Source organism: Rhodococcus sp. 15-649-2-2, from assembly GCF_002258645.1.
GTDB lineage: Bacteria > Actinomycetota > Actinomycetes > Mycobacteriales > Mycobacteriaceae > Rhodococcoides.
In genome coordinates, this window is sequence record NZ_NPFM01000028.1 from 227,277 (window position 1) to 284,947 (window position 57,671).

53 protein-coding genes and 1 pseudogene (2 of these 54 cut by a window edge) are annotated in these 57,671 nt (G+C 65.0%); 39 read left to right on the forward strand and 15 right to left on the reverse strand.

Annotated features, from left to right (window positions below):
• From CH305_RS18930 to proB, 8 genes are all read left to right on the forward strand, one after another.
• On the forward strand, nucleotides 1-197 hold the 3' portion of the coding sequence (locus CH305_RS18930) for a folylpolyglutamate synthase/dihydrofolate synthase family protein (RefSeq protein WP_052077517.1). Its footprint begins 1,234 nt before the window's first position; only the last 197 of its 1,431 coding nucleotides appear in the window; its start codon lies off the left edge, out of view; it ends in the stop codon at nucleotides 195-197.
• Nucleotides 194-583, forward strand: a complete 390-nt coding sequence (locus CH305_RS18935) for a DUF4233 domain-containing protein (RefSeq protein ID WP_032379204.1) — start codon at nucleotides 194-196, stop codon at nucleotides 581-583. The genes CH305_RS18930 and CH305_RS18935 overlap by 4 nt, the downstream gene beginning before the upstream one ends.
• A gap of 67 nt (nucleotides 584-650) precedes the next feature.
• Nucleotides 651-1,064 (forward strand): nucleoside-diphosphate kinase, encoded by a 414-nt coding sequence (ndk, locus tag CH305_RS18940; RefSeq protein ID WP_032379203.1) that lies wholly within the window; start codon nucleotides 651-653, stop codon nucleotides 1,062-1,064.
• A 502-nt stretch (nucleotides 1,065-1,566) separates the two neighbouring features.
• Nucleotides 1,567-4,995 (forward strand): translation initiation factor IF-2 N-terminal domain-containing protein, encoded by a 3,429-nt coding sequence (locus CH305_RS18945; RefSeq protein WP_094704591.1) that lies wholly within the window; start codon nucleotides 1,567-1,569, stop codon nucleotides 4,993-4,995.
• A gap of 234 nt (nucleotides 4,996-5,229) precedes the next feature.
• Nucleotides 5,230-5,541: a 50S ribosomal protein L21 gene (gene rplU, locus CH305_RS18950; RefSeq protein WP_027497555.1), complete on the forward strand. Its 312-nt coding sequence runs from the start codon at nucleotides 5,230-5,232 to the stop codon at nucleotides 5,539-5,541.
• 59 nt (nucleotides 5,542-5,600) lie between these two features.
• Nucleotides 5,601-5,864 (forward strand): 50S ribosomal protein L27, encoded by a 264-nt coding sequence (gene rpmA / locus CH305_RS18955; protein WP_032379202.1) that lies wholly within the window; start codon nucleotides 5,601-5,603, stop codon nucleotides 5,862-5,864.
• A gap of 172 nt (nucleotides 5,865-6,036) precedes the next feature.
• Complete coding sequence (gene obgE / locus CH305_RS18960; protein WP_032368196.1) at nucleotides 6,037-7,488, forward strand: GTPase ObgE; 1,452 nt, start codon at nucleotides 6,037-6,039, stop codon at nucleotides 7,486-7,488.
• Nucleotides 7,489-7,490: 2 nt separating this feature from the next.
• Nucleotides 7,491-8,630 carry a glutamate 5-kinase gene (proB, locus tag CH305_RS18965; protein ID WP_176458292.1) on the forward strand — a complete coding sequence of 380 codons (1,140 nt, stop codon included), beginning with the start codon at nucleotides 7,491-7,493 and terminating at the stop codon, nucleotides 8,628-8,630.
• Here the strand turns inward: proB and CH305_RS18970 are convergent.
• From CH305_RS18970 to CH305_RS19000, 8 genes and pseudogenes are all read right to left on the reverse strand, one after another.
• Nucleotides 8,603-9,469 carry a Sir2 family NAD-dependent protein deacetylase gene (locus CH305_RS18970; protein WP_179278347.1) on the reverse strand — a complete coding sequence of 289 codons (867 nt, stop codon included), beginning with the start codon at nucleotides 9,467-9,469 and terminating at the stop codon, nucleotides 8,603-8,605. The genes proB and CH305_RS18970 overlap by 28 nt on opposite strands.
• A 97-nt stretch (nucleotides 9,470-9,566) precedes the next feature.
• Nucleotides 9,567-9,965 carry an ectoine synthase gene (locus CH305_RS18975; RefSeq protein WP_032379201.1) on the reverse strand — a complete coding sequence of 133 codons (399 nt, stop codon included), beginning with the start codon at nucleotides 9,963-9,965 and terminating at the stop codon, nucleotides 9,567-9,569.
• Between the two features lie 40 nt (nucleotides 9,966-10,005).
• A complete protein-coding gene (ectB, locus tag CH305_RS18980; protein ID WP_052058464.1) occupies nucleotides 10,006-11,283 on the reverse strand; it encodes a diaminobutyrate--2-oxoglutarate transaminase in 1,278 nt (425 codons plus the stop codon).
• Between the two features lie 48 nt (nucleotides 11,284-11,331).
• A pseudogene (gene ectA / locus CH305_RS29530) lies at nucleotides 11,332-11,904 on the reverse strand (diaminobutyrate acetyltransferase); the annotation flags it as partial.
• Nucleotides 11,905-12,007: 103 nt separating this feature from the next.
• Nucleotides 12,008-14,125, reverse strand: a complete 2,118-nt coding sequence (locus CH305_RS18985; RefSeq protein WP_094704659.1) for an ATP-dependent DNA helicase RecQ — start codon at nucleotides 14,123-14,125, stop codon at nucleotides 12,008-12,010.
• 72 nt (nucleotides 14,126-14,197) lie between these two features.
• Nucleotides 14,198-14,602, reverse strand: a complete 405-nt coding sequence (locus CH305_RS18990) for a VOC family protein (RefSeq protein WP_094704592.1) — start codon at nucleotides 14,600-14,602, stop codon at nucleotides 14,198-14,200.
• A 9-nt stretch (nucleotides 14,603-14,611) separates the two neighbouring features.
• Entirely contained in the window at nucleotides 14,612-15,079 is a 468-nt protein-coding gene (locus tag CH305_RS18995; RefSeq protein WP_032402395.1) for a helix-turn-helix transcriptional regulator, read from the reverse strand.
• Nucleotides 15,076-15,948 carry a ribokinase gene (locus tag CH305_RS19000; protein ID WP_032402541.1) on the reverse strand — a complete coding sequence of 291 codons (873 nt, stop codon included), beginning with the start codon at nucleotides 15,946-15,948 and terminating at the stop codon, nucleotides 15,076-15,078. The genes CH305_RS18995 and CH305_RS19000 overlap by 4 nt, the downstream gene beginning before the upstream one ends.
• Nucleotides 15,949-16,040: 92 nt before the next feature.
• Between CH305_RS19000 and CH305_RS19005 the strand changes: the two genes are divergently transcribed.
• From CH305_RS19005 to CH305_RS19045, 9 genes are all read left to right on the forward strand, one after another.
• Nucleotides 16,041-17,306, forward strand: coding sequence for an aspartate aminotransferase family protein (locus tag CH305_RS19005; protein WP_037151288.1), 1,266 nt, complete (start codon nucleotides 16,041-16,043; stop codon nucleotides 17,304-17,306).
• Complete coding sequence (locus tag CH305_RS19010; RefSeq protein WP_094704593.1) at nucleotides 17,303-20,215, forward strand: FAD-binding and (Fe-S)-binding domain-containing protein; 2,913 nt, start codon at nucleotides 17,303-17,305, stop codon at nucleotides 20,213-20,215. Before CH305_RS19005 ends, CH305_RS19010 begins: the two co-directional genes overlap by 4 nt.
• Nucleotides 20,212-21,675 (forward strand): NAD-dependent succinate-semialdehyde dehydrogenase, encoded by a 1,464-nt coding sequence (locus tag CH305_RS19015; protein WP_037151033.1) that lies wholly within the window; start codon nucleotides 20,212-20,214, stop codon nucleotides 21,673-21,675. The genes CH305_RS19010 and CH305_RS19015 overlap by 4 nt, the downstream gene beginning before the upstream one ends.
• 15 nt (nucleotides 21,676-21,690) lie before the next feature.
• On the forward strand, nucleotides 21,691-22,404 hold the full coding sequence (locus tag CH305_RS19020) for a GntR family transcriptional regulator (RefSeq protein WP_230592415.1): 714 nt from the start codon (nucleotides 21,691-21,693) through the stop codon (nucleotides 22,402-22,404).
• Between the two features lie 224 nt (nucleotides 22,405-22,628).
• Nucleotides 22,629-23,807, forward strand: a complete 1,179-nt coding sequence (locus CH305_RS19025; RefSeq protein WP_170944802.1) for a Xaa-Pro peptidase family protein — start codon at nucleotides 22,629-22,631, stop codon at nucleotides 23,805-23,807.
• Nucleotides 23,808-23,809: 2 nt separating this feature from the next.
• Nucleotides 23,810-25,135, forward strand: a complete 1,326-nt coding sequence (locus CH305_RS19030; protein WP_242640172.1) for a PLP-dependent aminotransferase family protein — start codon at nucleotides 23,810-23,812, stop codon at nucleotides 25,133-25,135.
• On the forward strand, nucleotides 25,132-26,328 hold the full coding sequence (locus CH305_RS19035) for a M20 family metallopeptidase (protein WP_094704594.1): 1,197 nt from the start codon (nucleotides 25,132-25,134) through the stop codon (nucleotides 26,326-26,328). The genes CH305_RS19030 and CH305_RS19035 overlap by 4 nt, the downstream gene beginning before the upstream one ends.
• Before the next feature lie 114 nt (nucleotides 26,329-26,442).
• Entirely contained in the window at nucleotides 26,443-27,870 is a 1,428-nt protein-coding gene (locus CH305_RS19040) for an MFS transporter (RefSeq protein WP_230592416.1), read from the forward strand.
• A gap of 2 nt (nucleotides 27,871-27,872) precedes the next feature.
• A complete protein-coding gene (locus CH305_RS19045; protein ID WP_094704595.1) occupies nucleotides 27,873-28,829 on the forward strand; it encodes a D-2-hydroxyacid dehydrogenase in 957 nt (318 codons plus the stop codon).
• A 4-nt stretch (nucleotides 28,830-28,833) separates the two neighbouring features.
• Here the strand turns inward: CH305_RS19045 and CH305_RS19050 are convergent, their stop codons facing one another.
• Entirely contained in the window at nucleotides 28,834-29,952 is a 1,119-nt protein-coding gene (locus tag CH305_RS19050; RefSeq protein ID WP_179278354.1) for an NADH:flavin oxidoreductase/NADH oxidase, read from the reverse strand.
• Between the two features lie 113 nt (nucleotides 29,953-30,065).
• On the opposite strand from CH305_RS19050, the gene CH305_RS19055 reads away from it, so the two are divergent.
• The 11 genes from CH305_RS19055 to holA all read left to right on the forward strand — a co-directional run bounded on the left by CH305_RS19055 (nucleotide 30,066) and on the right by holA (nucleotide 40,762).
• A complete protein-coding gene (locus tag CH305_RS19055) occupies nucleotides 30,066-31,346 on the forward strand; it encodes a glutamate-5-semialdehyde dehydrogenase (RefSeq protein ID WP_094610077.1) in 1,281 nt (426 codons plus the stop codon).
• Nucleotides 31,347-31,390: 44 nt separating this feature from the next.
• Nucleotides 31,391-32,272 (forward strand): MoxR family ATPase, encoded by an 882-nt coding sequence (locus CH305_RS19060; protein ID WP_032379195.1) that lies wholly within the window; start codon nucleotides 31,391-31,393, stop codon nucleotides 32,270-32,272.
• Between the two features lies 1 nt (nucleotide 32,273).
• The gene (locus CH305_RS19065; protein ID WP_094704596.1) at nucleotides 32,274-33,689 is read left to right on the forward strand and encodes a VWA domain-containing protein; all 1,416 of its coding nucleotides are present in this window, start codon (nucleotides 32,274-32,276) and stop codon (nucleotides 33,687-33,689) included.
• A 107-nt stretch (nucleotides 33,690-33,796) separates the two neighbouring features.
• Nucleotides 33,797-34,510, forward strand: a complete 714-nt coding sequence (nadD, locus tag CH305_RS19070; RefSeq protein ID WP_052058460.1) for a nicotinate-nucleotide adenylyltransferase — start codon at nucleotides 33,797-33,799, stop codon at nucleotides 34,508-34,510.
• Nucleotides 34,507-34,896: a ribosome silencing factor gene (gene rsfS, locus CH305_RS19075; protein WP_032379193.1), complete on the forward strand. Its 390-nt coding sequence runs from the start codon at nucleotides 34,507-34,509 to the stop codon at nucleotides 34,894-34,896. Before nadD ends, rsfS begins: the two co-directional genes overlap by 4 nt.
• Nucleotides 34,893-35,546: a histidine phosphatase family protein gene (locus CH305_RS19080; protein ID WP_032402402.1), complete on the forward strand. Its 654-nt coding sequence runs from the start codon at nucleotides 34,893-34,895 to the stop codon at nucleotides 35,544-35,546. Before rsfS ends, CH305_RS19080 begins: the two co-directional genes overlap by 4 nt.
• The gene (octT, locus tag CH305_RS19085) at nucleotides 35,533-36,303 is read left to right on the forward strand and encodes a diglucosylglycerate octanoyltransferase (protein WP_037151028.1); all 771 of its coding nucleotides are present in this window, start codon (nucleotides 35,533-35,535) and stop codon (nucleotides 36,301-36,303) included. The genes CH305_RS19080 and octT overlap by 14 nt, the downstream gene beginning before the upstream one ends.
• Nucleotides 36,300-37,148 (forward strand): DegV family protein, encoded by an 849-nt coding sequence (locus CH305_RS19090; RefSeq protein ID WP_094704597.1) that lies wholly within the window; start codon nucleotides 36,300-36,302, stop codon nucleotides 37,146-37,148. The genes octT and CH305_RS19090 overlap by 4 nt, the downstream gene beginning before the upstream one ends.
• Before the next feature lie 109 nt (nucleotides 37,149-37,257).
• Nucleotides 37,258-38,133: a ComEA family DNA-binding protein gene (locus tag CH305_RS19095; protein ID WP_094704598.1), complete on the forward strand. Its 876-nt coding sequence runs from the start codon at nucleotides 37,258-37,260 to the stop codon at nucleotides 38,131-38,133.
• Nucleotides 38,130-39,722, forward strand: coding sequence for a ComEC/Rec2 family competence protein (locus tag CH305_RS19100; protein WP_094704599.1), 1,593 nt, complete (start codon nucleotides 38,130-38,132; stop codon nucleotides 39,720-39,722). Before CH305_RS19095 ends, CH305_RS19100 begins: the two co-directional genes overlap by 4 nt.
• A 32-nt stretch (nucleotides 39,723-39,754) precedes the next feature.
• Entirely contained in the window at nucleotides 39,755-40,762 is a 1,008-nt protein-coding gene (holA, locus tag CH305_RS19105; RefSeq protein ID WP_179278348.1) for a DNA polymerase III subunit delta, read from the forward strand.
• 111 nt (nucleotides 40,763-40,873) lie between these two features.
• On the opposite strand, the gene rpsT is transcribed toward holA, so the two are convergent.
• Nucleotides 40,874-41,134 carry a 30S ribosomal protein S20 gene (gene rpsT, locus CH305_RS19110; RefSeq protein ID WP_027497522.1) on the reverse strand — a complete coding sequence of 87 codons (261 nt, stop codon included), beginning with the start codon at nucleotides 41,132-41,134 and terminating at the stop codon, nucleotides 40,874-40,876.
• Nucleotides 41,135-41,490: 356 nt separating this feature from the next.
• Here rpsT and CH305_RS19115 point away from each other — a divergent pair, with 356 nt between their 5' ends.
• Genes CH305_RS19115 through CH305_RS19125 form a run of 3 tightly spaced genes read left to right on the forward strand, consistent with a single transcriptional unit; the run spans nucleotide 41,491 to nucleotide 44,861 of the window.
• On the forward strand, nucleotides 41,491-43,047 hold the full coding sequence (locus CH305_RS19115; RefSeq protein ID WP_242640376.1) for a circularly permuted type 2 ATP-grasp protein: 1,557 nt from the start codon (nucleotides 41,491-41,493) through the stop codon (nucleotides 43,045-43,047).
• Nucleotides 43,048-44,022, forward strand: a complete 975-nt coding sequence (locus CH305_RS19120) for an alpha-E domain-containing protein (protein WP_032379188.1) — start codon at nucleotides 43,048-43,050, stop codon at nucleotides 44,020-44,022. It begins immediately after the preceding gene.
• An 8-nt stretch (nucleotides 44,023-44,030) separates the two neighbouring features.
• Nucleotides 44,031-44,861 carry a transglutaminase family protein gene (locus CH305_RS19125; RefSeq protein WP_094704600.1) on the forward strand — a complete coding sequence of 277 codons (831 nt, stop codon included), beginning with the start codon at nucleotides 44,031-44,033 and terminating at the stop codon, nucleotides 44,859-44,861.
• Nucleotides 44,862-44,910: 49 nt separating this feature from the next.
• Here the strand turns inward: CH305_RS19125 and CH305_RS19130 are convergent, their stop codons facing one another.
• Entirely contained in the window at nucleotides 44,911-45,480 is a 570-nt protein-coding gene (locus tag CH305_RS19130; protein WP_094704601.1) for a type II toxin-antitoxin system PemK/MazF family toxin, read from the reverse strand.
• Between the two features lie 150 nt (nucleotides 45,481-45,630).
• Between CH305_RS19130 and lepA the strand changes: the two genes are divergently transcribed.
• Both lepA and CH305_RS19140 read left to right on the forward strand, forming a co-directional pair.
• Nucleotides 45,631-47,478 carry a translation elongation factor 4 gene (gene lepA, locus CH305_RS19135; protein ID WP_371829190.1) on the forward strand — a complete coding sequence of 616 codons (1,848 nt, stop codon included), beginning with the start codon at nucleotides 45,631-45,633 and terminating at the stop codon, nucleotides 47,476-47,478.
• Nucleotides 47,479-47,622: 144 nt separating this feature from the next.
• Entirely contained in the window at nucleotides 47,623-48,630 is a 1,008-nt protein-coding gene (locus tag CH305_RS19140) for a nitronate monooxygenase (RefSeq protein WP_094704602.1), read from the forward strand.
• 31 nt (nucleotides 48,631-48,661) lie between these two features.
• Here CH305_RS19140 and CH305_RS19145 read toward each other — a convergent pair whose 3' ends face one another.
• Nucleotides 48,662-50,707 (reverse strand): glycoside hydrolase family 15 protein, encoded by a 2,046-nt coding sequence (locus tag CH305_RS19145; protein ID WP_032402408.1) that lies wholly within the window; start codon nucleotides 50,705-50,707, stop codon nucleotides 48,662-48,664.
• Nucleotides 50,708-50,800: 93 nt separating this feature from the next.
• Between CH305_RS19145 and CH305_RS19150 the strand changes: the two genes are divergently transcribed.
• The 6 genes from CH305_RS19150 (at nucleotide 50,801) to CH305_RS19170 (ending at nucleotide 55,255) form a co-directional block, all read left to right on the forward strand.
• The gene (locus CH305_RS19150; RefSeq protein WP_032402409.1) at nucleotides 50,801-51,034 is read left to right on the forward strand and encodes a hypothetical protein; all 234 of its coding nucleotides are present in this window, start codon (nucleotides 50,801-50,803) and stop codon (nucleotides 51,032-51,034) included.
• Nucleotides 51,035-51,210: 176 nt separating this feature from the next.
• The gene (locus CH305_RS29765) at nucleotides 51,211-51,300 is read left to right on the forward strand and encodes an Ms4533A family Cys-rich leader peptide (protein ID WP_310180897.1); all 90 of its coding nucleotides are present in this window, start codon (nucleotides 51,211-51,213) and stop codon (nucleotides 51,298-51,300) included.
• Nucleotides 51,301-51,486: 186 nt separating this feature from the next.
• Entirely contained in the window at nucleotides 51,487-52,509 is a 1,023-nt protein-coding gene (locus CH305_RS19155) for a sulfate ABC transporter substrate-binding protein (protein WP_094704663.1), read from the forward strand.
• A gap of 6 nt (nucleotides 52,510-52,515) precedes the next feature.
• Nucleotides 52,516-53,409 carry a sulfate ABC transporter permease subunit CysT gene (gene cysT / locus CH305_RS19160; RefSeq protein WP_179278349.1) on the forward strand — a complete coding sequence of 298 codons (894 nt, stop codon included), beginning with the start codon at nucleotides 52,516-52,518 and terminating at the stop codon, nucleotides 53,407-53,409.
• Nucleotides 53,406-54,206 (forward strand): sulfate ABC transporter permease subunit CysW, encoded by an 801-nt coding sequence (gene cysW, locus CH305_RS19165; RefSeq protein WP_094704604.1) that lies wholly within the window; start codon nucleotides 53,406-53,408, stop codon nucleotides 54,204-54,206. Before cysT ends, cysW begins: the two co-directional genes overlap by 4 nt.
• Nucleotides 54,206-55,255: a sulfate/molybdate ABC transporter ATP-binding protein gene (locus CH305_RS19170; RefSeq protein WP_094704605.1), complete on the forward strand. Its 1,050-nt coding sequence runs from the start codon at nucleotides 54,206-54,208 to the stop codon at nucleotides 55,253-55,255. Before cysW ends, CH305_RS19170 begins: the two co-directional genes overlap by 1 nt.
• On the opposite strand, the gene CH305_RS19175 is transcribed toward CH305_RS19170, so the two are convergent.
• The 3 genes in view from CH305_RS19175 to cysD are tightly spaced (each overlapping or abutting the next) and all read right to left on the reverse strand, a layout consistent with a single transcriptional unit that may run on beyond the window.
• Nucleotides 55,183-55,956, reverse strand: a complete 774-nt coding sequence (locus CH305_RS19175; protein ID WP_094704606.1) for a sirohydrochlorin chelatase — start codon at nucleotides 55,954-55,956, stop codon at nucleotides 55,183-55,185. The two genes, CH305_RS19170 and CH305_RS19175, sit on opposite strands and share 73 nt — an antisense overlap.
• Complete coding sequence (locus CH305_RS19180; RefSeq protein WP_094704607.1) at nucleotides 55,953-57,257, reverse strand: sulfate adenylyltransferase subunit 1; 1,305 nt, start codon at nucleotides 57,255-57,257, stop codon at nucleotides 55,953-55,955. The genes CH305_RS19175 and CH305_RS19180 overlap by 4 nt, the downstream gene beginning before the upstream one ends.
• Nucleotides 57,257-57,671, reverse strand: the 3' portion of a protein-coding gene (cysD, locus tag CH305_RS19185) for a sulfate adenylyltransferase subunit CysD (protein WP_032402552.1). It continues 530 nt past the right edge of the window; the window shows 415 of its 945 coding nt (coding positions 531-945); its start codon lies beyond the right edge, outside the window; it ends in the stop codon at nucleotides 57,257-57,259. Before cysD ends, CH305_RS19180 begins: the two co-directional genes overlap by 1 nt.

Below are 57,671 nucleotides of genomic sequence, written 5' to 3' on the forward strand. Positions count from 1 at the left end.
ACATCGCCGTGGCCAAGTTCGGCGACGAACGCGTCGTGGTGGCGTCGACCCTGCCCGATGCCCTCGAGACAGCCATAGGCCTGGCCGAGGAAGTCGCCGAGCCGGGAGAAGCAGTCTCCGGTGCCGGAGTCGTCGTCACCGGATCCGTGGTGACCGTCGGCGCAGCTCGCACTCTGTTCGGAAAGGACCCCGCGTGAGCGAGCCAGAGTTCCGACCGCCCACGAACGACCCGTGGAAAGGCTTCCGCGGGGTCGTGGCGGGAACCCTCGTCCTCGAAGCCATCGTGACCCTGTTGGCACTGCCGGTGGTGGCGACCCTCGGTGGCGGTGCGACCTGGTTCTCGACGACGTACATCGTGGCGCTGGCCGTCGTGATGATTCTCGCCGCAGGCAAGCAGGGGGAGCCGTGGGCGATGAAGCTCAATCTGATTCTCCAACTGTTCGTGCTGGCCGGGGCCGTGTTCCACCTCTCCATCGGGGCGGTCGGCCTGATCTTCATCGCGGTCTGGCTGTATCTGCTCTACCTGCGCCGGGACATCACCGAACGGATCCGGCGAGGAATGCTGCCGGGGCAACGGGACTGACAGAGGACGCGCCTGCTTCGGCGATGCGACGCGCGCGCCTGCGCTCGCGTCCATTACTGTCGTCGACGTGACCGACCGCACCCTTGTACTGATCAAGCCCGACGGAGTTGCCCGGCGTTACGTAGGAGAGATCCTCGGCCGCGTGGAGAAGAAGGGTCTGAGCATCGTCGCACTCGAGCTCAAGACCGTCTCCCGTGAACTGGCCTCGGCTCACTACGCGGAGCACGAGAGCAAGCCGTTCTTCCCCGACCTCCTCGAGTTCATCACGTCCGGACCGGTCGTGGCCGCAGTTCTCGAGGGCCCCCGTGCCATCGCCGCCTTCCGGCAGATCGCCGGTGGCACCGACCCGGTGGCCAAGGCGGTCCCCGGCACTATCCGAGGTGACCTCGCGCTCGACGGTCAGCAGAACCTGGTGCACGGGTCGGATTCCGTGGAGTCGGCCGAACGCGAGATCGCGCTCTGGTTCCCCGGCCTGGCCTGACGGTTCCATCCTCGGCACTACAGCAACGCATCCACGCAGCCACGCCGCAACCGCTCGGTACTCGATCGGTGCGGCGTGGCGAGTACGCATCATCGCGTGTGGGATACTCGACGGAGATCGACTCCACTGCACGAGTACGTACAGGTTTCACGCTCCACCGAAGTCAAGGCTTCACCGAAGTTCGCTAGACCGGTGTTGTGGATTCGATCGGATGACTGTCGTCTATCCGCTGCCCGTCATCGCAGATGCTCGAACGAGAGACAGGCTCGTTCGCGTTCTTGCTTGATGATCAGGCGCTCGGATCGCCGAGACACCACCATCCAGCCAGGCACTGCACGCGCTGTCGTCGACCATCGAGAACTCCGACGTGGTCATCGGCTCGAGTGCGGAGCGAGACAGAACAGCTGACGTCCAACCCGACGTGAGTACACAAGGATTGCCCTCGCGTGGCCGCGTCACACCCGACATCGGATGAACGCGCCCGGGGGCCCGAGGAGACTACGTGGCCGATCAAAGCCCGCCCGAAGATGTACAGAACGAGAACGTGGGAGGTCCGGAGCGCGACGAAGCGGTGCCCCCTGTGGAAACAGGTGCGGTGTCCCAGGCGCAACCCGACACCATCGAACTGCCCACCAGGCTGCGCGTACACGCACTGGCCAAGATCCTCGGTGTCACCAGCAAGCAGTTGCTCGTCACACTGGGTGAACTCGGCATCGAAGCGCGCAGTGCCCAGTCGAGCTTGAGCCGCGACGTTGCGGAGTCCGTCCGCGACTCGGTGAACGCGCCTGCTGCACCGGTGGTCGACTCGCCCGCCGAACGGTCCGAGCCGAGCGCTCCGTCCGAGGTGCCCTCCGCGGACGTACCGTCGGCCGAGACCTCGTGGTCCGACCCGCAACTGTTCACCAATGCACCCGCGGCGGAACCCGAGCCTGCCCAGGCCGCGGCAACGACCGACCAGGCCACGGCAACTACGTTTGCCACTCCGCTCTTCCTGCAGCCCGCCGCCGTGGATGCTGCTGCTCCGGAGTCCACGGAGTCACCGGCAGAGCCCCCGGCCCGCCGTCGACGCAGTCGCAAGGCAGCGCCGAAGGACGAGGCCGCGAACGCCGACAGCACCGAGAACACAGCCACGGTCGAGAACACAGCCACGACCGAGACCACCGAACCTCGAGCCGACGAGACCGAGTCCGTCGTACCCGCGGTCGACGAGTCGACTGCGTCCGACGGCTCTACCGACGATGACGGCGACGACGATCAGTCCCAGCCACGACGCCGCAGGCGAGGGCGTCGCGGCCGGGGCCGTGGTCGCGGGGAACAGTCCTCGGACGAGAACTCGACCGACGAGAATTCGGACGACGATTCCACGAGTGACACCGACAGCATCGATTCTGCCGACGCAGAGTCGTCCGACGGGACCGACGCGGACTCGGACGAGTCCTCCGCCGGTGACGACCAGCAGTCGGGCTCGAGCAGGCGTTCGCGTCGGTCGCGCACCCGAAACCGATCCTCGGACCGGCAGAACTCCGACTCGAACGATGCCTCGGACGACACCCGCGCAGCGGACTCCTCGGCCGAGGACAAGGACGACGAGTCGGATTCGGATGCGCAGGACAACTTCGACGACTCCGACAACGGTGGTTCGGAGGGAGACGGCTCCAGCCGCCGTCGCCGCCGTCGTCGCCGTCGTAAGACCGGAGCCGAGGTAGCGGCCGAGGCTGCAGCGTCCGAGGACGACCCGCCGAACACGGTCGTGCACGAGCGGGAGCCGCGGAACAAGAGCCGCGCCCCCAGGGACGAGGTCCAGGGGATCACCGGTTCGACACGTCTCGAGGCCAAGCGTCAGCGACGGCGCGACGGCCGCGATGCCGGTCGTCGTCGACCGCCGATTCTGACCGAGTCCGAGTTCCTGGCGCGGCGTGAGTCCGTGGACCGGGTCATGGTCGTGCGCGAGAAGGCCACCCCTGACCACCCGTTGACCACACAGGTTGCCGTGCTCGAAGACGGCGTGCTCGTGGAGCACTTCGTCACCAGCAGCGCGACCGCGTCCATGGTCGGAAATGTCTATCTCGGGCGCGTCCAGAACGTGTTGCCGAGCATGGAAGCAGCATTCATCGACATCGGCCGTGGCCGCAACGGTGTGCTGTACGCCGGTGAGGTCAACTGGGACGCTGCCGGCCTGGGTGGCAATTCGCGGAAGATCGAGCAGGCCCTCAAGCCGGGCGATCAGGTTCTCGTCCAGGTGAGCAAGGACCCCGTGGGGCACAAGGGTGCTCGCCTGACGACGCAGCTCTCGCTCGCGGGACGCTTTCTCGTGTACGTGCCCGGCGGTAGCTCCACCGGCATCAGCCGCAAGCTGCCCGACACCGAACGCAAGCGTCTGAAGGACATTCTCCGAGACATCGTTCCTCCCGAGGCGGGTGTCATCATCCGCACCGCGGCCGAGGGCGTCAGCGAGGAAGAGCTCGCCCGCGATGTGACGCGACTGCAGGCGCAGTGGGCGAGCATCGAGGAGCGCTCGGCCAATGCCGAGACCGGAAAGGGTGTGCAGCCGCAGACCCTCTACGAAGAGCCCGACATGCTCGTCAAGGTCATTCGTGATCTGTTCAACGAGGACTTCTCGAAGCTCGTCATCGAGGGCGACAAGGCGTGGACGACGACGTCGAACTACGTCGAGACCGTCGCACCGGACATGGTGGAGCGGCTGCAGCGCTACGAGGCCGACGGCAGTTCTGTCGACGTCTTCGCCGCGCATCGTATCGACGAGCAGCTTGCCAAAGCGCTCGATCGTAAGGTCTGGCTGCCTTCCGGCGGCACCCTGGTGATCGATCGCACCGAGGCGATGACCGTCGTCGACGTCAACACCGGCAAGTTCACCGGTTCGGGCGGCAACCTCGAAGAGACGGTCACTCGCAACAACATCGAGGCGGCCGAGGAAGTCGTCCGTCAGATGCGTCTGCGCGACATCGGCGGAATGATCGTGGTCGACTTCATCGACATGGTGCTCGAATCCAACCGCGATCTGGTGCTGCGCCGACTGACCGAGGCGCTGGGTCGCGACCGCACGCGCCACCAGGTCTCCGAGGTGACCTCGCTCGGGTTGGTGCAGATGACTCGAAAGAAGCTCGGTACCGGGCTCGTCGAGGCGTTCTCCACGACCTGCGAGCACTGCCAGGGACGCGGCATCATCGTGCATCCGTTCCCCATCGACGCCAAGCCGGACAACGACGGCCGCTCCAATTCGTCGCGCTCGGAGTCGAGCAGCTCGGGCACGAGCAGCAGGCGGCGACGAGGCAAGGACAACAAGGCCGACGGGAACGACGGCAGTGAGCGCACCACCTCGAACTCCCAGTCGGGAGCCGCGGACGGGGCCGATCACCCCGCAGTCGACCCGTCGATCAAGAGGGCGCACCCTGTCGCCCTGGCGATGGCGGCACACCACGACGACGTGGTTGCCGACGTCAGCCCCGCCGACGTCGAGACATCGCCTGCGAGTGAGACTTCGGACGCAGGTGCTGTCGTGACGGTTGTCTCCGTCGAGGATGTCGACGTTGCCGCCGCGTCGGTCGCCGATGCGGAGTCGAACGTCGCTCTCGTTGCCGAGACCACCGAGTCGGCAGCCGACCAGCCTGCCGCCGAGCCGCCCGTCGAGGTCGAACCGGTGGCACCGAAGGCTCGGCGTGGACGCCGGGTTGCGCGGAAGGCGGCTGCTCCGACCAGTGCGGCACCGGACGCCGGTGTGGTTCTCGTGGTGCCGGTTTCGGGCGACGCCGCCCCTGCCGGTGCGGCAGAGGCCACCGAAGCCGAGGTGTCGGAACCATTGACGTCGGCGGCCGAGCAGCCCGTCGAGCCGGTGGAGGTGCCGACGGCACGTCCTCGCAGACGGCGCGCAGCAGCGCGGCCTGCAGGTCCTCCGGTGGACATCGATGCCTAGCAGTTCAGGCAGTTTGACCCTGGCCGTCTCTCTGCCGTAACCTTGATAAGTCGCTCCCGGTGACACCGTTCTGCTGTGCCGTAGTGGTCCTGCAGGGAACAACGGTTCTCGAGCGGGTCGAGATGATCATCATCCCGGCCGGCCGATAGGGAGCAAGCAAACACGTTTTACCAGACCAGTCGTGTTGCCATGTGCAACGCGAGCAAGTTCGAAGAAGCAAGGGGTAGCCCTCCGATGGCAACGTACGCGATCGTCAAGACCGGCGGAAAGCAGTACAAGGTCGCTGTTGGTGACCTCGTCAAGGTCGAGAAGATCGAGGGAGCGCCCGGCACTGCTGTCTCGCTTGCTCCGGTCCTCGTCGTAGACGGATCCGACCTGACCACAGATGCAGACAAGCTGGCGAAGATCTCGGTCGCCAGTGAGATCGTCGAGCACACCAAGGGCCCGAAGATCCGCATCCACAAGTTCAAGAACAAGACCGGATACCACAAGCGTCAGGGACACAGGCAGAAGCTGACTGTCCTCAAGGTCACCGGCATCAAGTAACCAGGTCTCACCGGACCCGCGTTCTTTTCAGCTGATTAACCCCGAGGAGGGTATGCAACATGGCACATAAGAAGGGTGCATCAAGCTCCCGTAACGGTCGCGACTCGAATGCACAGCGCCTCGGCGTCAAGCGCTTCGGCGGCCAGACCGTAGGCGCAGGCGAGATCCTGGTCCGTCAGCGCGGCACGCACTTCCACCCCGGCGTCAACGTCGGTCGCGGCGGCGACGACACCTTGTTCGCACTCGCTCCCGGCGCAGTCGAATTCGGTGCCAAGCGCGGACGCAAGACCGTGAACATCGTTCCGGTCGCTGTAGAGGCCTAGTCCTTCTGCAGCGCTCGCGCTCGTAGATGATCCGATCGAGCAGCAACTGCTCGATCGAACATTCACGGCGTACGTTCACAGCTCCCGATAGGGGCGGACCAGGGTCACGAGACCGGTCCGCCCCTATCGCTTTTTTTCTCCCGCTTTTTCTCAGAAAGGATCGAAGACAGCTATGTCACGATTCATCGACCGCGTGGTGCTGCACGTCAGCGCCGGCAAAGGTGGCAACGGCTGCTCTTCGGTTCACCGCGAAAAGTTCAAGCCTCTCGGTGGCCCGGACGGTGGAAACGGCGGGCAGGGTGGCGGTGTCATCTTCGTCGTCGACAGCAACGTCCACACTCTGCTCGACTTCCACTTCTCCAGCCACGCCAAGGCGGGCAACGGAACTCAGGGCATGGGTGGCAACCGAGAGGGTGCCAACGGCGAGGACCTGATTCTCAAGGTCCCCGACGGCACTGTCGTTCTCGACAAGAAGGGGAACGTCCTCGCCGACATGATCGGTGAGGGAACACGTTTCGACGCGGCACCGGGCGGACGTGGTGGCCTCGGCAACGCTGCACTCGCGTCCAAGGCTCGCCGGGCACCCGGCTTCGCGCTGCTCGGCGAAGAAGGCATCGAGCGCGAGCTGGTGCTCGAGCTGAAGTCCGTCGCCGATGTCGGTCTCGTCGGTTTCCCGTCGGCCGGCAAGTCGTCGCTGGTCTCGGTGCTCTCCGCAGCGAAGCCGAAGATCGCCGACTACCCCTTCACCACACTGGTACCGAATCTCGGAGTGGTCTCCAGCGGAGACACCACGTTCACCGTCGCCGACGTACCCGGGCTGATCCCCGGAGCGAGTCAGGGCCGCGGTCTCGGGCTGGACTTCCTGCGGCACCTCGAGCGTTGCGCTGTGCTCGCACACGTAGTCGACTGCGCGACACTGGATCCGGGCCGCGACCCGATCTCCGACGTCGACGCCCTCGAAGCCGAGTTGGCGGCATACAAGCCGGCACTGTCCGGCGATGCCAGCCTCGGCGACCTCGCCGACCGACCGCGCATCGTCGTACTGAACAAGGCGGACATTCCCGAGGGTGCCGAGCTCGCGGAGATGGTGACCGCCGAGTTCGAGTCCCGCGGCTGGCCGGTGTTCACCATCTCGGCGGTGACGCGCGCCGGCCTCAAGCCGCTGACGTTCGCGTTGGCGAAGCTCGTCGAGGACTACCGCACAGCTCATCCGGCCCCCGAGCCGCGGCGTCAGGTGCTGCGTCCCGTCGCTCGAAACGACGACAGCTTCAAGGTCGTCAAGGATCCGGACATCCCTGACGGCTTCATCGTTCGGGGTACGCGCCCCGAGCGGTGGGTTCGCCAGACGCAGTTCACCAACGACGAGGCCGTCGGCTACCTCGCGGACCGGCTCGCGCGCCTCGGCGTCGAGGACGCGTTGATCAAGGCCGGTGCTCAACCGGGTGCCTCGGTCACCATCGGCGACGTCTCGTTCGACTGGGAGCCGCAGACACCGGCCGGTGTCGAGATCACCATGACCGGCCGCGGCACCGATGCTCGACTCGATCAGGTCGAGCGCATCGGCGCATCCGAACGTAAGCATGCCCGCCAGGTACGCCGCGGGCTCGATACCGAACAGGAGTAGACGTGGTGTCGGTGCGTGAATCCGATTCGCCCGTAACGGCTCTCACCGATACCCGTCGCACGATTGCCGACGCCAAGCGCATCGTGGTCAAGATCGGATCCTCGGCGCTCACCAGTCTCGACACCGGTCTCGATCTGGGCCGACTCGATCTGCTCGCCGATGCCATCGAGTCGCGGATGCGTAGCGGCACCGACGTGGTGGTCGTCTCGTCCGGCGCGATCGGTGCAGGCATGGCACCGCTCGGCCTCACCAGACGTCCGCGCGATCTGGCAACGAAGCAGGCCGCGGCGAGCGTAGGACAGCTTGCTCTGGTCAACGCCTGGAGTTCGTCGTTCCATCGGTACGGACGCACGGTGGGGCAGGTGTTGCTGACAGCCGAGGACATCGCGCGTCGAACCAATCACCGCAATGCGCAGCGCACGTTGGATCGACTGCGCTCGCTCGGTGCGGTCGCCATCGTCAACGAGAACGACACCGTCGCCACCGCGGAGATTCGCTTCGGCGACAACGATCGCCTCGCAGCTCTGGTGGCACATCTCGTCGGTGCGGACGCACTGTTCCTGCTCTCGGATGTCGACGGGTTGTACGACGGCGATCCCCGCAAGGGTTCCGCCACGTTGATTCCAGATGTCTCGAGCCCGGAGGATCTCGACGGCGTGGTCGCCGGGTCCGGGGGAGCACTCGGTACCGGCGGAATGGCCTCCAAGCTGTCCGCTGCCCGCCTGGCGGCCGACGCAGGTGTGCCCGTGCTGTTGGCTGCGGCGTCCGACGCTGCCCAGGCGCTGACAACGTCCGAGGTGGGTACCGCATTCGCAGCTCGGCCGACACGGTTGTCCGCTCGCAAGTTCTGGGTGCGGCATGCCGCCGATGCAGCGGGCGAACTGCACCTGGACGCTGGGGCCGTGCGAGCGGTCGTGGAGCGTCGACGGTCGTTGCTGTCCGCTGGGGTCACGTCGGTGACGGGTGCCTTTCACGGTGGAGATGTGGTCTCGCTGATGGACCCGGACGGCACACTGGTGGCCCGCGGGGTCGTCGCATACGACTCGGGAGAACTGGCCGGCATGCTCGGCCGGTCGACGGGGGAGTTGGCCGCGGAGCTACAGCGGCCGGTGGTTCACGCCGACGATCTGGTTCCCGCCTGATCGAGTGTGTCGGCCAGCGCTGTCGCGGTCTCGGAGCAACCCGCATGCACTGTGAGAGAGGCGAATTCGTCGCCGCGAGTGGTCCCGCGATTGACGATGACGATCGGCTTTCCGGTCTTGGACGCGTGCCGGACGAAACGTAGGCCGGACATGACGGTCAGCGAGGAGCCGAGCACCAGCAGTGCATCACTCCGGTCCACCAGATCGTAGGCCTCGGCAACGCGCGGCTTGGGTACGCTTTCGCCGAAGTAGACGATGTCGGGTTTGAGTATGCCGGAACATGTTTCGCAATCGACCATTCGGAAGTGTGCGGTCGAGGAGATGATGGCGTCGGCGTCGGGAGCGATCTCGACACCGTCCGCAGGTGCGACGGATTCGAGAAAGCCGGGATTGGCGCGATCGAGCCTTCGGGCCAACTCGAACCGCGAGATCAACCGCTCGCAGTTCAGACAGCGCACCCGGGCGTAGACGCCGTGCAGGTCGACGACGTTCCGGCTGCCGGCCTTGGTGTGCAGCATGTCGACGTTCTGGGTGATGATTCCGGTGACGACGCCTGCACGTTCGAGCCGGGCGAGCGCTCGGTGTCCGTCGTTGGGCATTGCGGCGTCCATGTGCCGCCATCCGACGTGGTTGCGGGCCCAGTAGTGACGACGGAACTCGGCGTCGCCGATGAACTGCTGGAACGTCATCGGGTTGCGGGGCGGCGACTGCGGGCCGCGATAGTCGGGAATACCCGAGTCGGTGGACATGCCTGCACCGCTGACGACGGTGATCGTCCGACCGTCGAGCAGCGAGGTGAGTTGCTCGTACGTAGTCGCGGACGCGGTGGGTGCATTCACTTCGTCCAGGGTAGCGACCGATCGCACTACGGGCTACCGACACGAACGGCCCGCACGGACGCGTGTGCGTCGGTGCGGGCCGATGTACGAGTGAGGGTTACGCAGGTACCTCGACGAGGGGGTAGACGCCGTTCTCGTCGTGGGTCTCGTTGCCGACGACGGGAGGATTGAACACGCACAGCATGCGCATCTGGGTACGCGGCTCTACCGTGTGGCGCTCGTGTCCGTTGAGCAGGTACATCGATCCTGCACCGAGCTCGTAGGTCTCTCCGGTCTCGCGGTCGGTGAGCGTTCCTTCGCCTTCGATCAGCCAAACGGCCTCGACGTGGTTGGCGTAGTGGAAGTTGTTCACCGTGCCGGCTTGGATCGTGGTCTCGTGGAACGAGAATCCGACCTTGTCGCCGCCGAGAATGATTCTCTTGCTGCGCCAGTTGCCGTCTTCACTCGAGATGTCACGGTCGGTGCCGGTGATCTCCTGTGTGGTGCGAACGATCATACGATGTCCTCCTTCGATATCGGTGTGTGCGAACTGGTCTCTAGGAGAGAACCTTTGCCACTGCACTTTCGATGATGTCCAGGCCGCGGTCGAGCTCGTCGATCGTTGTGGTCAACGGGGGAAGAAGCTTGACGACCTCGTCCTTGGGGCCTGCGGTCTCGACGAGCAGACGCTCGTCGTAGCAGAGCTGAGACACCTTGCCGGCCAACTCGGCGTCGTCGAACACCAAGGCCTGGACCATGCCGCGACCGCGGGTCGAGATGCCGTCGAACTTGGCGCACAGCTTGATGAACCGATCCTGGATGTGCTCGCCCTTGGCGAGGGTTTCCTTCTCGAACTTGTCGTCGGACCAGTAGTGGTCGATAGCTGCCTTCGCCGTGACGAACGACGGGTTGAAGCCGCGGAAGGTGCCGTTGTGCTCACCCGGTGCCCAGACGTCCAGCTCGGGCTTGAACAGTGTCAGCGCCAGCGGCATGCCGTAACCGCCGATGGACTTCGACAGGGTGACGATGTCCGGGGTGATGCCGGCTTCCTCGAACGAGAAGAACTGGCCGGTGCGTCCGCAGCCCATCTGCACGTCGTCGACGATCAGCAGAATTTCGCGTCGCGAGCACAGTTCGGCCAACGCGCGCAACCACTCCGGACGTGCGACGTTGATTCCGCCCTCGCCCTGAATGGTCTCCACGATCACCGCGGCCGGACGGTTGAATCCACTGCCCGAGTCGTCGAGAACGCGCTCGAACCACTGGAAGTCCTCGGTGACGCCGCCGAAGTAGTTGTCGTACGGCATCGGGGTGGTGTGCACCAACGGAATTCCGGCGCCAGCTCGCTTCATCGAGTTGCCGGTGACCGACAACGCGCCGAGTGTCATGCCGTGGAATGCGTTGGTGAAGTTGATGATCGCCTCGCGCCCGGTGACCTTACGAGCGAGCTTGAGGGCCGCCTCGACGGTGTTGGTGCCCGTCGGGCCGGGGAACTGAACCTTGTAGTCCAAGCCGCGGGGGTCGAGGATGTTCTTCTTGAACGACTCGAGGAACTCACGCTTGGCGACGGTGGACATGTCGAGTCCGTGGGTGATGCCATCGCTGGTGATGTAGTCCACCAACGCGCTCTTGATCATGTCGTTGTTGTGGCCGTAGTTGAGTGCGCCTGCGCCACCGAAAAAATCGAGGTAGTCGTTGCCGTTCTCGTCGGTGATGACCGAGTTCTTCGCGGTGGTGAACACGGCGGGCCACTGGCGACTGTAGCTACGCACGCCGGACTCGACGGTCTCGAATACATCGGGCTTCTCTGTTGTCACTGTGTTCTTTTCGGTCATGTTCTGCTTGTTCCTTTCGTAATTCCGCGACGCGTCGGGGCCCACTGTGTAGAGCTCTTCGGCTTCGTGGCTATCAGGGAAATCGTTGGGCGCGAACAAATCCGACCTGACGATGTCGGTGCCTCGCTTGCGTGCGAGGCTCGTGAAGGTTGCGATGGACGCTTCGTTGTCCGGGCTGATCGTCGTTTCCAGATGCGTGATGCCCTGTGGTTCGAGGCGGTCGAGCAGCTCCATCAGCATGCGACCGGCAAGTCCCTTGCCACGCTGGTCCGCATCCACGGCGACCTGCCACACGAACAGTGTGCGCGGGGCGTCCTGGCGGATGTATCCGGTGACGAAACCGACTGCGCGGCCGTCGATATCGGATACGACGGTGGTGGCCGCGAAATCACGGCACCACAACACGTACGAGTAGCTGGAATTGAGGTCCAGAACTCGCGAATCTCTTGCGATCTCCCAGAGCCGGACTCCGTCGGAGATCTGTGGCTTACGAAACTTCACTGCGTCCGGCGCAGTGAGCGGGGTACCTCTCAGCAATGCGGGCTTCATAGGAAATACAAACGTAACAACGTTGCCCAGGCATATCGACTGCGCCGGGAAATCGACCCCGGAAACGGACATGCTTCCCCAGGTTAACCGCCGAATGTGATGGTGCTCACACGATCGGCGCCCGGCAGGCGTTACCCAGAAATGCGCGGTATAAACCCCGGTCTGCCGAGAATCTTTATTTCGGTGTTGCGAGCGCGAACGGCAACACCGCCGAAGCACCCGCTGACGTCAGAGCAGACGTGGCACAGGTGAACGTCCACCCGGTGTCGGTCAGCAGATCGATCAACAGAATCGGCCCTGGAACGGACGATACGTCCGGAACCTCCCACGAGTCCACCAGCCCGGCGACCCGAAACGCCGAATTGGCGGCCGATACCGGCGGATGACCGGGCCTGACCTGCATCATCCCCAGATCCTGCAACTTGCCGACGGCTGCCAATCGAGCGGCGATCGACCGCACCAACAGCGGGTGGGTGGGGGAGTCGAGGGCGAGAACGGCAGAGGGCCGCTGCGTCCAGTCCCAATTGGCCAGCACTGTGATGCAGGCTTTCTCGAGAGCATCGGTGGCAGGGGCATCGGGCGCGTCCAGCAGAGCCCGCAAGCGGCTACCCCAGCCCAGGTCGGTCAAGCGACCCAACACACGTCCCGGCTCGTGTGGATCGGCGATCTTGCCCGAGAGGGATACACCCAGCTTCTTCATGCCGCTCGGCCACTGCTTTCTCGGCTGCAGGTCGATGCCCGGCCGATCCAGCCGTGCTCTTGCCGAATCGACCGAGGCCGCGTCGACGGAAGCGGACGGGTGCTCACCCGTGCAGTTGTCACACCGGCCGCAGCGATCGGACTCGCTGCCCGGTGCGCCGAGGTCGGGATCGTCGAGCTGCCGACGCAGGAACTCCATCCGGCACCCGTCGGTGCTCTGGTAGTCGAGCATGGCCTGCTGTTCGCGGTCCCTCGCTTGTTCGAGGCGCTCGTAACGGTCCGCGTCGTACGACCACTGCTCCCCGGTGGCCATCCAGCCGCCACGAACGCGTCTGACCGCTCCGTCGACGTCGAGGACCTTGAGGACCATTTCGAGCCTGCTGCGGTTCAGCTCCACCAGCGGCTCCAGTGCCTGCGTCGACTGAGCCTTCTCGGTGTTCAAGGCCTCTATGACCTGCCGCACCAGATGTTCGCGGGGGAAGGCGACCGAGGCGAAGTAGCTCCAGATCTGCCGATCCTCGTGGCCGGGAAGCAGCACCACGTCGGCTCGTTCCGTGGCGCGCCCGGCACGGCCGACCTGCTGGTAGTACGAAATCGGAGACGATGGAGCCCCTATGTGCACCACGAAACCGAGATCGGGCTTGTCGAACCCCATGCCGAGCGCGGACGTGGCGACGAGTGCCTTGACTCGGTTGGAAAGCAGATCACCTTCGAGCGATTCGCGCTCCGTGGGGTCCGTTTGACCGGTGTACGACGCAACGACGTGGCCCTGATCGGTCAACAGGGCCGCGAGGTCCTTGGCCGCCGACACCGTCAGGGTGTAGATGATTCCGGACCCGGGCAGAGTCTTCAGGTGATCGCCGAGCCAGGCGGCCCGTTCGGTGGCGTTGTCGATTTTCACCACCGCCATGCGCAGCGAATCGCGGGCGAGCCCGCCGCGCAGTACGAGGGTGTCGCCACCGCCGACACCCAGCTGTGCCGCAACGTCGTCCACCACGCGGTCGTTGGCCGTTGCGGTGGTCGCGAGTACGGGAATACCGTCGCGCAGCTCGGCGATCAGGGTGCGGATACGCCGGTAGTCCGGCCTGAAATCGTGGCCCCAATCCGAGACGCAGTGCGCCTCGTCGACCACGACCAGGCCGGCGTCCCCGGCCAGGGACGGCAGCACCTGATCGCGGAAATCGGGGTTGTTCAAACGCTCGGGACTGACCAGCAACACATCGAGCTCACCGGAGTTGACCTGCTGGTGAATGTCGTCCCATTCGGTCATGTTCCCCGAGTTGATCGTGGCTGCGCGAACGCCTGCGCGCTCGGCGGAGGCCACCTGATTACGCATCAGCGCCAACAAGGGAGAGACGATGACGGTAGGACCCAGGCCCTGAGCGCGTAGCAGCTTCGCGGCGATGAAGTACACGGCAGACTTTCCCCAGCCTGTTCGCTGCACCACCAGAGCACGTCGACGGTGCACCACCAGGGCCTCGATCGCCGTCCACTGGTCGTCTCGCAGCACAGCGTCGGGGCCGGCGAGCTCGCGCAACAACCTCTCGGCGTCATCGCGCAAGTTGCCCACGGTCGCGTGCGTCGCTGTCGTCATACCGTCCATCGTGCAGCATCGGTACGACAAGGAACCGTGCTGCGTGCTCCTCGTTCGTTCCGCAGGCTCCAGTCAGGCTTGGCTGACGCGCACCATGTTTCCGGCCGGATCGCGGAAGGCTGCGTCGCGCGCACCCCACGGCTGACTCGTCGGTTCCTGCAGAATCTCGGCGGTACCTGCCGCTCGGATCTTTTCGAACGCTCCGTCGAGGTCATCGGCACGGAAGAGCAAGCCCGGCATTTCGCCTTTGGCGAGCAGAGCCGCGATCTGATCGCCGAGCTCCTGCGAGCGGCCCGCGTGCGGCTGCGACAACACGATCTCGATCTCGGGTTGATCACTGGGAGACAACGTGATCCAGCGATAGCCGTCGTTGGCGACCTCGCTCTTCACCTCGAGACCGAGGGTGTCGCGATAGAAGGCCAACGAGGCATCGGGGTCGTCGGTGTAGATGTGTACGTGGCTCAGTGAGAGTGTCATGACGCAAGGCTAGAACGCCCCGGTCGTCGTTGCTTCTCCGATTCTGCTCGGTTCGGTGGCGGCGTCGGCTGCAGCGGTGCCACGCATCGGCCGGCCGAGAACCATGGCTCGGCAACTCGGTACCGCTCGGCTGTCGCGGTGATCACGGGCGCGATATGCGCTGGGCGTCTCGCCGACGATCTCGGTGAACCGTGAACTGAAGGAACCGAGGCTGGTGCAACCCACCGCGAAGCACGCTTCGGTGACGGTCATATCTCCGCGGCGCAGCAGAGCTTTGGCGCGCTCGATTCTTCGGGTCATCAGATGGGCGTACGGCGTCTCCCCGTATGCCTCGCGGAAGCGGCGGCTGAAGTGCGCGGTGGACATCAGTGCCGTGCGGGCGAGGGTCGGCACGTCGAGAGGTTCGGCGAAGTCGCGGTCCATCCGATCACGTGCGCGGCGCAACAGTCGGAGTTCGTTCACGTCCGGAGCGTTCATCGAGCGGCCGCATCGCGGAGTGTGTCTATCTCGGCCCGGGTGCCTGACGAAGCGCTCGCCCCGGGTCTCGTGGCGGCGAAAGAACCTGCAGTGGTTGCCCATTCGACTGCCACGCGTGGTCCGGCGGACCACGATGCAGCGAGCGCCCCGGCGAACGCATCTCCGGCACCGGTGGTGTCGACTGCCTCGATCCGTGGTGCCGACACCTCGAACGATTCGGATCCGCGGTACCGGGCACCCTTGGCCCCCAGGGTGGTCACCACCTGTTCCACGTCGTCCGCTCGGTGTCCGATGCGGGCTTCCTCGGCCTCGTTGACCACGAGTACGTCGGTGGCTGCAATCAGGGCGTCGGGTAAGTCCTGTACCGGTGAGGGATTGAGCATCGTGATCACACCGCGAGAGTGCGCGAACTCGAATGCGGCGACCACGGTGTCGATGGGAATCTCCAACTGGCACAGTAGGATATCGGCGTCTGCGATGACGGTGCGGTCGTCGTCGGTGAGATCGCGGACGGTGCCGTTGGCGCCGGGGACGACGACGATGCTGTTCTCGGCACGGTCGTCGACGGTGATGGTGGCGATGCCACTCGAACCAGCGGCCGTACGCACTGCAGTGTCGTCGATGCCTGCGGCCGTGAGCGTGTGGCGCAGCGTTACTCCGAATTCGTCGTCTCCGACTGCTCCGAGGAAGGCGACCGACGATCCGGCTTTCGCAGCAGCAATAGCCTGGTTGGCCCCTTTACCGCCCGGGGTGGTGGTGAAGGACGTTCCCATCACGGTCTCGCCCGGATCGGGCAGGGACGGAGTGCGGGTGATCAGATCCATGTTGATGCTGCCGAGAACGACGATGCGGGGGTTCGAGGCGGACACGAACGAACTGTATCGCTCCACGAGTCCGGCTCGATAAAAATGCTAATTGCAGATTGTTGACAATCGGAAAGGCGTGAGTGACGATGGCAGTCATGACAGCGTCGACTCGTACCCACCTCAGCCCGGCACTCAAGCAGGCGACGCCGATCGTCGTCGATCACGGAAAGGGCAGCTGGATCATCGGTACGGACGGGCGCAAGTACCTCGACTTCACCACTGGAATCGGTGTCACCAGTACCGGGCACTGCCATCCGCGCGTGGTCGAGGCCGCGCGTGAGCAGGTGGGCAAGATCATTCATGCGCAGTACACGACCGTCATGCACCAACCGCTACTGGAGTTGACCGACAAACTCGGCGAGGTACTGCCGGCCGGGCTCGACAGCGTGTTCTACGCCAACTCCGGCTCCGAGGCCGTCGAGGCGTCGATTCGATTGGCACGCATGGCAACCGGGCGACCCAACATCATCGCCTTCCACGGAGGATTTCACGGACGCACGGTAGCGGCCGCATCGTTGACCACCGCTGGAACCAAATTTCGCTCCGGCTTCTCGCCGATCATGGGGGGAGTGCACATCGCACCGTTCCCGTACGCGTTCCGGTACGGCTGGGACATGGACACCGCGGTCGCGTTCGCGTTGAAGGAACTCGACTACCTGCTGATGACGATGTCGAGCCCCGCCGACACCGCCGCGTTCATCATCGAACCGGTTCTCGGTGACGGTGGATACCTGCCCACGCCGCCCGAATTCCTCGAGGGACTGCGGGAACGCGCCGACACGCACGGCATCGTCCTGATCGTCGACGAGGTGCAAGCAGGTGTGGGGCGTACTGGAAAATTCTGGGGGCACCAGCACTCGTCGATCACTCCGGACATCGTCATCACCGCGAAAGGGCTTGCCAGCGGTTTTCCGATCTCTGCCATCGCGGCATCGACCGAGCTGATGAGCAAGGCATGGCCGGGTTCTCAGGGCGGAACCTACGGCGGCAACGCCGTCGCCGCCGCTGCCGGCGTCGCCACCCTCGATGTGGTGCGCGACGAGGGTCTTGTCGCCAATGCAGCCGTCCAGGGCAAGGTTCTGCTCGACGGCCTGCTCGCACTGAAGGCAGAGCACTCGGCCATCGGTGATGCACGTGGACTCGGACTGATGCAGGCGCTCGAATTCGTCGACAGTGCAGGCAATCCCGATGCTGCCGCCGCCCTCCGCGTACAGCAGGGCGCGATCGACGAAGGGCTGTTGCTGCTCACGTGCGGGGCGCTCGGCAACGTGGTCCGGATCATTCCCGCGCTGATCGTGAACGACGACGAGATGCGGCAGGGTATCGACGCGCTGTCGCGAACGCTGAAGAACGTGCTGTGACGTCTGCGCCCATCCGATCCGATGTCCCCGCACTCGTGCATCGAGTGCGGGAGACGGGGATCGATATCGACGACTCGCCTCGGCGCCTGGCAGAGTATTCCTACGACGCCTCGAACTACCGAATTCCGCCTGCAGCGGTCGTGTTCCCGCGCAGCGCCGACGACGTATCCACCGTGGTGTCGCTGTGCACCGAGGCCGGAGTCGCTGTGATCGGCCGCGGCGGCGGAACGTCGATGGCGGGCAACGCCATCGGCCGCGGAATAGTGCTCGACTTCTCTCGTCACATGAATCGGGTGATCTCGGTCGACACGGATTCGCGGACCGCCGTCGTGGAACCGGGCATCGTGATTTCGGAGTTGCAGCGTGAGCTGGTGACACGCACGTCGGGGGCCTTCACGTTCGCCCCCGACCCGTCCAGCAAAACACGCGCCACGGTGGGCGGTGCAGTCGGCAACGACGCATGCGGTAACCACTCGGTTCGCTACGGTCGCACCTCGGACCACACGGTGGCGATGGACGTGGTGACAGCCGAGGGGCATCTACTGCGGGTCACCCGTAGTGGCGTGTCGGCCGTGCATGCCGAAGATGCGGCAGCAAGCATTGCGGCCGAACGCATTTCGCACGAGTTGCGCACACTTGCGGCCGACAATCTGGCGCTGTTCAGGGTCGAGCTGGGCCGCATTCCGCGACAGGTGTCCGGATTTCATCTGTCGCATCTGCTGCCCGAGAACGGGTTCGACGTCGCGCGTGCGTTGGTCGGCAGCGAAGGCACCTGTGCAGTGATCGTCTCGGTCACCGTCACGGTCGTGCCCGTACCGCCTGCCGCGTTGCTGCTCTGCCTCGGCTACCAGGACGTGGTCGCAGCTGCAGCCGACGTCATGGCGATTCTGGAATTTTCGCCGGCTGCGGTGGAGGGGATCGACGACAACATCGTGCGGACGATGGAGTACCGGCGTGGGCCGGACTCCGTGCGCGGCTTGCCGGCAGGAAATGCCTGGCTGTACGTCGACCTCGACGGGGCCGACGCGGCCGAGGTCGAGGACAAAGCGGCAAGGCTGCTCGGGGAGCTCGGCCGGCTCGGACGGTTGAAGGAAGGTCTCATCGTCACCGACCCGGCCGATCGAACAGCGCTGTGGCGGGTACGTGAAGACGGAGCGGGCCTGGCCACGCGGATGGCCAGTGGAGTCGAGTCCTGGGGCGGGTGGGAGGACGCCGCCGTGGCACCGGAAAACCTGTCGGCGTATCTCGCCGACCTGAATTCGCTACTGGCCGAGCACGAACTGACGGGAGTGATGTACGGCCACTTCGGTGCCGGCTGCATGCACGTGCGCATCACGTTCGATCAACGCACCGACGCCGGGCGACGGGTGATGTACGACTTCCTTCGCGCCGCAGCGCGGGTCGTCGTCAAGCACGGCGGCAGCCTGTCGGGCGAACACGGAGACGGTCGGGCACGCTCGGAACTGCTGCCGGTGATGTACTCGCCTCGCATGCTCGACGCGTTCGCGCGATTCAAGCGCATCTGGGACCCCAGCAGCATTCTCAACCCGGGATCGATCACCGAGCCCGAGCCGATGATGGACAACCTGATGCTGCAGGGTATTCCGCAACGAGAGTGGAAGACGACGTTCGATCTGCACCAGATCGGAACGCGAGAGGATCTGGATCCTTTCGTTCACGCCACCCAATCGTGCGTCGGTGTCGGTAAGTGCCGCACCACCTCCGGAGGCGTCATGTGCCCGAGCTTCCGAGCGACGGGCGACGAGAAGGATTCCACTCGGGGCCGCGCCCGGGTGCTGCAGGAGATGGTGCGCAGCTCGCCGACCGTCGCCGACGGGTGGGCCTCGAAAGACGTGGCAGAGTCGTTGGACCTGTGCTTGTCGTGCAAGGCCTGTTCCTCGGACTGCCCGGTCGGGGTGGACATGGCGACGTACAAATCGGAGTTTCTCGACCATCACTATGCGGGTCGGTTGCGACCGCTCTCGCACTACTCGCTGGGATGGTTGCCCCGCTGGCTGAAGGTGACGCAGCGAACGGCACCGCTGCTCAACCGTCTGCTCATCCCGCGCATCGCGGCACTGGCGGCTCGACTCGGTGGTCTGACCACCGAGCGGCCGTTGCCGCGCTTCGCGTCGGCGAAGGAACTGGCTCACGAAATACGGATGGGCGGAGGCCGCGCCGCCGACGTGGTGCTTGTCGTCGACACCTTCACTCAGGGCTTTCGCCCCGAGGTCGCGGGCGCGGCGCAGCGCGTGCTCGAGGATTCCGGCCGCAGCACCGAATGCCGGACCGACGTGTGTTGTGGTCTGACGTGGATTTCGACGGGCCAGTTGAAGGCCGCCCGCAAGCACCTCACGAAAGCCGTTGCTGCGCTCGACGACGGTACCGATCGGCCGATCGTCGTCACCGAGCCGAGCTGTGCCGCGGCATTCCGCAAGGACATGCCCGAGTTGGTACCGACGGCTGCTGCGAGAAGGGTTGCGGCGCGGGTGCAGAGTTTCGCGGGAGCGGTGATCGATCAGGCCGCGGCGGGGTGGGTGCCCTCGGCGCAGGTTCCTGCGTCGGTGACGGTCCAGACCCACTGCCACGAATATGCCGTGTTCGGCAACGCGACCCAACGCAACGCTTTGGCCTCCGTCGGTGTCGAGGCAGTGCGGGAAGCCACCGGATGCTGCGGAGTGGCAGGCAATTTCGGCTTCGAGAGCAGTCACTACGAGCTCAGCATGAAAGTCGCCGAACAGGCTCTCGCACCGGCTGTTCGTGCCACCGAGCCCGACACTCCGATTCTGACCGACGGATTCAGCTGCCACATGCAGGTGCGACAACTCACCGGTGAGCTGACCAGTGATGCGTCCGTGCACCTGGCTCAGATACTCGATCCACGTTCGACGAAAGGACCGCGGCAATGACGACCAGCCTCACTCGACCCCCCATGACGACCCCCACCGACCTGTTCATCGGAGGTGTCTGGACAGCCGCAGCCTCGGCTGCCCGGTTCGATGTGATCGATCCCGCCAGCGGTGACGTGATTGCCACGGTGGCCGACGGTGGCATCACCGATGCCGAGAATGCGATGGCTGCGGCAGTCGACGCCGCTGCCGAATGGGCCGCGACTGCGCCCCGTGCCCGCAGTGAAATCCTGCGTAAGGCTTACGAATTGATCATGGCGCGGTCGGAGGAACTCGCCGCGATCATCACCGCGGAAATGGGGAAACCGCTGGCCGACGCGCGTGGTGAAGTGGCGTACGGCGCGGAGTTCTTCCGGTGGTTCTCCGAAGAAGCAGTGCGTATCTCGGGTGATCACACCCTCACCGGAGACGGTAAGAACCGCATTGTGGTCACCCGAGCGCCCGTGGGACCGTGCATCCTCGTCACTCCGTGGAACTTCCCGCTGGCCATGGGAACTCGGAAGATCGGCCCGGCGTTGGCGGCGGGCTGCACCGTGGTGTTCAAGCCGGCCGAACAGACTCCGCTCACTGCCCTGGCTCTGGCCTCGATTCTGCACGACGCGGGTGTCCCGGCGGGCGTCGTCAATGTCGTGACCACCACCGATGCAGCGGGTGTCGTGGGCTCGTGGATGAGCAGCGGTGCGGCCCGCAAGATCAGTTTCACCGGTTCGACTGCAGTGGGAAAGATCCTGCTCGAGCAAGCTGCATCGACGGTGATGCGCACCTCGATGGAGCTCGGTGGCAACGCACCCTTCATCGTCATGGAGGACGCGGACCTCGGCCGCGCCGTGGACGGAGCGATGGTTGCCAAGATGCGCAACATGGGCGAGGCCTGCACCGCAGCCAATCGATTCTTCGTACACCGCAGTGTCGCAGCGCAGTTCGCGGACGAGCTCGCCCAGCGTATGGGTGCGTTGACGGTGGGGGCAGGTACTGCACACGGCACAGAGGTGGGGCCGCTGATCGACGATGCGGGCCGGTCGAAGGTGCAGAGACTCGTCGACGACGCACTCGGTCGTGGCGCGCGTGCGATCGTCGGGGGAGCGGCACCGGACGGGCCCGGCTACTTCTACCCGCCGACGGTGCTCACCGACGTCGACTCGAATTCGGATCTGATGTCGCAGGAAATCTTCGGGCCGGTGGCGGCGATCGTGCCGTTCGACACCGAGGACGAGGTGATCGCCCTCGCGAACGACACCGAATGGGGACTGGTCGGGTACGTCTTCACTCAGGACATCGATCGGGCGCTACGGATGGGGGAGCGGCTCGAGGTGGGCATGGCCGGTCTCAACACCGGTCTGGTCTCCAACCCCGCGGCACCGTTCGGTGGCGTCAAACAGTCCGGGCTGGGTCGCGAGGGCGGAAAAGTCGGAATCGACGAGTTCCTGGAGTACAAATACTTTGCCATTCCCCGAGGCTGAAGGAGGCTTTCGATCATGCCCAGTTCGAGAAGACTGACGCCCATCGACGCACGCAACACGTCGATGGTGATTGCCGACCAGATTCGCGATCGCATCATCGACGGGTCCTATGCCCCGGGGGAGCAGATCAACGAGGCGAACGTGGCGGCCGAACTCGAAATTTCGCGGGGCCCGGTGCGTGAGGCGCTCCAGCGCCTCAATCAAGAGGGTCTACTGGTCAGCTACCGCAACCGGGGCGTGTTCGTCGTCGAACTGAGCAGCGACGATGTCACCGAGATCTACGAGTCCCGTGCGGCGATCGAGGTCGGTGCTGCGTGGACGTTGGTACACGGTGATCGCGGCCGGCTGATCACCGCTGCCGACGAGCTCTCTGCCATCGTGATGCAGATGCAGCCGTTCATCGACCGGGCGGACTGGCGAGGTCTGGCCGAACGAGACCTCGCATTTCACACGGCCCTCGTCGCAGCGACGCGCAACAGCCGAATGTCGCGGATGTACGCCACGCTCGCTGCGGAAGCGCGTATCTGTATGGCCAACCTCGAAACCGCGTACTACCGGCCAGAGGCGTTGGTGGAGGAACATCAATTGATCGTCGATCTTCTGCTCGGATCCGATTGGGACGCACTGGAAAAGGGCGTACACGAGCACATGGACACCGCCATCCACGACTTGACCCGGGCGATGGTCGAGGAGCATGCCGAACACTCGGTTCTGGCCACTCCGGGATAGATCGCTCGGCGTGCAACACAGCATTTACATCTGAAGTCTTGCGTACCTCTGGCGTAAGCGCCTAGCCTGATTGTCAACAATCTACTAAATCTCCACGATCGAAGGGGGTGCCCGTGAACGACTCATCCGACTCCGCATACGTCACCGCAATCGGACCCGAAGACACCGCAGGACGGGCCGCTCCCGGCCTGGCGCGGTACCCCGATGTTCCGAACAGCACGCCGATCACGTTCACCGACGAGGAGTACGCCGCCCGGCTCGCTGCCGTCCGTGAGCGGATGGCAGCGCAGAACCTCACCGCACTCATCGTCACCGATCCCGCCAACCTCTACTACCTGCTCGGGTACAACGCGCTCTCGTTCTACACCCCGCAGATGTTGTACGTCCCGCTCGAGGGCGACATGTATTTCTTCGCCCGCGAAATGGACGCCAACGGCGCGTTTCGCACGTCGTGGCTGCCGCAGGATCGAACGTTCGGCTACCCCGAAACGTTCGTGCAGCGCAAGGACACTCATCCCTTCGTCTGGGTCGCCGCGAAGCTGCGCGAACTGGGGCTGGTGAACAACTTCGAGCACGGCCAAGTGGGTCTGGAGATGGACTCGTACTACTTCAGTCCCAAGGCATTCGAAGCTCTGGTGAAGTCGCTGCCCGAGTACCGATTCACCGACTCCTACGAGCTCATCAACTGGGTGCGAGTGGTCAAGTCGCCCGCGGAGATCGCCCTGATGCGCGGTGCAGCACAGGTGTGCGAATCGGCGATGTCGGCGGCCTACCAGTCGATCTCGGTGGGTGAGCGGCAGTGCGACGCGGCCGCGGCCATCATGAACGCACAGGTGCGGGGAACCGCGGACTTCGGCGGCGATCATCCGGCAATCGTGCCGATGCTGCCCACCGGTGCCGGGGCCGACACCCCGCACCTGACCTGGTCGCATCAACCCTTCGTGCGGGGCGAGACCACCGTCGTCGAACTGGCCGGAGTGTTTCGGCGCTACCACATCCCGATGGCACGCACGATCGTGCTCGGAAAGCCCAGTCCGCGTTTGGATTACCTCGCCAAGTCCACCGGGGAAGCATTGAACGACGTGCTCGCAACCGTGCAGGCAGGCGTCACCGCCACCGAGCTGGCGCAGGTGTGGAACACCAGCCTGGCCAAGCACGGACTGCACAAACCGTCGCGCATCGGCTACTCGATCGGCATCGCCTACGCACCCGACTGGGGTGAGCGCACCGTGAGCCTGCGCACCGACGACGAGACGGTGCTCGCCGAGAACATGACATTCCACATCATCGGCGGAATGTGGATGGACGACTACGGATACGAGGTATCCGAGGCCGTTCGCGTCACCGAGACCGGCCTCGAAACCTTCACTGCATACCCCCGAGAACTACTGACGAAGGAGTGAGCATGACCGCATCCACCCAAGGTCGTTCCGCAGGCTCCACTCCTGCCACACAAGGTCGATCCGCAGGCTCCACTTCTGCCACACAAGGTCGTTCCGTAGGCTCCCCTCCCAGCATTCCGTGGGCCCTGCGAACCGACAAGCTGGTGGGATCGGTGATCGATTCGTCGACATCGCTCCTTGCGGCGCAGAAACACGACATCGTGCGCTTCGCGATGGGATCTCCTGCCGCCGAGACGGTTCCGGCTGCTGCATTCACCGAGATCGCCGCCGGCGTGCTCACCGCGGACGCGTTCGACTACGGTGCCACCGAGGGTGACCCCGGCCTTCTCGACGCATTGCTCGCCTACCTCGAGTCGGTGGGCGAGCCCACGTCCGAGGAGCGAGTGGTGATCACCTCGGGCGGGATGCAGGGCCTCGACATCGCGTGCAAGTTGTTCGTCGATCCGGGCGACCTGGTGATCGTCGAAAGTCCCACGTACACCAACGGAACCGCCACCGTACTCAGTTACGGGGGCGACATCCTCGAGGCCCCGATGGACAGCAACGGTCTCATCGTCGAGGCATTGCCCGAGCTCGTCGAGCGCGCGGGGCGGTTGCCGAAGATGATCTACGTGATCCCCAACTTTCAGAACCCGTCCGGGGTGACCCTGTCGCTCGAGCGCCGTCGGTTGCTCATCGAATTGGCACACCGTTGGGGATCGGTGATCCTCGACGACGATCCCTACGGTCTGCTCCGTTTCTCGGGTGAGTCGATCCCCAGTTTCGGCACACTCAGTCCCAACGACCCGTTGATCTTCTCCGTGCGCACGTTCTCGAAGATGATCGCGCCCGGCCTACGGGTGGGATGGGTGGACGCCGCCCCCGAGGCGCGGCAACTGATCGTCAACGCCAAGCAGGCAATGGACACGTGCACCAACCTGCCTGCGCAGCGGATGGTCGCCGAGTACATCCGGCGCGGACTGCTCGACGAGCACCTTCGGTCGTTGGCGTCGGTGTACCTGCCGCGCAAGGTCGCGATGCAGAACAGCATCGCCAGACACTTCGGTGACTCGATGTCGACGACCGACCCCGAGGGCGGATTCTTTCTCTGGGCGACGTTGCGCGGCAACGACGTCGACTTCTCTACTCAGGACCTGTTCGAGACGGCGCTCGCCGAAGGAGTGGCCTACATCCCGGGACCGGCACTGTCGGTGGGCGGCAAATTCCACGATTCGCTGCGCCTGTGCTTCGCCTCGTCGACTCCCGAACGCATCGACGAGGGAATCAGAAGACTGGCGGTGGCAGTGGAGAAGTCCAAGCACCTGCTCGCCTCCGATCCCACTCGATGACGGTCACGAGTTCCGAACGTGCCCTCCTGGATTCGATCGACGAGCACGAAATTGTCGGTCTGACAACAGCTTTGATCGATGCGGGCGGTGAGAATCCCGGGGACACCGAGGAGAAGACCGCGAAGGTCCTCGCCGAACACTGTCGCGCACTGGGTTTCGATGTTCGGACCGTCGAGGTCGCTCCTGGTCGGCCCAACGTCTTCGTGTCCATCGGATCCGACAAGCGGCCAGGGGTGCTGTTCGTGGGCCACTCCGATGTGGTCCCCGCTGGTACGGGCTGGGCCACCGATCCCTTTTCCGCCGTGGTTCGGGACGGTCGCATCGTCGGCCGCGGGTCTTGCGACATGAAAGGCGGCCTGGCCGCGGTGGTGGCGGCCATGGCCGCCGTGCTGCGTTCCGGTCTCGCGGACGAGCACCCCATGACGTTGGCGTGCCTGGTCGACGAGGAGGACACCGGACTCGGTATCCGAGCTTTCGTCGCCGAACCTCAGCACCGCACGTACAGCTGTTGCGTGGTGGCGGAGCCTACGGATCTGGTCACCATCTACGGCTGCAGAGGGGCGGCGAACCTGGAGATCGAGGTTCGGGGCCGTTCCGCGCATGCGGGGCAGCCGCGCAACGGAGCCAACGCCATCTCTGCTGCAGCACGCATCATCGGAATCATCGAGGGCTCCCAGGCGGAATTGGATGCGAACCCCGACCCCGAACTGGGGCCGGCCACCTGGAATGTGGGGACGATAGCGGGAGGTACGGGCACCTCGATGGTCGCCGACCGGTGTGTCGTCACCGTCGACCGCCGTCTGTTACCCGGCGAGAGCGCCGCCGGAGTCGTAGGAGATCTGCGATCCCGCATCGAATCTGCGGAACTCACCGGGTCCGGTATCGATGTCGAGATCGGTATCGCGATGGAAATGCCAGGCTTTCTGACCAGCGTGAACAACGGATTGGTCACTACCGCAGTGCAATCGGTTATGGACAACGGATTTGGCCGTTCCACTGACATCTGGACGGCATCGTGCGATGGTGGTTTTGTGGCACAGCAGATGGGAATACCCACCGTCGTGCTCGGTCCCGGGGAGATCGAAGAACAAGCACATCGGCCGGACGAGTCCGTCGCCGTGCGGCAATTGACCGACAGCGCAAGGGCGTACGCGTTGATCGCCACCAGAATTGCTGCACTACCAGGACTTTAGCGCTGCACGAGGGGGTTGGCCGAAACGTATGTTCTGCATCGCCGTAATGTCGAACGCTGCGAAGTACCACACCGACGCTCCACTTTGTCCACAAAAGCGAGAGGTATTTCGACCGTGACCGAAAATTCAGGGTCGGCAGCATCGCCGACCGGATATCCCCCCAGTACCGACACCCTGAGCCCGGACGAGACCAAGATTCTCCACCGCGCCATCGGCGGATCTGCACTCGGCAACGCAGTCGAGTGGTTCGACTACGCAGTGTACGGCTATCTCGCCGTCTACATCGCCGCCAACTTCTTTCCGTCCGAGGACGGGGGAGCGAGCCTGCTCTCCACATTCGCCGTGCTGGCCGCGTCGTTCATCATTCGTCCCATCGGCGGCATCGTGCTCGGCCCACTCGGCGACCGCATCGGTCGTCAGAAGGTCCTCGTACTGACCGTCTCGATGATGACGTTGGCCACGGCGGCGATCGGTGTGCTGCCGACATTCGACACCATCGGCATCGCCGCACCGTTGCTGCTGCTCGTCTGCCGTTTGGTGCAGGGCTTCTCCACCGGTGGTGAGTACGGCGGCGCAGCTGTGTTCATGGCCGAGTACGCGCCCGACAAGCGGCGCGGATTCTTCGGATCGTTCCTCGAATTCGGCACCCTCGCAGGCACGGTGGGCGGTGCCACCCTGTGCACCCTGCTCAACGTCGGGCTCGGTGACGAGACCATGGAGGCCTGGGGCTGGCGAATCCCGTTCCTGGTGACTCTCCCGTTGGGCATCGTTGCGCTGTGGTTGCGAACCCGGCTCGAGGATTCTCCGGTGTTCGCCGAAGCGAAAGAAGACGGCGGCACGGTCGAAGAGGGTGCAGGCGGAGCCGTCACCTCACTCAAGGCCACCATGACGTACTGGCAGCGGATCCTGATTCTGATGGGATTCGTGCTGCTACTCAACATCGCGTACTACACGGTGCTGACTTTCTTGCCCTCGTACCTGAGCGACACGTTGGGGCACAGCACGACTCAGTCCAACTTCACCCTCGTGGCGATCATGATCATCATGATGGCGATCATCAACCCGATCGGTGCTCTGTCCGACAGGGTGGGCCGAAAGCCGTTGCTGCTGGCGGCCTGCGTCGGGTACTTCGTGTTCAGCGTTCCGCTGTTCCTGTTGATCATCAACACCGGACTGATCGGCCAGAGCATCGGCCTCCTCGGCCTCGGAGTACTGCTGGTCATCATGTGCTCCTGTGTGTCGTCGACACTGCCCGCACTGTTCCCCACTCAGGTGCGCTACGGAGCGTTCGCCATCGGATACAACGTCTCGACGGCGCTCTTCGGCGGTACGGCACCGCTGATTCTGACGTTCCTGATCGACCGAACCGGTTCCAACCTGATCCCGGGTTGGTACATGATGATCGCGGCTGCCATCGCGTTCGTTCCGATTCTGTTGATGCCCGAGACGGCAGGGCGATCACTGCGCGGAACTCAGTGCCCTGGTGACAACGACGACGAGGTCGCTGCGTCCGGCGTCGAGCTCGTCGGCTACAAGAAGTAGAAGTGGCACCGGTTCTCGTCGTTCTGCACGCCGGCGACCTTCCCGACGGACTAGAGTCCGTCGCGGAGGTTGCCGACGTCAGGTACGCCACGGCCGACACCCTGGCGGATGCAGTCGACGGTGCCGACGCGTTGCTGCTGTGGGATTTCTTCTCGCCTGCAGTCGAATCCGCGTGGCCGCGCTGCGGGTCTCTGAAGTGGATCCATATCGCCGCTGCCGGCGTCGACTCGTTGATGTTCGACGAGCTGGTGGAATCCGATGTGGTCGTGACCAATTCGCGTGGCGTCTTCGATCGACCGATCGCGGAGTTCGTGCTGGCTCAGATCCTCGCGTTCGCCAAGGACTCCGAACGTTCACGTGCACTGCAGCATTCGAAGACCTGGCAACACCGCGAGACCGAACGTATCGACGGTGCACACGCGATGATCGTGGGCACCGGAGCGATCGGTCGCGCCATAGCCGCTCTCCTGAGTGCAGTGGGAATGTCGGTCTCGGGTGTGGGTCGAACAGCACGAGAAGGCGACCGAGACTTCGGTACGGTGTACGCCAGTGATGATCTGGCGGACGAAGTAGCACGGGCCGACTACCTGGTTCTGGTTGCGCCGTTGACCGAACAGACGAGAGGTTTGGTCGACGATTCCGTGTTGACCGCAATGAAGCCCGGCGCGCGGGTGATCAACGTGGGCCGCGGTGAGCTGCTCGATACCGAGGCACTGTTGAAGCATCTCGGCAGCGGACACATCGCCGGTGCTGCGCTGGACGTGTTCGAGACCGAGCCGCTCTCGGCCGACCATCCGTTGTGGACGGCCGAGAACGTGATTCTCACCCCACACATGAGCGGCGACGCGTCGGGGTGGAAGCAGCGACTCGCAGAGGTGTTCGCAGACAACGCACGTCGATACTTCCGGGGCGAACCCCTGCTCAATGTCGTGGACAAGAAGCTCGGCTTCGTGGTGTGAGACCTCAGTAGGCCCGCTCGTACTGCGGTGCCACGGCCGGAGTCATCTCCACACCGAGTTCGCGGGCAGCGCGCCGTGGCCAGTACGGATCACGCAGTAGCTCGCGCGCAAGCAGCACGGCCGTCGCCTCGCCCAGCGAGACGATGTCCTCCGCCTGCTTGGGTTCGGTGATCATACCGACCGCGGCAGCGGGCATCGTGGTCTCGTTCTGAATTCGCCGTGCGAACGGAACCTGGTAGCCGGGACCGACCGGAATCTTGGCGTGCACGTTACCTCCGGTGGAGGTATCGACCAGATCCACCCCGTGTTCGGTGAGGATCTGGGACAACGCGACGGTCTGATCGGAGGTCCAACTCGGAGCCTCCAGTTCGGCTGTGCCCTTAGCACTGTCCGGCTCGTCGAGCCAGTCGGTTGCCGACAGACGAACGAACACCGGAAGCTCGGCCGGCCACACCTCACGGACCGCGTCGACCACCTCGATCAGTAGCCGGGTACGGCCGGCGAAGTCGCCGCCGTAGGCGTCGGTGCGGGTGTTGCTCGCGGGCGACAGGAACTGGTGCAACAGGTATCCGTGCGCGCCGTGAACTTCGGCCACCTTGAACCCGGCCTTCAGTGCGCGCTGCGCCGCAGAGCGAAAGTCGTCCACGATCTTCGTGATGTCGTCGTCGGTTGCCTCGCGGGGCGTCGCGTAATCACCGAAGGCGACCGCGCTCGGACCGACGGTCTCCCAGCTACGGGGATCCTCCGCGGGTAGCGACTTGCCGCCGAGCCAGGGAGCAGCTGTGGAACCCTTGCGGCCCGCGTGTGCCAGCTGGATGCCAGGAACGCTTCCGAAGGACGCGATCTCGGCGACGATCTTCGCCAATGCATCGGCCTGGGTGTCGTTCCAGATGCCGAGGTCCGACGGGCTGATGCGACCCTCCGGGCTGACTGCGGTGGCTTCGGTGATGATCAGGCCTGCCCCGCCGACCGCGCGGCTGACTAGATGGGTGCGGTGCCAGTCACCCGCAACGCCGACGTACTGGCCCGCGTCGTCGGCCGAGTACTGGCACATCGGTGCCATCCATACCCGGTTGGGAAAGGTGACCTCGCGCAGGGTCAGAGGCTCGAACAAGGCACTCACAGGTGGTTCCTCCGGTCTGTCGGTATCGACGTCGACGACGTCGGTGATCTCCACGTCGTGCTGCAACGACACGGCGACACCGCTTCATTCCCGGCCCCATTAGTGTGTAGTTCATGACTGCTTCCGTCTCGGCCGAATCGGTGCCCACGACGCTCGACGAGCGTGAGAGCGTGCATGCGGCCGCTCGTCGTGCGCGGATCGCCTCGCGTGCGCTGGCGTTGCTGACGACCGCCGAGAAGGATTCGTTGCTGCATACCGCCGCCGATGCCGTGGTTGCTGCTGCAGATTCGGTCCTGGCTGCGAACGCGGCCGATATCGAGATCGCGCGGGCAGCGGGTACCGACGAGGGTCTGCTGGATCGACTGCGTTTGACCGCATCGCGCATCGAGGGCATCGCGGCGGGCCTGCGACAGGTCGCCGCGCTGCCGGATCCGATCGGCGGGGTCATCCGCGGTTCGACGCTTCCCAACGGGCTCGAGATTCGGCAGGTGCGGGTCCCGCTCGGGGTGGTGGGCATGGTCTACGAGGCGCGCCCCAACGTCACCGTCGATGCGTTCGGTCTCGCGTTCAAGTCCGGCAACGCGGTGTTGCTGCGCGGTTCGTCCTCGGCGGCACAGTCCAATGCAGCATTGGTCGACGCCCTGCAGGGGGCGTTGCGCGAACACGGTCTGCCCGAGGCTGCCGTACAACTGCTGGGCAGTGCGGACCGTGCCACGGTCACCCACCTGATCCAGGCGCGCGGTCTGGTGGACGTGGTGATCCCGCGCGGGGGCGCGGGACTGATCGCTGCCGTCGTTCGCGATGCCACGGTCCCGACCATCGAGACCGGAGTCGGAAACTGCCACGTGTACGTCCACTCCTCGGCCGATCCGGACGTGGCCGAGAAGATCGTGCTCAACGCCAAGACCCGCCGAGTCAGCGTCTGCAACGCCGCCGAGACCGTGCTGGTCGATGCTGCGATCGCCGACACGATGGTGCCGCGGCTGCTGCAGGCGTTCCAGATGCACAGCGTCACGGTGCACGGCGACCTGCCCGGGCTGGTCCCCGCTCATGACGAGGACTGGTCGCAGGAGTACCTCTCACTCGACATCGCGCTGAAGGTCGTGGGCGGCATCGACGAGGCGATCGAGCACATCGATCGATACGGAACAGGACACACCGAGGCGATCGTCGCATCCGATATCGGTGCCGCGCGCGAGTTCACTCGACGCGTCGACGCGGCTGCCGTGATGGTCAATGCCTCCACCGCTTTCACCGACGGCGAGCAATTCGGCTTCGGTGCCGAGATCGGCATCTCCACCCAGAAGCTGCACGCCCGAGGGCCCATGGGATTGCCCGAACTGACCTCGACCAAATGGACCGTGTGGGGCGACGGACACGTCCGAGATGTCTGACGCCTCTGCCGTACCGGCCAAATCCGATCATCAGGAGTTGTGACGTGGATCGTGCCCTACCGACGACACCCCCGCTGTTCGCGAGCGTGAACGACGTCCTCGAGCGTCTGGCAGAAACGGGCTATCTGGCCGACAAGGCCACGGCCACCTCGGTCTTTCTCGCCGACCGCCTCGGCAAGCCGCTGCTGATCGAGGGCCCAGCAGGTGTGGGCAAAACCGAACTCGCTCGTGCCGTGGCCCAGACGACGGGTGCCGAGCTGGTCCGGTTGCAGTGCTACGAGGGCGTCGACGAGGCCCGCGCCCTGTACGAGTGGAACCACGCAAAGCAGATCCTGCGGATCCAGTCGGGAACCGGTGGCGATTGGGATTCGACCAAGCTGGACGTCTTCTCGGAGGAGTTCCTGCTGGCGCGGCCGCTGCTGCAGGCCATTCGGCGTAGCGACCCCACCGTGCTGCTCATCGACGAGACCGACAAGGCCGACGTCGAGATCGAAGGACTGCTGCTCGAGGTGCTCAGCGACTTCGCCATCACCATTCCCGAGCTCGGCACCATCACGGCGGAGCGCACTCCGTTCGTGGTGCTGACCTCCAACGCCACTCGCGAACTGTCGGAGGCCCTCAAGCGCCGCTGCCTCTTCCTGCACCTCGATTTCCCCGACGCGGACCTCGAGCGTCGCATCCTGGCCAGTCGGGTTCCGGAACTGCCCGAGGCGATCGCCGAGCAGATGGTCAAGACCGTCCGTGTGCTGCGGGGCATGCAGCTCAAGAAGTTGCCTTCCGTGGCCGAGACGATCGACTGGGGTCGCACGCTGTTGGCCCTCGGTATGGACACCCTCGACGACGATGCGGTCCGGTCGACGCTGGGAGTGGTGCTCAAGCATCAGTCCGATCAGGTGCGTGCTGCCGCCGAACTGCGGCTGAACTGACATGTTGGCCCCGCACGGAATTCCCGGGCATCTGGTCGGCTTCGTCGAGGCTTTGAGAAAGCGCGGAATCTCGGTGGGGCCGTCGGAAACCGTCGATGCCGGACGCGTCCTGTCGGTCCTGGATCTACTCGACCGGGAAGCCGTGCGCGAGGGGCTGGCCTGCTCGTTGTTGCGACGACCGACGCATCGCGGGGTGTTCGACGCCTTGTTCGACCTGTGGTTTCCGGTGGCGTCGGGCACGAGGGACTCGGGACAGATCGACACTGCGCTGCCCCGCACGGACGGCGGCGAGGTCGACATCGATGCGCTCCGAGAGTTGCTGGTGGATCTGCTGTCCGACGATTCGGCCGAGGCCGCGGAGTTGACCCAGATGCTGGCGGCGCAGATGGTGGAGGAACTCGGTCAGTACAAATCCTCGAACGGGCCGTCGTTCTCGGCCTATCAGGCCCTGCGCGATGTTGCCCCCGATACGTTGTTGCGCAAGATCCTCGACGGGCTACTCGGTCGCGCCGACGACACACCGGATCGGTCCACCGACGACTACGAATCGGAAGTGGCCAAACGTACTGCAGCGCAACGAATCGCAGACCTTCGCAAGATGGTCGAGAACGAGACGAGGCGGAGGTCGGCCGAGAAGCTGGGTCGCGAGCGGGTGGCGAGTTACGGTGTGCCCAAGCTGGCCGAGGAGGTCGACTTCCTGCGGGCCTCGGACACGGAGATGGCGGCGCTGCGACGCAACGTCACCCCGCTGGCCCGGCTGCTTGCCTCACGACTTGCGGTGCGGCGCAGCAGAAGCAGGCACGGCTCGATCGATCTGCGACGCACCCTGCGCAAGTCGATGTCCACCGGCGGCATTCCGATCGACTTGGTGGAGCGCAAGCCGCGTCGAGCACGCCCCGAATTGGTTGTGCTGTGCGATGTCTCTGGCTCGGTGGCGGGATTCAGTAACTTCACCCTGTTGTTGGTACACGCACTGCGAGAGCAGTTCTCGCGCGTTCGAATCTTTGCCTTCATCGATTCCACCGACGAGGTGACGCGATTCTTCGACTCCGGCTCCGACCTCGGTGCCGCGATGAGCCGCATCATCCGGGAGTCCGATCTGGTGACGTACGACGGCCACTCGGACTACGGACACGCGCTGACGACGTTCGACGAGAAGTACGCGCATGCGGTCACCAGTCGCAGTTCGGTGTTGATTCTCGGCGACGCCCGCACCAATTACCGCGAACCCAAGCTGCCCGCGTTGGCCCACATCGTCTCGGTGGCCAAGCATGCGTATTGGCTCAATCCCGAACCGAAAGCGCAGTGGGGATCCGGCGATTCGGCGGCCAAGGTGTACGCCGACGTGATCGCCATGCACGAGTGCCGATCCGCCCAGCAGCTCGCCACCGTGGTCTCACGTCTGCTGCCGGTGTGAGGCGTGTGACGCCCGGTAACGCCGCGGACGTAGAATCGACGGTTGTGCAGCACGAATACGACCCCGGTGACGACACAGGGAAGCAGTCCGTTCGCCGCTTGGGCGTGATGGGTGGCACCTTCGACCCGATACACCACGGGCACCTCGTCGCGGCCAGCGAAGTGGCGAACAAGTTCGGTCTGGACGAGGTCATCTTCGTCCCCACCGGAAACCCCTGGCAGAAGGAAGGGACCTCGGTCAGCCCAGCGGAAGACCGCTACCTGATGACCGTGATCGCGACCGCGTCCAACCCCCGATTCTCCGTCAGCCGCGTGGACGTCGATCGCGAGAAGTCGACCTACACCGTCGACACCCTGCGCGATCTGCGGGCGCAGCACCCCAATGCCGAGCTGTTCTTCATCACCGGCGCGGACGCCCTCGAGTCGATCCTGACGTGGCAGAACTGGGAGGAGCTGTTCGAGCTCGCCAAGTTCGTCGGAGTCTCGCGTCCGGGGTTCGAGCTGGGCGTCGAACATCTGGCCAACCACCTCCGGTCGTTGCCTGCCGGCACCCTCACATTGATGGAAATCCCGGCACTCGCGATATCGTCGACAGACTGTCGACTTCGAGCCGGTGAGAATCGGCCGGTCTGGTACCTCGTACCTGACGGCGTCGTGCAATACATCTCGAAGAGAAATCTCTACAGACCACGAGGCGCGCTGCGCCTCGACGGATCCGTCACAATGTCGGAGCCGGCACCCCAGAAGAAGCAACCGGAAGGGCCGGTCACCAGCGCAATGACCGCGAACCCGAACCATACGAGTGGGAGTACACCCAAGTGACTGCAACAGCCGAAGCCGCCGAGATGGCGCGTATCGCCGCGCTCGCAGCCGACGACAAACTGGCCAGCGACGTGGTGATCCTCGACGTCTCCGACCAGCTCTACATCACCGATTGCTTTGTGATCGCCTCTGCGCCCAACGAGCGTCAGGTCAACTCGATCGTGGACAACATCGAGGATCAGCTGCGTGAAGCCGGACACAAGCCGGTCCGCCGTGAGGGCACCAAGGAAGGTCGCTGGGCGCTGTTGGACTACTCCGACATCGTCGTCCACGTCCAGCACAACGAAGAGCGCAACTTCTATGCCCTCGAGCGGTTGTGGAAGGACTGCCCGACCATCGAGGTTCCCGGTCTCGGACAGCACCCGGCTGCGGAATCGGAGCAATGATCCGACGGCTCATCCTGCTTCGGCACGGTCAGACGGAATACAACGCCACCGACCGCATGCAGGGTCAGCTCGATACCGATCTGTCCGAGCTCGGTCGCACCCAAGCCAAGACGGCCGCTGCCGAGCTGGCGACGCGTGAGCCGATTCGGATCGTCTCTTCCGACCTCCGCCGGGCTCTCGACACCGCCGTTGCCCTGGGCGACGCTGCCGGTGTTTCGGTGACGCAGGACGAGCGCCTGCGCGAAACCCATCTCGGTGAGTGGCAGGGTCTCACCCACACCGAGGTCGACGACATCGCACCCGGCGCTCGGCCGGCGTGGCGAGCCGATGCCACCATCGCTCCACCGGGCGGGGAGAGCCGTATCGACGTCGCCCGTCGCAGTGTTCCCCTGGTTCGCGAGCTGCTGAGCGGCGTCCCCGAGTGGGGTGCCGATGGCGACCAGCGGCCACTGGTACTCGTGGCGCACGGGGGCCTGATCGCGGCACTGACGGCAGCGTTGCTCGATTTGCCGACGGACCGGTGGCCGGTGCTCGGCGGGCTCGCCAACACCAGCTGGGTGCAGCTCGGCGCGCACGGAGCGGGCGTTCAGCCGTCCTGGCGCCTGGACGTGTGGAACGCCTCGGCGCGAGTGGCCAGTGACGTCCTCTGACGAGACGGCGGTGCGCCCCACGCTGCTCGTGCTCGCGGACTCGCTGAGTTATTACGGACCCGAGGGCGGGCTGCCGGTGGACGATCCGCGGCTCTGGCCCAATCTGGTTGCAGCCGAACTCGGTTGGACGGTGGATTTGGTTGCGCGCATCGGCTGGACGAGTCGTGACGCATGGTGGGCTCTGACTCAGGATCCGCGAGTGTGGGCCGCGATTCCCCGTGCCGGTGCCGTCGTGTTCGCCATCGGTGGCATGGATTCGCTTCCTTCGCCGTTGCCTACCGCGCTGCGGGAGCAGATCCGGTACATCAGACCGCCGGCTCTGCGACGCGTCGTTCGCGCGGGATATCAAGCGGTGCAACCAGTTCTGTCGCATCTGGGTTGGCCGGTTGCACTGCCGCCGCGGCTCAGCGTCGACTACCTGGAGCAGGCCCGCGCGGCCTTGGCCTACGTACGTCCCGAGCTTCCCGTCGTCGGCACCTATCCGTCGGTGCACCGCTGCGATGCCTACGGGCGGGTGCACTCGGGCCGCGAGCCCGCGGTACGTGCGTTGCGGGCGTGGAGTACGGACAAGAACGTTCCGATGGTCGATCTCGCCGACGCGGTGCGCCCGAACATCGAATCCGAGAACGCGAACCCCGACGGCATCCACTGGGGGTGGGACGCGCACCGTGCGGTGGCAGAGGCGATGCTCGAGGCGTTGCGACCGGTGGCTGCCTCGGCGTCGACCGCGAACCCTGCAGCGACCCCGAAGCCATGACCGTCGCCGTCGTCACCGACTCCTCGTCCTGCCTGCCCGCCACGCTTGCGGCCGAGCGGGGAATCTCGGTGGTGCCCTTGCACGTACTGGTGGACGGAATCGACCATCGTGAGGGTGTCGACGAGATCCCCGAGCACTCCGCCTCGGGAAGTCCGATGACCACCGCCGGCGCGTCACCGGGCGAGCTGGCCGAGGTGTACGCCGCGGCTCTCGAACGCAGTCGAGGGGACGGTGTGGTTGCGCTGCACATCTCCCGGGGGCTCTCGAGCACGTGGGAAGCAGCGCGCCAGGCCGCGGACGAGGTCGGCCCTGCCGTTCGAGTGGTCGATTCCGGTTCTGCAGGAATGGGATTGGGCTTTGCCGTGCTGACGGCTGCCGGTTCGGCTGCCGGGGGAGCAGACCTGGACACGGTTTACCACTGCGCCGTCGCTGCGTCGACGACCTCGAGGTGCTTCATCGTCGTCGATCGCCTCGACCATCTGCGACGCGGAGGTCGAATCGGCACTGCCGCAGCCCTCCTCGGCACCGCACTGGCCATGAAGCCGGTGTTGCACATCAGCGGCGGTGCGCTCGTGCTGCGGGAGAAGACGCGGACCTCGTCCAAGGCGTTGCACAAGCTGGTCGACGCAGCCGTCGCCGCCGCATCCGAGGTCGGTGACGATTCGGGGGTTGCGCTCGCCGTGCACCATATGTTGTGCGCGGAGCGTGCCGACGATGTCGCTGCGATGCTGACCGCCCGCATTCCGGGCTTGACCAGCATCGACGTGTATCCCTTCGGTGCCGTGCTAGGAGCGCACGTCGGCCCCGGTGCCGTCGGCGTCGTCGTGGCACCCGGACACCGATAGTCGCGCCGATCCCACCGATCATCCACAGGTAGCGAGTTGTGCACAGGGCAATTCGCGACCAGCGTCTCGTGGCGTGTGAGCCCGACCGCCGGAACTAGCGTTCTGATGCATGGGCGGTGACGACGATCGGGCGCACACGGTGGCGCGACTGAATGCCGTGCGCAGACAACCTGATTTCGCACGCCCGGATGGGATACCCGCGCGCGTCGAGACACAGGAATCCAGCCCTGACGTGACGACCCCGGAACCGGATTGGCTGATCTCGAGTTCGCCGAGGCTCGGTTCCCCGTGGTCGTCCGTACTTCCACAGCGATGGCGTTCCGCTCGGGTGGACCCGGGAAGGCAGGGTGCCATCGCCCTGGCAGCAGCCGGAGTCTTTGTCGTGCTCGTCGCGGCATTCGCGGTGTTTCGAGATGCGCCGACGCCTGCACCCGCTCCACCGCTGGCCGTGGTTGCATCCGATACGAAGAATTCGGACGTCCTGGCCGAACCGGTACCGGCAGTGGAAGCCGAGCTGGTCGTGAGCGTCGTCGGCCTGGTGGTACAGCCCGGACTGGTTCGGCTGCAACCGGGTTCGCGAATCGCCGACGCGGTCGCCGCGGCGGGAGGACCTGTCGAGGGTGCCGATCTGTTGGCGCTCAACATGGCCGCGCGAGTGGCCGACGGTGATCAGATCGTCGTCGGTGTCGTGCAGCCACAGGCTGCCCCGCCGTTGAGTAGTACGACCTCGGCAGACGGCCCGGTGACCGCGGGCGGGGCGCAGGCCGCTCCCGAAGGCTCCGCACCGGCCGGGACGGTGGACCTCAATGCCGCCACCGCCGCCGAACTGGACGCCTTGCCCGGTGTCGGACCGGTGACCGCAACCTCGATCGTGAGTTGGCGAGAGACCAACGGCCGCTTCGTCTCTGTCGATCAGCTCGCCGAAGTGGACGGAATCGGGCCCGGGAGGCTGGCGAAGATCCGCGATCTCGTGCACATCGGATGAGCACCGACGCCGCATCGACCGCCACTGCGCAGGCCGAGGAGTTTCTGCCGTTCGATATACGTTTGGTTCCGGCTGTGGTGGTGTGCTGGTCGATCACCGCGGTCGCAATTCTCGGCGGCCCCGGTGCGGCGGTGGCGGCCACGGCGTCGACCTCGGTGGTGGTGCTGCTCGGTTCGCTGGCGCTGCGACGGCTGGCGACACGATGTGCCGCGTCCGGTCCCAGCTGGGCGGGAGTGGCCACGGTGATCGCACTCGCGCTGTGCTTCGGCGGAGCGATCTGGCTTCAGATGTGCGCAGTAGCAGATCATCCCGTGGCTGCTGCCGCGGAGAAGCGTGCGTGGATCACCGCGTCGGTGCGGCTGGAGGAGGACCCACGACGACTGACGTCCGCAGGACCCTCGATGGTGATGACGAAGGCCGAGTTGATTCGCGTGGACGTCGGAGGTGAGGCGCTGTCCGTCGGCGGACTCGTCTCGGTCATCGCCCCGGAGTCGAGTTGGTCCACGCTGCTGCCGGGTCAACAGATCACCGTCCGGGGCAGGCTCGGCGAACCGATTCGACCGGACATGACTGTGGCGGTGATCCGCGTATCGGGACCACCCGTCACCGTCGGTGACCCCGGGGCGATCTCTGCCGCAGCCGGCACCTTCCGGTCGAATTTGGCTGCAGTGGCGCAGAATTCGATGCCACCGGATCGTGCAGGTCTGCTACCCGGTCTCGTGGTCGGGGATGTGTCCCGATTGGACGAGACTGTGGCAGAGAACTTCCGGGCGGCCGGACTGACGCATTTGACCGCTGTGTCGGGCGCAAACTTTTCCATCGTGATCGGTGCGGTTCTGCTGGTGTTGCGAAGCATCGGGATCGGACCACGAGCGACGGTCGCAGTTGCGTTCGTCGTGCTCGTCGCGTTCGTGATCGTGGCTCGCCCATCGCCGAGTGTGCTTCGTGCGGCGGTGATGGGTTCGATCGGGTTGTTGGCCCTCGTCACCGGCAGGCGGCGGCAGGCCGTTCCGGCCCTGTGCGGCGCAGTGCTGGGCTTGCTCGCATGGTGGCCGAGGCTGGCGGTGGACGTCGGGTTCGTCCTGTCGGTGTTTGCCACCGCCGGACTCGTCCTGATCGCGCCGATCTGGGTCGACTGGCTCCGAGCCCGCGGCTGGCCGAGGGCAGCCGCGGAGGTATCGGCCGTCGCTGCAGCCGCGCACGCGGTGACGGCACCGGTGGTCGCGGCGATGACGGGAACGATCAGTGTGGTGGGCGTCGTTGCGAACGTGTTGGTGGCACCGGTCGTCGCTCCGATCACGGTGGTGGGCATCGTGACGGCCGTGATCGCCACCGTCAGCACGTCTGTCGCCGAGCTGACGGCGCAGCTGGCGTCGGCACCACTGTGGTGGTTGATCACGGTGGCCGAGCGGGCCGCGTCGGTGCCTGTTGCCGGCATCCGCGTCCCCGACGGTCTCCTGGGTGCAGCACTGGCAGCCTTGGGAACGGCCGCACTGCTCGTGGCGTTGCGGTTTCGGGTGCTGCGGTGGGGTGCTGCAGTGGTGGCGATAACGGCACTGGCCATGTGGACTGCGCACCTGCTGTGGTGAGTGCTGGGGCTGTGCTGCTCGAAAGGAAGCGGATGCCCGAGCTGTCGGCCCCACATGGCACGATCACGGGTGTGACTTCGAGTGTGGCTCCACTGCATCTGGTTCTCGGCGGCGAGGAACTTCTGATGGATCGCGCGGTAGCGTCGATCGTGGCGCAGGTGCGTGCCAATGCGGCGATTCCGGGGGAGGACCTGCCGGTCACACGGTTGCGCACCGGCGACGCCAGTGCCCCGGAACTTGCCGAACTGCTCAGTCCGTCGCTGTTCGCGGAGGATCGCGTGGTTGTGCTCGAGGCAGCGGCCGAGGCAGGCAAGGATGCTGCAGCTCTGGTGCTCGACGCCGCAACCGATCCGCCCGAGGGTGCGGTCGTGGTGGTGATGCATTCCGGCGGCGGTCGGGCCAAGGCCATGGTCGGTGCTCTGCAGAAGTGCGGCGCTCAGGTGCACGAGTGCGTGAAACTCACCAAGCCCGCCGAACGCATCGACTTCGTGCGCGGTGAATTCCGTGCGGCCGACGTGCGAGTGAGCGGCGAGGTGATCGAGGCTGTCGTCGAATCGGTCGGCAACGAACTCCGCGAATTGGCCTCGGCCTGTTCGCAGCTGGTCTCCGATACCGGCGGCAAGGTCGATCTTGCCGCAGTGCGCCGGTACTACTCGGGCAAGGCGGAAGTCTCCGGCTTCGACGTCGCCGACAAAGCGGTGATCGGAGACAGAGCCGGCGCGCTCGAGGCTGTTCGCTGGGCGATGCATCGGGGAGTGGCGCACGTGCTGTTGGCCGACGCCTTGGCCGATGCCGTCCGCACCATTGCGCTCGTGGGTTCGGCCGGTCGCGGCGACCCGTTCCGAATGGCAGGTGAATTGGGCATGCCGCCGTGGAAGATCAAGAAGGCGCAGGGTCAGGCCCGAGGCTGGAACGGTCGATCCATCGCGCAGGCGTTGCGGGTTGTGGCGCAACTGAACGCCGACGTCAAAGGTCAGGCAGCGGACGCGGACTACGCGGTGGAAAAGGCGGTGTCAGAGGTCGCAGGGCTGGGCCGGTAGCGCTCGGGGCCCCAGCGTTGTGACAAGTCCAGGGCACGAAAAACTCAGGGCACGAGAAAGCCCGCTGCCTCCGTGTCGGATGCAGCGGGCTCGGTCGAGCTCAGCGGTGAATCAGAGCTTGTTGACTGCGAGAGCCAGTGCCGACTTCTTATTGGCAGCCTGGTTCTTGTGGATGACGCCCTTGCTGGCGGCCTTGTCGAGCTTGCGGCCTGCGTCGAGGAGAATCTCGGAAGCCTTGTCCTTGTCGCCCGCAGCCTGTGCCTCGCGGAACGAGCGGATGACGGTACGAAGGGAGGACTTCACCGACTGGTTGCGCAGGCGTGCACGCTCGTTGGTGAGAATCCGCTTCTTCTGGGACTTGATATTGGCCACGCGTAAAATCCTTCTTGTCTTCGTCGGTATTCCGGTCAGGGCGATCCATGCTGGAATGCCCGAAGTCTGCTGCAGAGCTTTGGAGCCCTGCGCCGAAGATCGAGAATACCAGCCCGGCGGGGCAGAACCCAATTGGGTGCACCCGTGACGATGCGTTTCAAGAATTTAACGCTTCTACCGCGCCTAACTCCAGTCTCTGTAGCAACATGACCAGAATGAGTCCGCGATCGGCAACGCATGCCGCCACCAAGGCCAAAGCGACCAAAACCAAGTCAGCGGATCGCGTCGAACCCGAGGTCGACGGGGTGTTCGGGGGTTATTCCGACGTCGGAAAGTACAGTCTCGCCTTCGACGAGATGTTCGACGCGGACGGACGAACCAGGACTCCCTACAAGGGCATTCACACAGCCCTTGCCCCGGCGAACGCGTCCGACCTGGACGCGAGATCCGACGCACTGGGACGCGCATTCGTGGACCAGGGCATCACGTTCTCCCTGTCCGGCCAGGAGCGCCCGTTCCCGCTCGACCAGGTTCCCCGCGTCATCGCCGCAGGGGAGTGGTCACGGCTCGAGCGCGGCATCAAGCAGCGCGTCAAAGCGCTCGAGATGTTCCTCGCCGACATCTACGGCGATCAGGAAATCCTCCGCGACGGTGTGGTGCCGAAGCGACTGATCACCTCCTGTGAGCACTTCCACCGCGAGGCCGTCGGCATCACGCCACCCAACGGCGTGCGCATCCACGTCGCCGGAATCGACCTGGTCCGTGATGCACAGGGCACGTTCCGCGTCCTCGAAGACAATCTGCGTTCGCCCTCCGGTGTGTCGTACGTCATGGAGAACCGGCGCACCATGGCCCGGGTGTTCCCGGACCTGTTCGCCAGCCACCGCGTGCGTGCCGTCGGCGATTACGCCTCGCATCTGTTGCGCGCACTGCGCTCCGCCGCGGCTCTCAACGAAGCCGACCCCACAGTGGTGGTGCTGACCCCCGGTGTGGCCAACTCCGCGTACTTCGAGCACTCGTTGCTCGCCCGGCTGATGGGCGTCGAACTCGTCGAGGGACGCGATCTCTTCTGCCGGGACAACATCGTCTACATGCGCACCACCGAGGGCGAGCGCCAGGTCGACGTCATCTACCGACGCATCGACGACGACTACCTCGACCCGATGCAGTTCCGGCCGGATTCGGTCCTGGGCGTGGCAGGCCTCGTCAACGCCGCCCGCGCAGGCAACGTCGTGATCTCCAGCGCCGTCGGAAACGGCGTCGGCGACGACAAGCTGGTCTACACGTACGTGCCCACGATCATCGACTACTACATGGGCGAGAAGCCGTTGCTGGCCAACGTCGACACGTTCCGGTGCTGGCTGGACGACGAGTGCGAGGAAGTCCTCGACCGCATCGACGAACTGGTGATCAAGCCTGTCGAAGGGTCGGGTGGTTACGGCATCGTCTTCGGCCCCGACGCCTCGCCGAAGGAATTGGCGACCATCAGCAAGAAGGTTCGCGCGGATCCGCGTGGCTGGATCGCGCAACCCGTCGTGCAGCTCTCGACGGTGCCCACCAAGATCGGTGACCGGTTGGTTCCTCGGCACGTGGACCTGCGGCCGTTCGCAGTCAACGACGGCGACGACGTCTGGGTGTTGCCCGGGGGTTTGACGCGAGTTGCACTGCCGGAGGGTTCGTTGGTGGTCAACTCGAGCCAGGGCGGCGGCAGTAAGGACACCTGGGTGCTCGCCACCCGAACCTCGCAGGAGGAGCAGGAACTGGCAGGCGAGGAGATCGTCAGCGTTCCGCCGGAGTCGCCCATGGTCGAACAGGGCCCGGAGCTGACGATGGACCAGCAGATGAATCAGCAACAGCAACAGCAACAACAACAGCAGGCAACGAACTCGGACTCGAACGGCGGTGGACAGTAAATGCTCGCGCGCAACGCAGAGTCGCTCTACTGGATCGGACGGTACGTCGAGAGAGCGGACGACACGGCCCGCATTCTCGATGTCACCGTCCACCAGCTTCTCGAAGACGCCACGGTCGATCCCGACCACATCTCGCGAGTGTTGTTGCGAGTACTCGGTTTCAAGCACGAGCCGGACGTCTCGCTCGACGTGTGGTCGCTTACCGAGTTGGTGGCCTTCAGCCGTGACGGGCTCGGCTCCATCGTGGACTCGCTGTCGAGTGCACGCGAAAATGCCCGTGGCGCTCGCGAAGTCACCTCGAGTGAGATGTGGGAGTGCCTCAACACCACGTACAACGGACTGAACGAGCGCATCAGGGCGTCCAAGCGCACCGGCCCGGCCGAGTTCTTCAGCTACATCGAGGAGCGGGCAGCGATGTTCGCCGGTCTCGCGGATTCCACCCTCAGTCACGACGACGGCTACCGCTTCCTGTTGCTCGGTCGCTCGGTCGAGCGGATCGATATGATCGTTCGACTGTTGCTCTCGCGCGCCGGTGACCGGCCGTCGTCGCCGGCCTGGGTCACCGTTCTGCGATCCGCAGGTGCTCACGACACCTACCTGCGTACCTACCGCGGCGCGCTCGACGCCCAGCGAGTTCTCGAATTCATGTTGCTGGACAGGCTCTTTCCGCGTTCGGTGTTCTATGCACTCAACGAAGCGGAACGGTCGCTCGATCAGCTCGACCACCAGCCGAACAGTCGAGTCGGTGCGCGGGCCGAAGCTCAGCGGCTACTGGGTCGCGCGCGTAGCGAACTCGAATTCCTGCGTCCCGGTGAAATTCTCGACGATCTGCAGGAGCGCCTGCTCTCTCTGCAGGAAACCTGCCGTGAACTCGGGGAGGCGATCTCCAAGCAGTACTTCCACGCCGCTCCATGGGTTGCGTGGACGGACGCCGGCTCCGGAACATTCGAAGATCAATTGGAAGGTGAACTGTGAGCTGGCGTATGCGTGTCGTACACACCACGGGCTATCAGTACGACGCACCGGTGACCTCGTCCTACAACGAAGCTCGGCTGACGCCGCGAAGTGACAACCGGCAGAACGTGATTCTGAACCGAGTCGAGACGAACCCGGTGACGCGGTCCTACCGCTACACCGACTACTGGGGTACGGCGGTGACGGCGTTCGATCTGCACGCACCGCACACCGAGCTCGAGGTCACCGGATCCTCGGTGGTCGAGACCGATCCCTTCGTCTATCCGGACGAGAACGCGTCATGGGAGGAATTGGCCAGCGAGGCGGTGACCGACCGCTTCAACGAGGTGCTCGACAACACCGTGTACGTGCCGAAGAATCGTCAGCTCGCGTCGGTGGCGAAGAAGCTTTCGAAGGGACTACCGCCGCAGGAATCGGTGGTCGAGATCTCGAACTGGGTCAACCAGGAGATGTCGTACGTGCCGGGAACCACCGGGGTGCACACCTCGGCCGTCGAGGCGTGGTCGGAGAAGAAGGGCGTCTGCCAGGACTACGCCCACCTGACCTTGTTGATGCTGCGCAGCATCGGCATCCCGAGCCGGTACGTCTCGGGATACCTGCACCCGAAGAAGCAGGCGGCGATCGGCGCGACCGTCGAGGGGCAGAGCCACGCCTGGATCGAGGCCTGGACCGGTGCCTGGTGGGGCTACGACCCCACCAACGCAATCGCCGTCAACGAGCAGCACGTCTCGGTGGGACTGGGCCGCGACTACGCCGACGTGCCCCCGCTCAAGGGCATCTTCTCCGGCGGCGGCTCGACGGCTCTCGACGTCGTCGTGGAAATCACGCGACTGGCCTAGCCTCGTGTGCGTTGTGCGTATCCATGAGTACGCACAACGCGCACGTGGTTCAGTTCCAGCCGAAGTCTCGACGCAATCGAGCTGCGACGGAGTCGAATTGGGGCTTGCTCAGGATCGCGCCCTCGCGGCGGATGCCGTCCTCGGGCACGTCGAGAACGCGATCCAGACGAATCCAGCTCGGTCGTCCCTCGGCGTCCCAGGAACCGGATCCGATCGACTGCCAGTCGCGGTCGCCGTCGCGGCTGCTCTGGCTCGACAGCATCAAACCGAGTAGATCGTTGCCCTCGCGCCCGATGACCAACACCGGGCGGTCCTTACCCTGGCTGGCGTCTTCTTCGTAGGTCACCCAGGTCCAGACGATTTCACCCGGATCGGCCTTGCCGTCGAGATCGGGGGAGTACTCGATGGTGCGGGCGCGCTGGGCCGTCGGCCTCGTCTGTGACGCGACCGGGCGGCCGGGGCGCGGAGCCGGAGCGGACGTGTTCGACGTCGTGCCAGTGATTGCGTCCTTGCCCTTCTGCAGGGCGCCGGACTTCTGCAGTTGACGCAGCAGTCGCGGGCCTTCACGCATCGCGATCTTGCCCAGTTCTTTGCCGAATCTGCTCCAATTGCCAGCCATGCGGCGAGTGTAGCCACCCTGACGTTGCTGCTCACAGCCCAGACTGTGGCGACGTCGAAGCCGGAGTCGGACAGCCGGGGACGGCGCATCGTTCTCGGCGTGGGACGATGGACACACCCGTTCGCTCATTTCGAACACGCCAGCCGAAGGATACGAGTGCCCAGCTTCGCCGACACGACGTTCACCGATCCGTCCAGGATCAGGAACTTCTGCATCATTGCCCACATCGACCACGGTAAGTCGACGTTGGCGGACCGGATGTTGCAGCTCACGGGCGTCGTCGACGACCGGTCGATGCGCGCGCAGTACCTGGACCGGATGGATATCGAGCGCGAGCGCGGCATCACCATCAAGGCGCAGAACGTACGGCTGCCGTGGGTCGTCGACGGTGAAGAATTTGTGCTGCACCTCATCGACACTCCCGGCCACGTCGACTTCACCTACGAGGTCTCCCGTGCCCTCGAAGCCTGCGAGGGCGCAGTGCTGCTCGTCGACGCCGCGCAGGGCATCGAGGCGCAGACGCTGGCCAACCTGTATCTGGCTCTCGACAAAGAGCTCACGATCATTCCGGTGCTCAACAAGATCGACCTTCCCGCCGCCGACCCGGATCGCTACGCCGCCGAGATCGCGCACATCATCGGGTGCGAGGCCGACGACGTACTGCGCGTATCGGGTAAGACCGGTGTGGGCGTGGAAGAACTGCTCAACGAGGTCGTCAAACTGGTCCCGGCTCCGGTCGGCAACCCGGACGGCCCGGCCCGCGCGATGATCTTCGACTCGGTCTACGACACCTACCGCGGCGTCGTCACCTACGTGCGAGTGGTCGACGGCGCGCTCAACCCGCGCGAGAAGGTCACGATGATGTCGACCGGCTCGACGCACGAGTTGCTCGAGGTCGGCATCGTCTCGCCCGATCCCAAGGCCACCAAGGGCTTGGGCGTCGGCGAGGTCGGTTACCTCATCACCGGAGTCAAGGACGTCCGTCAGTCGAAGGTGGGCGATACCGTCACGACTTTTCGGAAGGGCGCAACCGAGCCGCTGACCGGCTACCGCGAGCCTCGGCCGATGGTGTACTCAGGTCTCTACCCGCTCGACGGTTCGGACTACCCGGACCTGCGTGATGCTCTCGAGAAGCTGCAACTGAACGACGCGGCCCTGACCTACGAGCCGGAGACCTCCGTTGCTCTCGGCTTCGGATTCCGCTGCGGATTCCTCGGGCTGCTGCACATGGAGATCACTCGCGAGCGGCTCGAGCGGGAGTTCAACCTGGACCTGATCTCGACCTCGCCGAACGTGGTCTACCGCGTCGAAATGGAAGACGGTGCCGAGCACATCGTCACCAATCCGTCGTACTGGCCCGAGGGCAAGGCGCGGGAAGTGTTCGAGCCGATGGTCAAGTGCACCATCATCTCGCCCAGCGAATTCATCGGCTCCATCATGGAACTCTGCCAGGGACGACGTGGCGAACTCGGCGGCATGGACTACCTGTCCGAAACCCGCGTGGAGCTGCGCTACACGATTCCGATGGCCGAGATCATCTTCGATTTCTTCGACATCCTCAAGTCCCGTACCCGCGGATACGCCAGCCTCGATTACGAGGAGATCGGCGAGCAGGCCGGTGCGCTGGTCAAGGTCGACATCCTGCTGCAGGGTGAGGCCGTGGACGCGTTCTCGGCGATCGTGCACAAGGACAATGCCGCGGCCTACGGCAACAAGATGACGACCAAGCTCAAGGAACTGATTCCGCGTCAGCAGTTCGAGGTGCCGATTCAGGCCGCCATCGGATCGCGGATCATCGCCCGCGAGAACATCCGTGCGATCCGAAAGGACGTGCTGGCCAAGTGCTACGGCGGCGACATCAGCCGTAAGCGCAAGCTGCTCGAGAAGCAGAAAGAGGGCAAGAAGCGCATGAAGACGATCGGTCGCGTCGAGGTGCCGCAGGAAGCCTTCGTCGCCGCACTGTCCTCGGAATCTTCGTCGGACAAGCCCAAGAAGTAGCGCAGGGGCCGGAAGTAACCTCACACCCTTTTCACCGACCGCGCGCCCCCGCTCGCATCGGAACGGGGGCGCGCAGTCGTCAACAGGGGCGCGCGGTCCCCACCGAAGCCTGACGCGAATGGTGGGCGAGTACATTTCGAACCTGTGACTACGCCGATCCTGAAGCAGCTGCGTGTGCCCGTCGTCGGTGCGCCCATGGCGGGTGGCCCGAGTACTCCCGAGCTCGCTCGCGCGGTCTCGGAGGCGGGTGGGCTCGGCATGATCGCGGGCGCATTGCTGACACCTGAAAGCTTTGCAGCGCAGATCGATTCGGTTCGAGGACTGCCGTTCGGTGTCAACCTCTTCCTGCCGGAGGAGCCGTCCGGTGCCGACGTGGCGTCCTATGCCGAACACTTGGCATCCTGGTTCGAGCGGTTCGATGCCGAACCGGGGGAGCTGCTGCGACGAGACGACTTCTACGCCGAGAAGTTCGCTTGGCTGCTCGAGCACCCGGTACCGCTGGTCTCGAGCACATTCGCGACGTTCGATGCGGACGAGGTAGCCCAACTGCACGCCGTCGGGACCGAGGTGTGGGCCACCGTCGCCACCGCGTCCGACGCGTCGGTGGCCACCGCCAACGGCGTCGACGCTCTCGTCGTGCAGGGACCGGAAGCCGGTGGGCATCGAGGTACGTTCGACGGGTCGGCCCCGAAGGAGCCGTTGGCCGAGCTGCTCGTTGCGGTCCGCGAGATCTCGGAACTCCCTCGTATCGCAGCCGGCGGATTGATGGACGGCAACGACATTGCGCCACTGTTGGATTCGGGTGCAGCCCATGCCGTGCAGCTCGGGACGGCCTTCCTGAACACGCCTGAGGCCGGCACCAAACCTGTGCACCGCGAACAGCTGACACTGGCTCCGAACACCGAAGTGACGAGGGCCTTCTCCGGCCGTCCTGCGCGGGGTCTGGTGAACGAGTTCATGCACGCGAACTCGGACGCCGCTCCGCTGGCGTATCCCGATCTGCACTACCTGACCGCGCCGATGCGCGCGAAGGCCGCAGCAGCGGGCGACCCGTCGGGACTGTCGATGTGGGCCGGGACCGGCCATCGCCGCGCTCAGGCCAAGCCCGCGGCCGAGCTGATCGCCGAATGGGCGAGACAACTCGGCCGCTGAAACCACACGCGGCGACTACCGAACTTCCCGCTCAGGGGTTGGCGTGGGCGGGCTGGAAGTGTCCGGACGCCTGGGCTTCCTCGGCCCGGATGACGTGCACTACTGCATTGATGAGGGCAAGGTGGGTGAACGCCTGCGGGAAGTTGCCGAGGTGACGGCCGGTGCGGTGGTCGATCTCCTCGGCGTAGAGCTTGAGTGGGCTTGCGTAGCCGAGTAGCCGTTCGCAGAGGTGCTTCGCGCGGGGCAGTTCGCCGATTTCCACCAGGGCAGAGACCAGCCAGAACGAGCAGATCGTGAACGTTCCTTCCTCGCCGGCCAATCCGTCGTCGGTGGTGTCGGTTCGGTAGCGCAGAACCAATCCGTCCTCGGTCAACTCGTCGGCGATGGCGAGCACCGTGGCACGGATTCGCTCGTCGTCGGCCGGCAGGAATCGCAGCAGCGGTGCCAGCAGCAACGACGCGTCCAGCGACGGGTCGCCGTAGCGCTGCGTCAGCACTCCGCGTGAGTCGGTGCCGTTTTCGAGAATGTCGGCCTTGATCTCGTCCGCGATCTCGTTCCACTGGTCGGAGTAGTCCTGCTCGCCGTGGATGTCGGCGAGCTTGGCACCGCGATCGAGCGCGACCCAACACATGAGCTTCGAAGACGTGAAGTGCTGCGGTTCGCCGCGCACCTCCCAGATGCCACGGTCCGGTTTGCGCCAGTTGGCGATCGCTTCCTCGACCTGACGTTTGAGTAGCGGCCACAGGAATTCCGGGACGTGCTCACGCGACTTGACATGCAGGTACACCGAGTCGAGCATGGTGCCCCAGATGTCGTGCTGCTCTTGGTCGTAGGCCCCGTTGCCGATGCGTACCGGCCGCGCGCCGTCGTATCCGGACAGGTGCGGTAGCTCGCTCTCGTCGAGGGTCTTCTCGCCGCCGATGCCGTACATCACCTGCAGCGGATTGACCTCGCCGTTCGCCGTCGTCGCCACATCGGACATGAACGCGAAGAAGTCGTTGGCTTCACGGTCGAGTCCGAGCGTGTAGAGGCCCCACAGTGCGAACGTCGAATCGCGGACCCAGGTGTAGCGGTAGTCCCAGTTGCGTTCTCCGCCCGGTGTTTCCGGGAGCGACGTGGTCGATGCCGCCAACAGGGCACCGGTGGGCGCGTAGGTCAGGCCCTTGAGTGTCAACGCGCTGCGCTGCAGGTAGCCCCGCCACGGGTGGTCGGGGAACCGGCCGATGGTGATCCACTGCCGCCAACATTCGGAGGTGCGCCACATCTTCTCCGCTGCTTCCTCGAAGGTTTGCGGCGCAGGAAGGTCGGACCAGGACAGGGCGACGAAAACATTGTCGCCCTCGGTCATTCGGGTTCGGGCCCGAGCCTCACGGCCCTCGATGCCGATCCGAAGATTGGTGGTCAACTTCAGCGTGGGCTGGTCACCGTCCGCGCTCGCCTCGCAGGTTGCGGTGGTCTCCTCGTATACCTTGCCGGTGTACTCCCAGTTCGCGGGTGCCCGGTGGTAGTCGAAGGCCGGCTCGCAGCTCATCTCCAATTCGACTGTGCCGCTGACGCATTTGATGGTGCGCAGCAGTATGTGTTCGGCATCCCAGTCGCTCGGTGCGCGCTTGTGGGTGCGAGAGCGTTGATCGGTGTTGTGCCACGGTCCCATGATGAGGGCGTCGCGCACGATCAACCAGCCGGTCTCGGTCTGCCATGTGGTCTCGACGATCAGACCGCCGGGCAGATAGCGCCGCGCCGCGGGGACCGACTGACCGTAGGGGCCGACGCGAAAGTGGCCGGCACTGCGATCGAGAATCGCTCCGAAGATGCTGGGGGAGTCCGGCCGGGGCACGCACATCCACTCGACGGATCCGTTTCGCGCGATCAGACAGGTGGTCTCGCAGTCCGAGAGGAATGCGTAGTCGTCGATCGGCGGAAAGGCGCTGCGGTAGGACGTCAGGGTGGACACCGGTGCGTCGGTACTGCCCAATACTCCCTGAACTTCGATCCCGCCCAACTCTGGGTGTCCAGATCCCATCGCGGGCTCGTCGGCCACCGGAGGCACGGGCGAAACATCTTCGAATGCCGTCATGGCGTAATCATCGACTCATCGGTGGCAGTCGTCCACTGCTGGTCGTCGATCGGCGTGGCGTGGGCACCGGACGCGCTGGTTTAAGCTGCGAGGGTGGAACCGGTTGCGCGTTGGTGGGACGGCGTCGAACTGTGGGTGACGGGCCTGCCGTTCGTACCGCAGGCGATCGTCGTGCTGCTGGTCATCGTGCCGACTGCGTTCCTGCTGGCACGGGTGTTCGATCGCCTTCTTGCGGTGGTCCTACGCCTGCTCGGTCGCGACGCGCGCGCTGCTCGCGAGGCGGAGTCGACGGCTGGTGCCTCCACCACGACGAAGGATGGACAGTAATGCCACGGTCTCGGGTAACGCTGGCGCTCATCGCGCTGCTGGTGCTGGTTGTCATCGCCTGGCTGCTCACTCGGTAGGGCCTCGTCGCCACGGCTCGGCCGACGGCTGCGCCGTCGAGTCACCGGGCGCGTCCGCTGAATTAGAGTCCGTCCGAAACCTCTGCTAGATTTCTGACCGTGTCTTCTGCCGCCGAGTACCGCGTCCGCCATCAGTTGGCGTTGATTGCTGTCGGCATGTTGGCAGTCGCCGATATCGACTGTTGTTGATTCTTTCCTCAGTCGAATCGGTTTTCTCGATCCGTGCGTCCGCCCCGCGTGACGTGGGTCGTCGATGTTCCCGCTGCAGCCATGGTGATGTCGCGCTGCCGATGTGGTGTCCGGTTCGACTCGGGGAGTGACGACTTCTGCCCAGTTCGTTCTCAGTACTCGCCATTCATGAAAGGCCATCTTTCGATGAGTCATAGCTCTCGTTACCTGCTGACGACGTTCGCCGCCGTGGGAGCACTTCTCCTCACCGCGTGCGGCGGTGGATCGAGTGACGTCGTCGGCGGCGGATCGGACACCGCCAGCGGTCCCGCATTGACCCTGGTGGGATACGCCGTCCCCAAGAACGGTTGGGACGCAATCGGTCCCGCTTTCGCAGCCACCGAGGATGGTGAGGGCACCGCCATCAACGCCGACTACGGTGCCTCGGGCAACCAGTCACGCAAGGTGGCCGACGGCGCACCCGCCGACATCGTCAATTTCTCGGTCGAACCGGATATCACCCGACTCGTCAAGGCCGGCAAGGTCGACGAGGACTGGAACCAGAATGCTTACGGCGGAGTGCCGTTCGGTTCCGTGGTGACCATCGTCGTGCGTGAGGGCAACCCGAAGAACATCCGTACCTGGGATGACCTGATCAAGCCCGACGTGCAGGTCATCAGCCCCAGTCCGCTCAGCTCCGGCTCGGCCAAGTGGAATCTCCTTGCTCCGTACGCGGCGAAGAGCAACGGTGGCCAGGACAAGCAGGCCGGCCTCGATTTTGTTCGTACCCTCGTCTCCGACCATTTCCCGGTTCAGCCCGAATCGGGCCGCGCGGCAACAGAAGCCTTCCTGCAGGGGCAGGGCGATGCGCTGCTCAGCTACGAGAACGAGGCACTTCTCATCGAGCAGCAGGGTCAGCAGGTGGAGCACGTGGACGTTCCCGTCACGTTCCGCATCGACAATCCGGTGGCAGTGATCAACAGCAGTGCCAACCTCGATCGAGCCAATGCTCTGAACGATTTCATCTACACCGACGAGGGACAGAAGATCTGGGCCGAGGCAGGCTTCCGGCCGGCGAACCCGGACATCGCTTCGGAGTATTCCGACAAGTTCTTCACCCCCGAAAAGCTCTACACCATCGACGATCTCGGTGGCTGGACGCAGGTCGACGCCGATCTGTTCGGCGACAACGGTGCAATCACGACGATCTATCAGGAAAGTACTCGGTAGAGATCGATGCCATCTTCGACTACCGAAGCCGCAACTGCGGGTTCGCCAGTCCCGCCCGGTACGAGACCTCGGTTTCGTGCCGGGCGGGAAGGCCGAAAGTTCAGGGGGCCTGGGTCGGTGGGGCCACTCGGTCTCGGGGTCGCCGTGCTGTGGCTCAGCGTCATCGTGCTGCTTCCGTTGGCCGCGTTGACCGTACAGTCGTTCGACGCCGGCCTCTCCGGATTCTGGGACGCGATCACCGAATCCCGCGCCATCGCCACGTTCAAGGTGACGCTTGTCGTCTCCATCGCGGCCGCGGTGATCAACCTCTTTCTCGGCACACTCATTGCATGGGTACTGGTGCGGGACGAGTTTCCCGGTAAGAGATTCGTCAACGCCCTGATCGATCTGCCGTTCGCCTTGCCGACCATCGTCGCCAGTTTGGTGTTGCTGTCTCTTTACGGACCGGCGAGTCCGATCGGGTTGGTGTTCAACGCAACCAAGCCGGCGGTCATCGTCGCTCTGCTGTTCGTCACGTTGCCGTTCGTGGTGCGTGCGGTGCAGCCGGTGCTGATCGAACTCGACCAGGACGTCGAGGAGGCGGCAGCCTCGCTCGGCGCGAACAACTGGACCATCTTCCGGCGCATCGTTCTGCCCGTGCTGCTCCCCGCGGTGCTGTCGGGCGGGGGACTCGCGTTCGCCCGCGCCATCGGCGAATTCGGCTCCGTGGTGCTCATCGGCGGAAATATCCCCGACGACACCCAGGTCGCCTCGCAGTACATTCGCGAGCTGATCGAGTACGACCGGCCGATCGACGCCGCGGCTATCTCGGTGGTGCTGTTGGCCATTGCGTTTGCAGTGCTGTTCGTCCTTCGCATCATCGGAAACCGGCTGGCCAGACGTGAGGAGCAGCTCTCGTGAAGATCAGCCTTCCGGTCAAACTGTCCCTGCGCGCGATCGCATTGATCTATCTCGCGGTACTCGTGCTCTTCCCGCTCGCAGCCATCCTGTATCGAACATTCGAGGACGGCGTCGTGTCGTTCTTCGAGCAGATCACTACTCCTGCCGCACAATCGGCCTTGCAACTGTCGCTGTTGATCGTTGCCATCGTGGTCCCGATCAACGTCGTCTTCGGCGTGGTCACCGCGCTGGCGTTGGTACGAGGGCGGTTCCGCGGTAAAGGCGTACTCGAGGCGATCGTCGATCTGCCGTTCGCGGTGTCGCCGATCATCACCGGTGTCGCGCTGATTCTGCTCTGGGGTGCCAACGGGTGGTTCGGAGGCGTCGAAAGTCTCGGCTTCAAGGTGATTTTCGCGCTTCCCGGCATGGTCATCGCAACTATTTTCGTGACGCTGCCGTTCGTCGTACGCGAAGTCGAACCGGTTCTCTACGAGATAGGCGAAGAACAGGAAGAAGCAGCCTCGACCCTGGGCGCAAGCTCCTGGCAGACGTTCTGGCGCATCACCCTTCCGGCGATCCGGTGGGGCCTGACCTACGGCGTCGTGCTCACCGTCGCGCGTTCGCTCGGCGAGTTCGGTGCCGTCATCATGGTCTCGACCAACCTGCCCGGTATCTCGCAAACACTGACTCTGCTGGTCAATTCACGGTATGAGGACTTCAATCAACAGGGCGCGTACGCCGCGTCCACGCTGCTGATGGCGATCGCCGTCATCGTGCTGTTGCTGATGACGGTTCTCGACAAGAAGAGGACGAAGTAATGACCGAGAAATCCTCCGAGATCGAGATCTCCGTCGTCGGTGCCAACAAGCACTACGGTGATTTCGCGGCTCTCGACAACGTCAGCATCGACATCCCCAAGGGATCGCTGACGGCGCTGCTCGGCCCCAGCGGCTCGGGCAAGTCCACTCTGCTGCGCTCGATCGCCGGCCTCGAACAACTCGACTCCGGTCGGGTGGTGCTCGCAGGCCAGGACGTGACGTGGGTCAGCCCGCAGCGACGCGAGATCGGCTTCGTCTTTCAGCACTATGCGGCGTTCAAGCACCTCACGGTGCGAGACAACGTCGCGTTCGGTCTGCAGATCCGCAAACGGCCCAAGGCCGAGATCGCCAAGAAGGTCGACGAGCTGCTCGAGATCGTCGGGCTGGCCGGCTTCCAGAGTCGCTACCCGGCGCAGCTCTCCGGTGGCCAGCGCCAGCGCATGGCACTGGCGCGCGCCCTCGCCGTCGACCCGCAGGTGCTTCTCCTGGACGAGCCCTTCGGTGCGCTCGACGCCAAGGTGCGCGCCGATCTACGGACGTGGCTACGTCGCCTGCACGACGAGGTGCACGTCACCACCGTTCTGGTGACGCACGACCAGGAGGAGGCCCTCGACGTCGCGGATCGGATCGCGGTGCTCAACAAGGGCCGGATAGAGCAGGTCGGCACCCCAGAGGACCTGTACGACCGTCCGGCCAACAACTTCGTGATGTCGTTCCTGGGCCAGGTCGCGAAGCTGAACGGACTCCTGGTGCGGCCGCACGATATTCGCGTCGGGCGCGATCCGTCGTTGGCGCAGGCCCAAGCCAGTGGTACCGCAGAATCGGCGGGGGTGACCCGTGCCGTCGTCCAGCGTGTGGTGCATCTCGGCTTCGAGGTGAAGGTAGAGCTCGAAAACGCGGCTACGGGTGAACTGTTCGCCGCGCAGATCACCCGAGGCGACAGCGAGGCACTGGGACTCCGCGAGGGCGAGACCGTCTACGTGCGAGCGACTCGGGTACCGACCATCGCCGACGCCACCGATTCGGCACGTGCAACGGCCGAGTCGTAGCGCTGCGATACCAGTTCGGCCAGAGCTGGGTGAGCCCCGATCACGTCGGCGTGCACCACGTCCGGTCGGTCCGACAGCGCTGCTTCGATCCGATCGGTGAGCAGTCCCGGAGCCAGGAACCACGGTGCCACAACGATGTGAGTGGCACCCATCGCACGCAAGTGCGCGACGGCGTCATCGGGGGACGGCTCGACGGACGTCGCGAAACAAGTCACGGCCCCGGCCCAGCCCGTCCCGGCGAGCAATTTCTGGGCGATCACTCGGGTGCGCTGATTCGCCTGTGACACCGAGGATCCGACCGCAGCCAATGCGATGCCCACAGTCGGATCGTCCAGTGCGACACCGGTATCGAGGATGCGGTCACGGACCGCCTCGATCAGGAGGGGGTCGTCGCCCAGCACGTCGGCCTGCACGATCGACACGTGCCGATGTCGGGTGCGTGCGTCGGCCAGCAGCTCCGGTAGGTCGACCTCGGCGTGAAAGGCCTTGCCCAGCAGCAACGGGACGCTGACGATGTGAGTGTGTCCAGCCTCGACCACGGCGTCGACTACGTGCCCGACGCCGGGCTCGGTGAGGTCGAGGAACGCGACGCGGACGTCCAGATCCGGTCGCCGCCGACGTAGGACGTCGACGGCGCGGTGGATCGCTGCGCCGGAGCGCGGGTCACGACTGCCGTGGGCAACCGCGATGAGTGCGGTCACGCCGGAACTGCCGACCCCAGCTCGACTGCAGCCAGAGCGTTGCCGACGAGCCCGGCGGCCAGTGTGTTGCCGCCCGCCGGATCGATGAGCAAGAAGCTGCCCGTGTGCCGGTTGACGGCGTAGTCGTCCGCCACGATGGGTTCGGCGACCCGCACCGAGATGCGGCCGATCTCGTTGAGCTCCAACGATTCCGGGCTCTCCTGTGCGGTGAGCTGCTGCTCGTCGAACCGCTCGATCAGAGTCCCGACGATGGCCTGGGTGGTACGGGTTCCGTGCTTGAGCAACAGGCGAGCGCCCGGGCGAAGCGGCTTCTCCGCGAGCCAGCACACGGTGGCTTCGAAATCGCCGATCGGCTCCGGTGCGTCCTGCGGGGAGGCGATGGTGTCGCCGCGGGAGACGTCGACGTCGTCGGCGAGGACGAGGGTGACACTGCGTCCGGCGTGAGCCGTACGCAGTTCGCCGTCCGCAGTATCGATGCGTTCGACTGTGGTTCGGGTGCCGGAGGGCAGGATGACGACCTCGTCGCCGACGTCGACGGAGCCCGCTGCGACCTGGCCGGCGTATCCGCGATAGTCGGGGAAGTCCGCTGTGCGGGGCCGGATCACGTACTGCACGGGGAAGCGCAGACCGACCCGGTGCGGTTCGGCGTCGACCGGTACCGACTCGAGGTGTTCGATGAGGGTGGGTCCGTCGTAGTACGGGGTCTTGTCGGACTTCACCGCGACGTTGTCGCCGTGCAGTGCGGACACCGGAATTTCGATGACGTCCTCGGTGGACCAGCCGAGCGAGGAGGTCAGCGAATTGAACTCTGCCGAGATCTCGGCGAAGACGGTCGCAGGGTCCTCGACCAGATCGATCTTGTTGACGGCGAGCACCAGGCGCGGAACGCCGAGGAGAGCCAGAACCGCTGCGTGCCTTCGGGTCTGGGTGATCACGCCTTTGCGGGCGTCGACGAGCAGGATGACCAACTGCGCCGTCGACGCGCCCGAGACGGTGTTGCGGGTGTACTGCACGTGGCCGGGAGTATCGGCCAGTACGAAGGAGCGATTGGGCGTCGCAAAGTAGCGGTAGGCAACGTCGATCGTGATGCCCTGTTCACGCTCGGCGCGCAGACCGTCGACCAGTAGAGACAGATCCGGTGTGGCCAGTCCCTTGTCCACCGACGCGCGAGTGACGGCGTCGATCTGGTCTGCCAGAACGGATTTGGTGTCGTACAACAGCCGTCCGACGAGGGTGGACTTACCGTCGTCGACGCTACCTGCGGTGGCGAGGCGAAGAAGCTGCGTTCCTGTGCTGCTCATCAGAAGTATCCTTCTCGTTTGCGATCTTCCATGGCAGCCTCGGACACGCGGTCGTCGCCGCGAGTGGCTCCGCGTTCGGTCAGCCTGGACGCGGCGACCTCGGCGAGGATCGCCTGGTTGTCGGAGGCTTCGGACAACACGGCACCGGTAGTGGATCCGTCGCCGACGGTGCGGTAGCGCACCGAGAGCGTCTGCAGCTCCTCGTTCTCGGCCGGTCCGCCCCACACACCCGGGGTCATCCACATGCCGTCGCGCTGGTAGACGGGGCGCTGGTGTGCGTAGTAGATGCTCGCCAGTTCCACGTCGTCACGCGCGATGTAGCGCCAGATGTCGAGCTCGGTGAAGTTGCTGAGCGGGAACACGCGCACCTGCTCGCCGGGGGAATGCCTGCCGTTGTACAGATTCCACAGTTCG

Excerpts from the sequence above, each read along its gene's own strand:
- CH305_RS19020 (WP_230592415.1), top strand. The coding sequence starts at position 21,691 with ATGCCCAGTTCGAGAAGACTGACGCCCATCGACGCACGCAACACGTCG.
- CH305_RS19115 (WP_242640376.1), top strand. The coding sequence starts at position 41,491 with ATGTTCGACGCGGACGGACGAACCAGGACTCCCTACAAGGGCATTCAC.
- CH305_RS18985 (WP_094704659.1), bottom strand. The coding sequence starts at position 14,125 with ATGACGACAGCGACGCACGCGACCGTGGGCAACTTGCGCGATGACGCC.
- CH305_RS19095 (WP_094704598.1), top strand. The coding sequence starts at position 37,258 with ATGGGCGGTGACGACGATCGGGCGCACACGGTGGCGCGACTGAATGCC.
- CH305_RS19130 (WP_094704601.1), bottom strand. The coding sequence starts at position 45,480 with ATGGCTGGCAATTGGAGCAGATTCGGCAAAGAACTGGGCAAGATCGCG.
- rplU (WP_027497555.1), top strand. The coding sequence starts at position 5,230 with ATGGCAACGTACGCGATCGTCAAGACCGGCGGAAAGCAGTACAAGGTC.
- CH305_RS19055 (WP_094610077.1), top strand. The coding sequence starts at position 30,066 with ATGACTGCTTCCGTCTCGGCCGAATCGGTGCCCACGACGCTCGACGAG.
- CH305_RS18975 (WP_032379201.1), bottom strand. The coding sequence starts at position 9,965 with ATGATCGTTCGCACCACACAGGAGATCACCGGCACCGACCGTGACATC.
- CH305_RS19120 (WP_032379188.1), top strand. The coding sequence starts at position 43,048 with ATGCTCGCGCGCAACGCAGAGTCGCTCTACTGGATCGGACGGTACGTC.
- holA (WP_179278348.1), top strand. The coding sequence starts at position 39,755 with ATGCCCGAGCTGTCGGCCCCACATGGCACGATCACGGGTGTGACTTCG.
- nadD (WP_052058460.1), top strand. The coding sequence starts at position 33,797 with ATGGGTGGCACCTTCGACCCGATACACCACGGGCACCTCGTCGCGGCC.
- obgE (WP_032368196.1), top strand. The coding sequence starts at position 6,037 with ATGTCACGATTCATCGACCGCGTGGTGCTGCACGTCAGCGCCGGCAAA.
- CH305_RS19065 (WP_094704596.1), top strand. The coding sequence starts at position 32,274 with ATGTTGGCCCCGCACGGAATTCCCGGGCATCTGGTCGGCTTCGTCGAG.
- CH305_RS19100 (WP_094704599.1), top strand. The coding sequence starts at position 38,130 with ATGAGCACCGACGCCGCATCGACCGCCACTGCGCAGGCCGAGGAGTTT.
- ectB (WP_052058464.1), bottom strand. The coding sequence starts at position 11,283 with ATGACCGAAAAGAACACAGTGACAACAGAGAAGCCCGATGTATTCGAG.
- CH305_RS19180 (WP_094704607.1), bottom strand. The coding sequence starts at position 57,257 with ATGAGCAGCACAGGAACGCAGCTTCTTCGCCTCGCCACCGCAGGTAGC.
- CH305_RS19125 (WP_094704600.1), top strand. The coding sequence starts at position 44,031 with ATGCGTGTCGTACACACCACGGGCTATCAGTACGACGCACCGGTGACC.
- CH305_RS19030 (WP_242640172.1), top strand. The coding sequence starts at position 23,810 with ATGACCGCATCCACCCAAGGTCGTTCCGCAGGCTCCACTCCTGCCACA.
- CH305_RS19155 (WP_094704663.1), top strand. The coding sequence starts at position 51,487 with ATGAGTCATAGCTCTCGTTACCTGCTGACGACGTTCGCCGCCGTGGGA.
- CH305_RS19145 (WP_032402408.1), bottom strand. The coding sequence starts at position 50,707 with ATGACGGCATTCGAAGATGTTTCGCCCGTGCCTCCGGTGGCCGACGAG.
- cysT (WP_179278349.1), top strand. The coding sequence starts at position 52,516 with ATGCCATCTTCGACTACCGAAGCCGCAACTGCGGGTTCGCCAGTCCCG.
- CH305_RS19080 (WP_032402402.1), top strand. The coding sequence starts at position 34,893 with ATGATCCGACGGCTCATCCTGCTTCGGCACGGTCAGACGGAATACAAC.
- CH305_RS19035 (WP_094704594.1), top strand. The coding sequence starts at position 25,132 with ATGACGGTCACGAGTTCCGAACGTGCCCTCCTGGATTCGATCGACGAG.
- CH305_RS19015 (WP_037151033.1), top strand. The coding sequence starts at position 20,212 with ATGACGACCAGCCTCACTCGACCCCCCATGACGACCCCCACCGACCTG.
- CH305_RS19005 (WP_037151288.1), top strand. The coding sequence starts at position 16,041 with ATGACAGCGTCGACTCGTACCCACCTCAGCCCGGCACTCAAGCAGGCG.
- CH305_RS19170 (WP_094704605.1), top strand. The coding sequence starts at position 54,206 with ATGACCGAGAAATCCTCCGAGATCGAGATCTCCGTCGTCGGTGCCAAC.
- CH305_RS19090 (WP_094704597.1), top strand. The coding sequence starts at position 36,300 with ATGACCGTCGCCGTCGTCACCGACTCCTCGTCCTGCCTGCCCGCCACG.
- CH305_RS18990 (WP_094704592.1), bottom strand. The coding sequence starts at position 14,602 with ATGACACTCTCACTGAGCCACGTACACATCTACACCGACGACCCCGAT.
- CH305_RS18995 (WP_032402395.1), bottom strand. The coding sequence starts at position 15,079 with ATGAACGCTCCGGACGTGAACGAACTCCGACTGTTGCGCCGCGCACGT.
- rpmA (WP_032379202.1), top strand. The coding sequence starts at position 5,601 with ATGGCACATAAGAAGGGTGCATCAAGCTCCCGTAACGGTCGCGACTCG.